This is a genomic window from Lacrimispora brassicae, from assembly GCF_054772055.1.
The window spans coordinates 115,343-166,953 of sequence record NZ_BRYH01000031.1 but is presented as its reverse complement, the minus strand read 5'-3'; the positions used below and the strand labels follow the sequence as shown (position 1 = coordinate 166,953).

42 protein-coding genes (1 of these 42 cut by a window edge) are annotated in these 51,611 nt (G+C 45.8%); 39 read left to right on the top strand and 3 right to left on the bottom strand.

The window, feature by feature from the left end; all coding sequences use genetic code 11:
• The first annotated feature begins 37 nt into the window (after nucleotides 1–37).
• From ACYVD3_RS16370 to ACYVD3_RS16310, 13 genes are all read left to right on the top strand, one after another.
• Nucleotides 38–1,036 carry a PHP domain-containing protein gene (locus tag ACYVD3_RS16370; RefSeq protein ID WP_460643547.1) on the top strand — a complete coding sequence of 333 codons (999 nt, stop codon included), beginning with the start codon at nucleotides 38–40 and terminating at the stop codon, nucleotides 1,034–1,036.
• A 144-nt stretch (nucleotides 1,037–1,180) separates the two neighbouring features.
• Nucleotides 1,181–2,440, top strand: a complete 1,260-nt coding sequence (locus ACYVD3_RS16365; RefSeq protein WP_460643552.1) for an MFS transporter — start codon at nucleotides 1,181–1,183, stop codon at nucleotides 2,438–2,440.
• Between the two features lie 18 nt (nucleotides 2,441–2,458).
• Nucleotides 2,459–3,433, top strand: a complete 975-nt coding sequence (locus tag ACYVD3_RS16360; RefSeq protein WP_460643546.1) for a PHP domain-containing protein — start codon at nucleotides 2,459–2,461, stop codon at nucleotides 3,431–3,433.
• A gap of 540 nt (nucleotides 3,434–3,973) precedes the next feature.
• Nucleotides 3,974–4,414, top strand: coding sequence for an OsmC family protein (locus tag ACYVD3_RS16355; protein WP_460643545.1), 441 nt, complete (start codon nucleotides 3,974–3,976; stop codon nucleotides 4,412–4,414).
• Between the two features lie 69 nt (nucleotides 4,415–4,483).
• Nucleotides 4,484–6,166: a dihydrolipoyl dehydrogenase gene (lpdA, locus tag ACYVD3_RS16350; protein ID WP_460643544.1), complete on the top strand. Its 1,683-nt coding sequence runs from the start codon at nucleotides 4,484–4,486 to the stop codon at nucleotides 6,164–6,166.
• Nucleotides 6,166–7,086: a lipoate--protein ligase gene (locus ACYVD3_RS16345; protein ID WP_460643543.1), complete on the top strand. Its 921-nt coding sequence runs from the start codon at nucleotides 6,166–6,168 to the stop codon at nucleotides 7,084–7,086. The genes lpdA and ACYVD3_RS16345 overlap by 1 nt, the downstream gene beginning before the upstream one ends.
• 82 nt (nucleotides 7,087–7,168) lie before the next feature.
• Nucleotides 7,169–7,603 carry a MarR family winged helix-turn-helix transcriptional regulator gene (locus ACYVD3_RS16340; protein ID WP_460643542.1) on the top strand — a complete coding sequence of 145 codons (435 nt, stop codon included), beginning with the start codon at nucleotides 7,169–7,171 and terminating at the stop codon, nucleotides 7,601–7,603.
• A gap of 345 nt (nucleotides 7,604–7,948) precedes the next feature.
• Nucleotides 7,949–8,200: a TM1266 family iron-only hydrogenase system putative regulator gene (locus tag ACYVD3_RS16335; protein ID WP_460643541.1), complete on the top strand. Its 252-nt coding sequence runs from the start codon at nucleotides 7,949–7,951 to the stop codon at nucleotides 8,198–8,200.
• Between the two features lie 86 nt (nucleotides 8,201–8,286).
• Nucleotides 8,287–9,702, top strand: coding sequence for a [FeFe] hydrogenase H-cluster radical SAM maturase HydG (gene hydG / locus ACYVD3_RS16330; protein ID WP_460643540.1), 1,416 nt, complete (start codon nucleotides 8,287–8,289; stop codon nucleotides 9,700–9,702).
• Nucleotides 9,703–9,786: 84 nt separating this feature from the next.
• On the top strand, nucleotides 9,787–10,983 hold the full coding sequence (gene hydF, locus ACYVD3_RS16325) for a [FeFe] hydrogenase H-cluster maturation GTPase HydF (protein WP_460643539.1): 1,197 nt from the start codon (nucleotides 9,787–9,789) through the stop codon (nucleotides 10,981–10,983).
• A 314-nt stretch (nucleotides 10,984–11,297) separates the two neighbouring features.
• Nucleotides 11,298–12,434, top strand: coding sequence for a sodium ion-translocating decarboxylase subunit beta (locus ACYVD3_RS16320; protein WP_460643538.1), 1,137 nt, complete (start codon nucleotides 11,298–11,300; stop codon nucleotides 12,432–12,434).
• A 49-nt stretch (nucleotides 12,435–12,483) separates the two neighbouring features.
• Nucleotides 12,484–12,624 (top strand): hypothetical protein, encoded by a 141-nt coding sequence (locus ACYVD3_RS16315; RefSeq protein WP_460643537.1) that lies wholly within the window; start codon nucleotides 12,484–12,486, stop codon nucleotides 12,622–12,624.
• A gap of 171 nt (nucleotides 12,625–12,795) precedes the next feature.
• On the top strand, nucleotides 12,796–14,115 hold the full coding sequence (locus ACYVD3_RS16310) for an MATE family efflux transporter (RefSeq protein ID WP_460643536.1): 1,320 nt from the start codon (nucleotides 12,796–12,798) through the stop codon (nucleotides 14,113–14,115).
• 9 nt (nucleotides 14,116–14,124) lie between these two features.
• Here ACYVD3_RS16310 and ACYVD3_RS16305 read toward each other — a convergent pair whose 3' ends face one another.
• Nucleotides 14,125–15,657: a response regulator transcription factor gene (locus tag ACYVD3_RS16305; RefSeq protein WP_460643535.1), complete on the bottom strand. Its 1,533-nt coding sequence runs from the start codon at nucleotides 15,655–15,657 to the stop codon at nucleotides 14,125–14,127.
• A gap of 32 nt (nucleotides 15,658–15,689) precedes the next feature.
• Complete coding sequence (locus tag ACYVD3_RS16300) at nucleotides 15,690–17,318, bottom strand: sensor histidine kinase (protein ID WP_460643534.1); 1,629 nt, start codon at nucleotides 17,316–17,318, stop codon at nucleotides 15,690–15,692.
• Between the two features lie 335 nt (nucleotides 17,319–17,653).
• Here ACYVD3_RS16300 and ACYVD3_RS16295 point away from each other — a divergent pair, with 335 nt between their 5' ends.
• The 18 genes from ACYVD3_RS16295 (at nucleotide 17,654) to ACYVD3_RS16210 (ending at nucleotide 38,856) form a co-directional block, all read left to right on the top strand.
• The gene (locus tag ACYVD3_RS16295; protein WP_460643533.1) at nucleotides 17,654–18,967 is read left to right on the top strand and encodes an ABC transporter substrate-binding protein; all 1,314 of its coding nucleotides are present in this window, start codon (nucleotides 17,654–17,656) and stop codon (nucleotides 18,965–18,967) included.
• 110 nt (nucleotides 18,968–19,077) lie between these two features.
• Complete coding sequence (locus ACYVD3_RS16290) at nucleotides 19,078–19,974, top strand: carbohydrate ABC transporter permease (RefSeq protein WP_460643532.1); 897 nt, start codon at nucleotides 19,078–19,080, stop codon at nucleotides 19,972–19,974.
• Entirely contained in the window at nucleotides 19,971–20,801 is an 831-nt protein-coding gene (locus tag ACYVD3_RS16285; RefSeq protein WP_460643531.1) for a carbohydrate ABC transporter permease, read from the top strand. Before ACYVD3_RS16290 ends, ACYVD3_RS16285 begins: the two co-directional genes overlap by 4 nt.
• A gap of 25 nt (nucleotides 20,802–20,826) precedes the next feature.
• Complete coding sequence (locus ACYVD3_RS16280) at nucleotides 20,827–22,083, top strand: MFS transporter (protein WP_460643530.1); 1,257 nt, start codon at nucleotides 20,827–20,829, stop codon at nucleotides 22,081–22,083.
• Between the two features lie 112 nt (nucleotides 22,084–22,195).
• Nucleotides 22,196–23,104 carry a sugar phosphate isomerase/epimerase family protein gene (locus ACYVD3_RS16275; RefSeq protein ID WP_460643529.1) on the top strand — a complete coding sequence of 303 codons (909 nt, stop codon included), beginning with the start codon at nucleotides 22,196–22,198 and terminating at the stop codon, nucleotides 23,102–23,104.
• 300 nt (nucleotides 23,105–23,404) lie between these two features.
• A complete protein-coding gene (locus ACYVD3_RS16270; protein ID WP_460643528.1) occupies nucleotides 23,405–24,166 on the top strand; it encodes an adenosylcobinamide-GDP ribazoletransferase in 762 nt (253 codons plus the stop codon).
• A gap of 179 nt (nucleotides 24,167–24,345) precedes the next feature.
• Complete coding sequence (locus ACYVD3_RS16265; RefSeq protein WP_460643527.1) at nucleotides 24,346–24,783, top strand: bifunctional adenosylcobinamide kinase/adenosylcobinamide-phosphate guanylyltransferase; 438 nt, start codon at nucleotides 24,346–24,348, stop codon at nucleotides 24,781–24,783.
• A gap of 23 nt (nucleotides 24,784–24,806) precedes the next feature.
• Complete coding sequence (gene cbiB, locus ACYVD3_RS16260; protein WP_460643526.1) at nucleotides 24,807–25,802, top strand: adenosylcobinamide-phosphate synthase CbiB; 996 nt, start codon at nucleotides 24,807–24,809, stop codon at nucleotides 25,800–25,802.
• Between the two features lie 34 nt (nucleotides 25,803–25,836).
• On the top strand, nucleotides 25,837–26,925 hold the full coding sequence (locus ACYVD3_RS16255; RefSeq protein WP_460643525.1) for a pyridoxal phosphate-dependent aminotransferase: 1,089 nt from the start codon (nucleotides 25,837–25,839) through the stop codon (nucleotides 26,923–26,925).
• 4 nt (nucleotides 26,926–26,929) lie between these two features.
• Nucleotides 26,930–28,477 carry a cobyric acid synthase gene (locus ACYVD3_RS16250; RefSeq protein ID WP_460643524.1) on the top strand — a complete coding sequence of 516 codons (1,548 nt, stop codon included), beginning with the start codon at nucleotides 26,930–26,932 and terminating at the stop codon, nucleotides 28,475–28,477.
• Between the two features lie 21 nt (nucleotides 28,478–28,498).
• Complete coding sequence (locus ACYVD3_RS16245) at nucleotides 28,499–29,140, top strand: precorrin-8X methylmutase (protein ID WP_460643551.1); 642 nt, start codon at nucleotides 28,499–28,501, stop codon at nucleotides 29,138–29,140.
• Between the two features lie 70 nt (nucleotides 29,141–29,210).
• A complete protein-coding gene (locus ACYVD3_RS16240) occupies nucleotides 29,211–30,827 on the top strand; it encodes a response regulator transcription factor (RefSeq protein WP_460643523.1) in 1,617 nt (538 codons plus the stop codon).
• The gene (locus ACYVD3_RS16235) at nucleotides 30,827–32,593 is read left to right on the top strand and encodes a sensor histidine kinase (protein WP_460643522.1); all 1,767 of its coding nucleotides are present in this window, start codon (nucleotides 30,827–30,829) and stop codon (nucleotides 32,591–32,593) included. Before ACYVD3_RS16240 ends, ACYVD3_RS16235 begins: the two co-directional genes overlap by 1 nt.
• Nucleotides 32,594–32,596: 3 nt before the next feature.
• Entirely contained in the window at nucleotides 32,597–33,568 is a 972-nt protein-coding gene (locus ACYVD3_RS16230) for a sugar ABC transporter substrate-binding protein (protein WP_460643521.1), read from the top strand.
• A gap of 15 nt (nucleotides 33,569–33,583) precedes the next feature.
• Complete coding sequence (locus ACYVD3_RS16225) at nucleotides 33,584–34,606, top strand: galactose ABC transporter substrate-binding protein (RefSeq protein WP_460643520.1); 1,023 nt, start codon at nucleotides 33,584–33,586, stop codon at nucleotides 34,604–34,606.
• A 286-nt stretch (nucleotides 34,607–34,892) separates the two neighbouring features.
• Complete coding sequence (locus ACYVD3_RS16220) at nucleotides 34,893–36,017, top strand: galactose ABC transporter substrate-binding protein (protein ID WP_460643519.1); 1,125 nt, start codon at nucleotides 34,893–34,895, stop codon at nucleotides 36,015–36,017.
• A 251-nt stretch (nucleotides 36,018–36,268) separates the two neighbouring features.
• Nucleotides 36,269–37,825 (top strand): sugar ABC transporter ATP-binding protein, encoded by a 1,557-nt coding sequence (locus ACYVD3_RS16215; RefSeq protein ID WP_460643518.1) that lies wholly within the window; start codon nucleotides 36,269–36,271, stop codon nucleotides 37,823–37,825.
• Between the two features lie 32 nt (nucleotides 37,826–37,857).
• A complete protein-coding gene (locus ACYVD3_RS16210) occupies nucleotides 37,858–38,856 on the top strand; it encodes a galactose/methyl galactoside ABC transporter permease MglC (protein ID WP_460643550.1) in 999 nt (332 codons plus the stop codon).
• 104 nt (nucleotides 38,857–38,960) lie between these two features.
• On the opposite strand, the gene ACYVD3_RS16205 is transcribed toward ACYVD3_RS16210, so the two are convergent.
• Nucleotides 38,961–39,413 carry a CYTH domain-containing protein gene (locus ACYVD3_RS16205; protein WP_460643517.1) on the bottom strand — a complete coding sequence of 151 codons (453 nt, stop codon included), beginning with the start codon at nucleotides 39,411–39,413 and terminating at the stop codon, nucleotides 38,961–38,963.
• Between the two features lie 247 nt (nucleotides 39,414–39,660).
• Here ACYVD3_RS16205 and ACYVD3_RS16200 point away from each other — a divergent pair, with 247 nt between their 5' ends.
• From ACYVD3_RS16200 to lon, 8 genes are all read left to right on the top strand, one after another.
• Entirely contained in the window at nucleotides 39,661–40,725 is a 1,065-nt protein-coding gene (locus ACYVD3_RS16200) for a galactose ABC transporter substrate-binding protein (RefSeq protein ID WP_460643516.1), read from the top strand.
• Between the two features lies 1 nt (nucleotide 40,726).
• Complete coding sequence (locus ACYVD3_RS16195) at nucleotides 40,727–41,287, top strand: DJ-1 family glyoxalase III (protein ID WP_460643515.1); 561 nt, start codon at nucleotides 40,727–40,729, stop codon at nucleotides 41,285–41,287.
• Between the two features lie 16 nt (nucleotides 41,288–41,303).
• Nucleotides 41,304–42,749: an extracellular solute-binding protein gene (locus tag ACYVD3_RS16190; RefSeq protein ID WP_460643514.1), complete on the top strand. Its 1,446-nt coding sequence runs from the start codon at nucleotides 41,304–41,306 to the stop codon at nucleotides 42,747–42,749.
• 111 nt (nucleotides 42,750–42,860) lie between these two features.
• The gene (locus ACYVD3_RS16185) at nucleotides 42,861–45,836 is read left to right on the top strand and encodes an EAL domain-containing protein (RefSeq protein ID WP_460643513.1); all 2,976 of its coding nucleotides are present in this window, start codon (nucleotides 42,861–42,863) and stop codon (nucleotides 45,834–45,836) included.
• A 113-nt stretch (nucleotides 45,837–45,949) separates the two neighbouring features.
• Nucleotides 45,950–47,236: a trigger factor gene (tig, locus tag ACYVD3_RS16180; RefSeq protein ID WP_460643512.1), complete on the top strand. Its 1,287-nt coding sequence runs from the start codon at nucleotides 45,950–45,952 to the stop codon at nucleotides 47,234–47,236.
• Nucleotides 47,237–47,470: 234 nt separating this feature from the next.
• On the top strand, nucleotides 47,471–48,058 hold the full coding sequence (gene clpP, locus ACYVD3_RS16175; protein WP_460643511.1) for an ATP-dependent Clp endopeptidase proteolytic subunit ClpP: 588 nt from the start codon (nucleotides 47,471–47,473) through the stop codon (nucleotides 48,056–48,058).
• Nucleotides 48,059–48,315: 257 nt separating this feature from the next.
• Nucleotides 48,316–49,617, top strand: a complete 1,302-nt coding sequence (gene clpX / locus ACYVD3_RS16170; RefSeq protein ID WP_460643510.1) for an ATP-dependent Clp protease ATP-binding subunit ClpX — start codon at nucleotides 48,316–48,318, stop codon at nucleotides 49,615–49,617.
• Between the two features lie 78 nt (nucleotides 49,618–49,695).
• Nucleotides 49,696–51,611: the 5' portion of an endopeptidase La gene (gene lon, locus ACYVD3_RS16165; protein WP_460643509.1), read on the top strand. The gene runs 403 nt beyond the window's last position; 1,916 of the gene's 2,319 nt are visible here — the first part of the coding sequence; its start codon is at nucleotides 49,696–49,698; its stop codon lies beyond the right edge, outside the window.

Genomic DNA, 51,611 nt, shown 5'->3' with positions numbered 1-51,611 from the left:
TAAAAAGTAAGCGGCAGGAAAGGGAAAAACAAGAGAAATGGATGAACGGATTTATCTCCTTCCCAAGGAAGGGAATTTTTATAAAGCAAACATGTACTGCCATACAACGGTCTCAGACGGAAGGCTGACGCCTGAGCAGGTAAAAGAGGAATATGAGAAAAGGGGATACCAGATTGTAGCCTATGTTGATCAGGGAAACTATTGTCCTCATAGGGAACTGACCACAAAGGATTTTCTGGCTCTGGCAGGCTTTGAGGCGGAGCTGAGGGAAAGTTCTGTGGACAAGGAAGAAACCGGAGGAGGGACTTTTTCCATCAATTTCTATGATTCCGACCCGGATAAGATGGAGGAGGAAAAAGCGGGAATCCTTGACCCTGGAACAGAGTATCACGGTCCGGCCGGCATCAACGCCTGCATAAAAAAGATGAATCACCTTGGCTTTCTGGCAAGCTGCAGCCATCCATACCGGTCCATGAAAAGTTACGGGCAATACACAGGGCTTGAAGGACTTTTTGCCATGGAGATCTATGATTACCGCAGCGACCTTGAAGAGCTGAACGGTTACAATCCCCAGGTCTATGATGAAATGCTGCGGCAGGGAAAGAGGATTCATTGTCTGGCATCGGACGGCAACCGGAACGAATATCCCATGGGGCATCCCCTCTGCGATTCTTTTGGAGGCTTTATAAAGATCAAGGCAAAGGAGCTTACCTATCCGGCTGTGATGCTGGCCTTAAAACAGGGGGATTTTTACAGCTCCATGGGCCCTGAGATCCATTCCCTCTATATAGAAGGCAGGGACCTGGTGGTAAAGACCAGCCCTGTGGAGAAGATTTATGTGAAGACAGAAGGCAGGAACTGCCATATAAAGGCAGCCCCTTCAGGAGAAACGTTGGAAGAAGCCAGGTTTCCCTTAACGGGAAGAGAAGGCTATATCCGGGTGGTTTGCCGCAGTGAAAACGGGCTGTATGCAGATTCCAATGGATATTTCTTAAAGGATCTGCCCCTGGAATTCACTAAGGAGCAGGAGATATAAGGTTGAAGGAAAAGCATCTTTTAACCTTGAGTTTGTGAACAATGTGTTCCGCTTTATCGGACACAGTGCACCCCGCTTCATGGGGTGTCAGCGGAATATGCAAGCATATCCGCTTGACTTATTAGGAGGCAAAATTTGGACAGAATGGTACAGCAAAAAAAGATCCGGTCAGAAAAGGTACAGTCCATGCTGTTCTGGCTATGCTGGGCGGCTTATTTTTCCACTTATCTTGGGCGGCTGAATTATTCCGCCTCCTTAACGGAGATCATCAGGGCAGAGGGATATGAAAAGGGAGCGGCTGGCTTTATAGGAACTGCATTCTTTTTTTCCTATGGCCTTGGACAGCTTTTCAGCGGTGTGATGGGAGATAAGAAAAAGCCTTATAAAATGATTTTTATAGGGGTTCTTGGTTCGGGAATCTGCAACGGGGCAATGGGACTGTCAGCATCCGTCTGGCAGATGGCTGTGGTATGGTGTGTCAACGGCCTGTTTCAGTCCCTGATCTGGTCCCCCATCATTAAACTGTTTTCCGACTGGATCCCCACAGGAAGCCAGAAGAAATTCTGCGTCAACATCAACAGCAGCGTTCCCATTGGCACCTTTGCTGCCTATGGGCTGACTGCCCTCATTATATGGAAATTCCACTGGAGAACGGTTTTTTTCTTTTCCTCTCTGTGCCTGGCAGCCATCAGCGTGATCTGGTATATAGGCAGCCGCAAAATAAAGCGGGATGTGGAAGAAAACGGGATTATAGAAGAACCGTTATTTATTTCACAGAATAAAAAGCAGACAGATGCCTCCCTGTGGAACTTGATCCTGGTTTCCGGAATGATATTCTTTTGCTTTGGGCTGATGTTTCAGGGGGTTTTAAAAGATGGAGTGACCACCTGGATCCCCACCTATATCCGGGAGGAATATCATATGGAATCCGTTATTTCCATTATCAGCACCACCATCATACCGGTTTTTAACTTAAGCGGCGTTTATATGGCCTCCATGGCCAACCGAAAGATTTTTAAAAGTGAGATCGCTACCTCTGCCTCATTTTTTGTCCTGTGTGCCGGAGCTCTGTTTATGTTACGTCTTTATAAAGGCGGGTCCGTTTTGACTGTGCTGGTCTTATTCGGACTGGCGACCACGGCGATGATGGCGGTGAACACCATGCTGGTCAGCATGGTGCCCATATATTTCGCCCCTTACGGAAAATCCTCCACTGCTTCCGGGATTTTAAATTCCTCCGCTTATGCGGGGGGAGCGGTCTCTGCCTATGGAATCGGAGTATTGTCTGAAAGGGTGGGCTGGGATGCCACGATTTTGATTTTGATCATCATTGCCGTTTTGGGAGCATTGGTATGCACGGCAGGAATCGCCCGTTGGAAGCGGTTTCTGCAAAATGGCATCTAAGGAATGGAGGAAAACAGGTTGGAAAACAGAATTTATTTATTGCCTGAAACAGGAAGGTTTTATAAAGCAAATCTTCACAGTCATACGGTTGTATCAGACGGAAGAATGACTCCAAAAGAGGCGAAGGAGAACTATAAGAAACGCGGATATGAGATCATGGCATTTACGGACCACAGGATCTACCGAAATCATGAGGAATTAAACGATGAGGGATTCCTGGCCCTTGCGGCCGTAGAGGTGGACATTAATGAGATAAGCCCGGACAGCTTACGCCCCAGGGACAAGACGTACCATATCAATCTGTACGATACTGATCCCGGATATAAGCGGGCTCAAAAGGAACAGGGGATCTGCCCGGAATGCAGGTACGGGGATTTTGATTACATCAATAACTATCTGGAGGAAATGAAGGAACTGGGATTTCTTTCCTGCTATAACCATCCTTACTGGTCCATACAAAACTATGAGGATTACAAAGGCTTAAAGGGGCTTTTCGCCATGGAAATCTACAATCACGGATGTGAGCATGACGGGCTGTACGGCTATAATCCCCAGTCCTATGATGAAATGCTTCGTTTAGGCAAACGGCTGTGGTGTCTGGCAACGGATGACAACCATAACAGTTATCCCTTTGATCATCCCCTATGCGATTCTTTCGGGGGCTTTACTATGATAAAGGCGGAACGCTTAAGCTATGATTCAGTTGTAAACGGGCTGGTAAACGGTCATTTCTACAGTTCCATGGGACCGGAAATAAAGGAACTTTATGTGGAGGACAGGGAGGTAGTGGTAAAAACCGGGCCAGTACAAGCCATCTGTGGGATCACGGACAGGGGACGAACCTGCCGCAGAGCAGAGGGGCCGGGAGAGGCCCTTACGGAAGCAAGGTTTCTTCTCCATGGAGATGAAACGTATATCCGGGTGGAATGTAAGGATGAGAAGGGGCTTTATGCCAACAGCAACGCCTATTTTCTTTCTGATATAGGATTTTAAAAGGATTATGGTTTTCATTGGTATGTAATGGCTTATGAGTTATCAGAGGAAAAAATGTGATGGGATTTTATTGTGGAACAATGGTGTTGCTGGATGGGTTGAACTTATTCTGAAAGAATGAGGGTGTTTATGAAGCCGGTGATTCTACGTGTGAAACAGGCTCCATGGCGGTTGTAATAACCGTCCATGGAGCCTTCTCGGTGTGTCCCGCAGGTATACGTTCTGACATGGGAAGACCACTGATCCACCTGGCAGCAGGAGAGATACAGATGTGTCCATGGTAAGGTGGAATGTGAAAAAGGGATCATGCCGCTGGCTTCTTTCCCTTTCTATTTGGTATCTGTTTTCTGCACGCAGCCTGGCTTCATAGGCAGGGGAACGACAACATGATTCAATAACGGATTTGGTTTTTCTACAACAATGCAATAATATATTTAAATATATGCTTAGCTAACTATTGATTTTCCTGCCAGAACATGTTATATTATTAACAAAATAAAAGTTATTTATCTCATATTATTTTAAGGAGGAGAAGGCATTATGTTGACTACTTTTAAAGCAACTGCTACAACATTACCTGAAGGTTTACAGGTAAAAACCAATTCAAGAGGTTTTAAAATTTCTTTTGACGAACCGGAAGATTTAGGTGGTACCGATACTGCTATGAACCCTGTAGAGGCTCTCTTATGTGCTCTTGGGGCATGCCAGTCTATCGTAGCCAAAGCATTTGCGGCGGCCCACAACATTACTTTTGATGAATTTCATGTTGAATTGGAAGGAGATCTTGATCCGGACGGATTCATGGGACTGGCAGATGTAAGAAATGGCTTTCAGGAGATTCGCTTTGTAATGCATTTTAAAACAAAGGAACCAAAAGAAAAAATTGAAGAGTTTGCAAAATTCATCGAGAATACCTGCCCCGTTGGCGACTGTTTAACCAACGGTGTAAAATTAGTTTTATCCGGTGTGGCAATTGATTAGATAATATTTACAGCAAAAAGAGCCAATCTTATAAAAATGGCTCTTTTTCTATAGAAAAGGAGAAAATTTATGCTCATTAAAATGTCAGTAATTCCCGGTGGAAAGATGGGTAAAGTAGGTAAAATAAATGTGAAAACAGGCGATAAGGTCAGCGCCGGCGATATACTTGTACAAATAGAAACGGCGAAAGGAAATCGCCAAATTAAAGCCACATCAGAGGGAACAATTTGCAGAATATTATGTGAAGAGGGCATGGATATTGGATCAAATGCTGAGATGTTTGAAATCGCCGAGGCTTCTGCAGGGAAAGAAGAAACGGTTACAAATTCTGATTGTGTATCAAAGGAAATTCCTAAGGAAGCTTCTGCCGATTTGCTTATCATAGGCGCTGGTCCTGGGGGATATGTGGCCGCTATTTATGCCGCTAAAAATGGCTTAAAAGTGACTTTGGTTGAGCAATCGGCATTAGGCGGCACTTGTCTTAATGTGGGATGCATTCCTACAAAAGCACTTGTTAAATCAGCGGAGATTTGCCACGATGCAAAGAATTCGTCAGTTTTTGGTATTGATATAGACAGCCCGGTTTCAGTAAATATGAAACAGGTAATTGACCGTAAGGACAAGATAAAGGACAGGCTTATTTCCGGTATTGATTTTCTTATGAAGAAAAATGAAATTAATGTAATTTCCGGTCATGCATCATTCATGGATGAAAATACTGTAACAATAAAAGGCGAGGAAACTTATATTATAAAGGCACAAAATATTATAGTGGCAACAGGCTCAAAAATTTCAAAGATTGCTATTCCGGGCATGGAATTTCCTTTTGTACTGAACAGTACAACCGCATTGTCTGATTGCAAGCTTCCAAAATCCATAACCATTATTGGCGGTGGTGTAATTGGAATGGAATTTGCATTTATATATAAAAATTTCGGTGTTGAGGTCCATGTTATTGAATTTATGGATCGGCTTCTGACCATGGTTGACCGTGATGTATCAAAAGAAATACAGGATATTGCAGAGGAAAATAACATTCACGTTCATACTGGTTCAAAGGTTATGAACATTCAACGCTCAATAGATGGCATGGCAGTTATTACCTATGAAGACAATGCCGGAGAACACTTAGTGGTAAGCGAAAAGGTGTTGGTGGCTATTGGCAGGGAACCTAATTTAGATGGATTATCCATTGAAAAAAGCGGTGTATTATTAAACGGCAACGGGAAGGGGATTCGTGTAGATAATTCCATGCGTACAAATGTCAGCCATATTTATGCAATCGGCGATGTGACAAATATCATTCAGCTAGCTCATGTAGCTTCCCACCAGGGCATTGCTGCCATAGATAATATACTGGGAAAGCATAAAGAAATGCATTATTCATCAGTCCCTAATGTGATTTTTACTTCACCTGAAATTGCAAGTGTTGGTACAGGGGAAGACGAAGCAAAAATCAAAGGCATTGACGTTGCAGTAAGTAAATTTTCTTTTGCCGGAAATGGAAAAGCGCTGACTATGAATGAGCCGCGAGGTTTTGTAAAACTGATAAAAGACAAGAAAACAGGGAAAATAACAGGCGGATCAGTAATCGGTGCCGATGCTTCTTCCTTAATCAGTTCATTGACATTAGCCATTGCCAATGGATTTACTGAGAAAGAAATATGTGAAACCATATTCCCCCACCCGACTACCAGCGAAACGATTCATGAAGCTGCTTTGGATTTTGGAATTGGAGCCTTGCATCAATAATGAAAAAAATAATAATCTCCGAAGAATTTGATCCCTATTTTAATATAGCTGCAGAGCACCAGCTCTTTTCAGCCTCCCAGGAAGATACCCATCTGTTCCTGTGGCAAAATGATTCTTCCGTCATCATAGGAAGAAACCAGAACCTATACGCGGAATGTGATCTTGCATATCTTAGGGAGCATAACATTAAGCCAGTCCGCAGGTTTTCCGGAGGCGGAGCCGTGTACCATGATAAAGGCAATGTGAATTTTACTTTTATTACAAAAGAGGCATCAGCCAGCCATGTCCACTTTATCAAACTCATACAATCTGCAATGCAGCGCCTTGGAATCGACTGTGAGTTTAGCGGTAGAAATGATCTGTTATTCCAAAACCGAAAATTTTCCGGTCATGCTTATTATACGGATGGCGATAACTATATGTATCACGGTACGGTCCTGGTCAATGTAAATTTTGAGCAATTGGAAAATGCCCTTACACCGTCAAAACTAAAGCTAAAGTCCAAAGGGGTCGGGTCTGTAAGGAGCAGAGTAATAAATCTGTCAGAAATAGACAATAGAATAACTGCACAGGCAGTCATTCATGCTTTTATTGAGACCTTTGAATGTATCAATATTGAATATATTAATAAAAATAATTTTCACCCTCCAATGGAGAAAATCCTCTCGTCTGACGACTGGATGTTTGCTCAGTCACCTGAGTTTGATATGGAACTGGAACGTAACTATCCATTTGGAAATATATCTGTGTATATTTCTATTGCTGATAACCTGATTCAAACTGTAAAAATAAACACGGATAGCCTGAAGCTTTGTGATTTTAAAGACTGTGAAAAGGAACTTTATAAAACCAGCTTTCATGAGCAGGCCATATGGGATTGTATAGAACGGTACATCTCCGATCATCCTGAATTTACATAATAGGAAGAAAAGATTTTAAAAATATTGTACACCTGGTGGTTTTGTGTTAATATATGAAATAAAAAATCAGATGGTGAGACCTATGTTTAATTTAGATGATTGTATCGCCTTTATTACTTGTAAAGGTGCAAAAGATTTAGCCGATTCTTTGGAAAAGAGGCTGAATCATTATAATATAACAAGAAGTCAGTGGATTGCATTGTATTATATCCAAAATAATAATATGATTACTCAAAAGCAGTTGGCTGATAAAATGTCCCTGAAAGAACCCAGTGTTGTCAGGTTGATCGATAAGATGGAAGTCTTTGGATGGGTTAACCGCATCAACAACAACGAAGATAAAAGAATCAAGTTTTTAATTCTGACTGATGATGGCAAAGAAATTGAAACAGCCATGCTGGATGTTGCAGAAAAATTCAAATCAGATGTGCTTAAGGATATATCCGTTGAAGAGCTGGATGTATTTAAATCAACCCTTGGCAAAATGCTTAAAAATATTGATAATGGAAGCAAATAACTAAAAAAACTTATAGGGCAGCGGGGGCCGTCAGCTAAGCTGGCGGCCCCTGTTAATTAATCCTGTAAACTTCCAGGGAGTTTTACACATGGCTGGGTGTCTCATAAGGGTTTTCTTTTAAAACTGAAATCAGCTTTAATAAAATATATATTAAAACGAAATTGAAAAAATTTCTCACTTATGATATGATACAAACATAGCAGCATCCTGATACCAAAAATCCGGTTTGAGGTAGAAGGTTCGGCATTTGAGAGATTGTTTATTTTGCCGCGCCTTTATGGCGCGGTTTTTTGCTTTATAAAGCAGGAAACCAGAATAAAAAGAAATAAAAACGGAGGAATGATGATGGAAACCAGAATTGCAGTAATCGGTATTGTAGTAGAAGAGGAAGAATCAGTGGAATTACTCAATGACATCCTTCACGAATACCGGCAGTACATCATTGGCCGAATGGGCATCCCTTACCCCAAAAAACAGGTGAGCATTATCAGCATTGCAGTGGATGCGCCCCAGAGCATTATTTCCGCCCTGACAGGAAAGATCGGAAAATTAAAGGGGATCAGTTCCAAAACAGCCTATCAGGGAAAACAGGCATAACAAAGCTGTTTTAAAAGGCAAAACCTTATGAAAATAAAAACTGACGGAGAAGCAGAAAGCTGACCCAAAAGAAAGGAAGTAACATTATGTATGATCCAAAATCCTTAAAGGCAGAAGAGTTCATTTCCCATGAAGAAATTCTTGAAACTCTTGATTATGCGGAGAAAAACAAAGCAAATATTCAGCTCATCGACCAGATCATTGCCAAGGCAAGGCTGGCAAAAGGTCTGACCCACCGGGAGGCATCTGTCCTCCTGGCCTGTGACATTCCGGAAAAAATACAGGAAATCTACGATCTGGCAGAACAGATCAAAAAGGATTTCTACGGAAGCCGCATCGTCATGTTTGCACCTCTATACCTTTCCAACTACTGCGTAAATGGCTGCACCTACTGTCCATACCACTTAAAAAACAAACACATCGCCAGGAAAAAGCTGACCATGGAAGAGGTGGAAAAAGAAGTCATCGCCCTTCAGGACATGGGGCATAAGCGGCTTGCCATTGAAGCAGGAGAGGATCCTGTGAACAATCCCATAGAATACATTTTGGATTGCATCAAAACCATATATTCCATCAGACACAAAAACGGCGCCATCCGCCGGGTCAATATAAACATTGCCGCAACCACGGTAGAGAATTACAGGAAGCTGAAAGAGGCGGAGATCGGAACCTATATTCTCTTTCAGGAGACCTATCATAAGGAAAGCTATGAAAAACTCCATCCCACAGGTCCCAAGCACGACTATGCCTACCACACCGAGGCCATGGACCGGGCCATGGAAGGCGGCATTGACGACGTAGGCCTGGGTGTTCTCTTTGGATTGGAACTGTACCAGTATGAATTTGCAGGACTTTTGATGCATGGGGAGCATTTGGAGGCGGTTCATGGGGTAGGACCTCATACCATTAGCGTTCCCCGCATTAAGAAAGCCGATGACATTGATCCAAATGCCTTTGACAATGGGATTGATGATGAAATATTTGCTAAGCTCTGTGCCCTGATCCGGATTTCGGTTCCTTATACAGGAATGATCGTTTCCACCAGGGAAAGCCAGGCGGTAAGAGAAAAGGTCATCCGGCTGGGGGTATCCCAGATCAGCGGCGGTTCCAGAACCAGCGTAGGCGGCTACCAGGAGGAAATCCGCCCTACGGATACGGAGCAGTTTGACGTATCGGACCAGCGTTCCCTGGATGAGGTGGTCCACTGGCTTATGGACATGGGTTATATTCCTTCCTTCTGCACGGCCTGCTACCGGGAAGGACGTACGGGAGACCGTTTTATGAGCCTTTGCAAAAGTGGTCAGATCCAGAACTGCTGCCAGCCCAACGCCCTGATGACACTAAAGGAATATTTGATGGATTATGCTTCAGAGGATACAGGAAAGATCGGCGAAGCCCTGATTGCGGCGGAATTAAACCACATCCCAAAGGAAAAGGTCCGCCTGATCTGCCAAGACCATTTAGAGAAAATAGAAAACGGAATCAGGGATTTCCGTTTCTGATCCCGCGGGCAGTGGCCAAGGTCAGGCTTACTGGACCTTGGCTCGCTGCCATCGCAAAAATTGACAGTAGAAAAGGGGATAGCCATGGGACTTAATGAAACACCATCCTCCGAGCGGGTGCACATTGGATTTTTCGGCCTCCGCAATGCGGGGAAATCAAGCGTTGTCAATGCAGTGACAGGACAGGAATTGTCCGTTGTTTCTGAGGTGAAAGGAACTACCACGGATCCGGTTTATAAATCCATGGAGCTTCTTCCCATGGGGCCGGTGGTCATCATTGATACGCCGGGCTTTGATGATGAAGGCGCTTTGGGGGAGATGCGGGTAAGGAAAACAAAACAGATATTAAACCGGTCCGACTGCGGGGTTCTGGTTGTGGATGGAACAGTTGGAAAGACAAAGACCGATGAGGAACTCATCCTTTTATTTCAGGAAAAGAAGATCCCTTATGTGGTCGCTTATAATAAATGTGATCTTACCGGAGTCCAGACCTATGATGACGGACTTTCGGTCAGTGCGTCGGAAGGCATGTTTATCCAGGAGTTAAAGGAACGGATCGGGAGCCTTGTAAACACCGGGGATACAAAAATGAGGATCGTAGGAGATCTCCTTAACCCCTACGACCTGGTGGTTTTAGTGATCCCCATTGATAAGGCTGCACCAAAGGGCCGCCTCATCCTGCCCCAACAGCAGGCCATCCGGGATATCTTAGAGGCGGGGGCCATATCGGTGGCAGTGCGGGAAACGGAATTAAAGGGGACCCTGGAAAGGCTGGGAACTAAGCCTGCCCTTGTCATTACAGACAGCCAGGCCTTTGAGCAGGTAAGTAAGGATACGCCCGAAGAGATCCTTCTCACCTCCTTTTCCATTCTTATGGCCAGGTACAAGGGATTTTTAGAGGATGCCGTAAAGGGTGTGGCAGCCATTGGAGATTTAAAGGATGGGGATAAGATCCTGATCTCCGAAGGATGCACCCATCACAGGCAGTGCGATGACATTGGTACCGTAAAGCTTCCCCGCTGGCTTCGGCAGCATACGGGAAAGGAGCTTGTGATAGAGACCTCCTCCGGGCGGGAATTTCCGGAAGACATAGGGGCTTATAAGCTGATCATCCACTGCGGCGGATGTATGCTGAATGAACGGGAGATGGAATACCGGAGAAAGTGTGCGGCGGATGCCGGGGTGCCATTTACCAATTATGGAATTGCCATCGCTTATATGAAGGGGATTTTAAACAGGAGCTTAAAGGTGTTTCCTCATTTGAAGGAGCTGCTGCCTTAACAGGATATGCCTTTGCTTTGTCAGTATTTTACAATTGTTAAGGGATTGTATAAATATGTTTGTTCATGTTGACTTGTGGGCATGCTTATGATATGTTAATGTTAGCCAGATATAGAGGGACAGTCATCATGAGGTAACTGAAAAAGCCTTGATTTTATTGGCTGCAGTGAGATCAATATCCGGAACTGCCAGGTTCCGGTTTCATTTGAAAAGACAAGACCTGTGTCCTGGTTAGGAAAAGGTCCTGTCTTTTTTTGATTGCCCAGGATGATCTTGACGGCAGGAAAAGAGCACAAATTGAAGGGAGATAAAAAATGGATTTTTTATTATCAGGTATTACTTCTATTACGATTCCCCAGTTAGTCATGTATTTTGTAGGGTTTTTACTGATCTATCTTGCTGTCAAAAAGGGGTACGAGCCATCCCTCCTTCTTCCCATGGGATTCGGGGCGATCCTGGTCAATCTGCCCATGTCCGGTGTGGTGAACCAGACCCTTCCCGGCATTGGAGATACCCATGGTATTATCCAGTGGCTGTTTGAAACCGGGATCGAAGCCTCGGAAGCACTGCCTCTCCTGCTGTTTATCGGGATCGGAGCCATGATTGATTTTGGGCCACTTTTGTCCAATCCAATTATGCTGCTATTCGGTGCGGCAGCCCAGTTTGGTATCTTTTTAACGATTTCTGTGGCTGTCTTATTAGGTTTTGAACTTTCTGACGCAGCATCCATTGGAATCATCGGTGCTGCTGATGGACCCACCTCCATCCTGGTATCCCAGATACTGAGATCAAACTACATCGGGCCCATTGCGGTGGCGGCCTATTCCTACATGGCTCTGGTTCCTCTGGTCCAGCCCTTTGCCATTAAGCTGGTCACCACCAGAAAGGAACGCCTGATCCGGATGCCTTATAATCCGGTAACAGTATCCAAAAGGATCCGGATTCTGTTTCCCATTGCAGTGTCCATGATTGCCGGATTTGTTGCGCCTCAGTCCGTTTCTCTGGTGGGCTTTCTGATGTTTGGAAACCTGTTAAGAGAATGCGGCGTTCTGCGCAGCTTATCGGATGCGGCACAGAATATTCTTGCCAATCTGGTTACCCTGCTGCTGGGGATCACTGTTTCCTTCAGCATGAGGGCGGAAGCCTTTGTAACCTGGCAGACCCTGATCATTCTCGCCCTTGGCCTTGTTGCGTTTGTGTTCGATACCATAGGAGGAGTGCTGTTTGCCAAGTTCATTAATTTGTTCCGTAAGAATAAGATCAATCCCATGATAGGCGCAGCCGGTATTTCCGCTTTCCCCATGTCAGCCCGGGTGGTACAGAAAATGTCCATTAAAGAAGACCCCACCAATCATTTGCTGATGCATGCCATCGGGGCCAATGTTTCCGGCCAGATCGCCTCTGTTTTGGCAGGCGGAATTGTCTTAAACCTTTTAACCACCTTATTATAACCGGTAACAATCAACGGAACTTGTGCTGCATAATAGAAAGGAGCCAGCTATGTATGATAAATTTATTTTGTCACTGGGTATTATGTGGAAGGGAATGCTCAGTATATTTATAGTTATTATCATTATCACATTGCTCATTATGGGGTTTCAGTGGTTTGAAAAAAACCTTCTGGATAAAAAGGATGAATAAAGTGATCTGGATTGACAAACATCCAAAACTGTATTAAGATAACTTTGGCTTATATAAATAAACCTGTTCTTTGCCACCGGGTAAAGAATTTTAAGGTGTTCTGAAATATTCCGTTAGGTCGTAGAAGGAATATTTTCAGAACACCTTTTTATGTTGAAAGGAGGATATGGGATGGAACAATCTGTCTTAAAAAACTATGCCAAATATGTGAGCCTTAATATTCTGGGGATGATAGGGCTCTCCTGTTATATACTGGCAGATACCTTTTTTGTATCAAAGTCACTGGGAGCTGCCGGACTGGCAGCACTGAATTTTTCCATTGGGATTTACAGTCTGATTCATGGTACCGGATTGATGATCGGTATGGGAGGTGCTACCCGCTACAGCATTTTAAAATACCAGAATGAGGGGAAACAGATAAATACCGTTTTTACCTCCAGCTTAAAGCTGGGAACTCTGGCAGGAGTGTTATTCGTGATCACAGGAATACTGGGTACCGGGCCTTTGGCTGTATTATTGGGAGCCGACGCAATTACATTACCTCTGACCAAGGCGTATTTAAGCACCATACTCTGTTTTGCGCCGTTTTTTATCCTGAATAATGTCCTGCTGGCATTTGTGAGGAATGACAATAATCCTAAGTTATCCATGATTGCAATGCTCACAGGAAGCTTATCCAATATTATTCTGGACTATATATTTATGTTTCCCTTAGGAATGGGAATGTTTGGCGCAGCCTTTGCCACCGGCCTGGCGCCCATCATCAGCCTTGGGGTTTTATCCCTCCACTTTATACGGGGGAAAAGCGGTCTCCGGTGGGCTCGAAGCAGAATTCAGGGGAAAGCTGTCCGCGATATCCTTGGCCTTGGCATGGCTGCATTTATTACGGAGGTGTCTTCGGCGGTTGTTTTGATCACCTTTAACCTGGTCATCCTGGGGCTGGAAGGGAATCTGGGGGTTGCCTCCTACGGGATTGTGGCCAATATCGCATTGGTAGGAATCTCGGTTTTCACAGGAATTGCCCAGGGGATACAGCCGCTGGTCAGCAAAGCTTATGGTTCGGGGAATGGTATCATTATAAAAAAATTGCTTCGCTATGGGCTTGTCACTTCCCTGACAATAGCATCAGCAATTTATTTCCTGGTATTTTTCTGTTCAGACCAAATGATAAATGTGTTTAACAGTGAGCAGAATGCCGCAATCGCATTTCTTGCCCGGGAGGGGCTTGGGATTTACTTTGCAGGGTTTTTCTTTGCGGGAATCAATATTATTGTATGCATGTATTTAAGTGCTGCCGAACGGGGGATGAATGCCTTTATGGTATCGGTGGCACGGGGGTGTATTGTTCTTGTTCCCATGGTGCTCCTCCTAAGCCGGGTCTGGGGGATGACCGGAGTATGGCTGTCATTTGTTGTGACAGAAGGATTGGTGGGTGTCCTTAGCATGATATTCATATTTTGGAAAAAAGGCATCAATCCCATCCGTTTGTAATGCGGTTATTTAAGAGGAGACCTTATAATCGCCGGGGCTCTTACCGGTTACCTCCTTAAAGGCACGGATAAAATGTGCAGAATCATTATAACCTACCGCCTGAGCGATCTCGTAGATTTTCATATTTCTGTCCGCAATGAGGCGAATGGATTTTTCAATGCGGAAATTCCGCAGATAATCACGGTAAGTGAGACCCACCTTGCTTTTGAAAAAGGAGGAAAAATAGCTTTTGTTCATGTAAACATGAGATGCCACGTCCTCCAGGCTGATGCAGTCATTGTAATTTTTTTCTATGTAGGACTTTGCCTTTTCAATGATGCATTCTTCCTTATTGGGCAGGGAATGCAGTACCGTCTCAACCAGGTGATTCAAGGAACCGTATAGTTCCTTTTCCAAAATCGACAGGGAAGGAGCATTCTCGATTTGGCTGAACAGATCATATTCGCTGAATTTAAGCCCGCTGACCGGCTCGATATATTTTGGATTCAGCCGGATCAGCGCATAGATGGAGTTATTCAGTGTTTTTTTTGTCTCCTTTACCGGCGGCTTTAAATGATTGCTGACAGCAAAGAAAAGGCGGAGATAATGCAGGGTATTCTTCATGTCATAAACTCCTAAGGAATTTATTGCCTGATGAATAAACAGGGAGATATCTTCAGCCCTATAGCCTTCATAACCACGGTTATAAGGGAGGTCGTAATAGGCGGATTCAAACCAGGTGAGACAATCCCGAAACCCATCGGAGCACTGGCGAAAGGTGACATATTGTTTGCTGAACTTAAACTTATAACCCTGGCCGGCCAGTTGCTCCCCATAGAAATGGAGGCTGTCCAGGCAACAGGGAATATCCGTATCAGGAAACAGCATAAATACAAAGCAGGAGGCCATTTCCCCTGTTATGATACTGTGGTATTGGATATGGGACCGGTTCAGGCAGTGATAAAGGTCCTCCCGCAGACCTTCCTGAAGCTGAAAAAGCTTTCCGGAATAAACCGCATCCAGCTTAATGCAGCCGACGATACAGGCAGAGCCTGGGACCAGGGAATACTTTTCTTCAAAAGCAAGCATATGGGCAGTTTTTTCCATCGGTTTCTGCATATAGGATTCCAGTAATTGCTGCATATTAATGGGATAGTTACGTCCTGCACAACTGCTATGGTCTGTCATGACCTGGGCCAGTAAGCGGTATAAGAGCTGGTACAGCACTGGAAAATCAACGGGTTTTAAAAGATAATCGGCTGCACCCAGACGAAGGACGTCTCTCACCAGATTAAAATCGTCATAGCTGCTTAAAACAACAGTTTTGCAGGTGATATGATGCTGTTTCATAAAATCCAGCAATTCAATCCCGTTCATAACCGGCATCTTAATATCGGTGATCAGGATGTCAATGGTATTGCATCTTAAAATATCGGCTGCAATGGCCCCGTTTTTGCAGCTTAATACGTTTAACTTGTTTTCAAATTCCTTCTCTACCGCGTGGGTAAGTCCTTCCAGAATATCAGGATCATCATCTGCGATTAAAATATAGTTGCTTGTCATACCCGCCTCCTATCACCTTCTGTTCAAACAATTTATTCTTTTGTGACCGGAATTTTAATTGTTACGGTTGTGCCCTGGTGAAGCCGGCTGTCAATGTATAAATCATACTCTTTTCCGTAATAGAGCTGAATTCTTTTTTTGATATTCTTTAAGCCGATGCTGTGAAAAGCGGTATTTTTATCCTCTAAGTAATCCCGCAGCAGGGCCAGGTGTTCTTCATCCATACCGTTTCCATTGTCAGAAACGGTGAAAATCAATTCTCTGTCTTTTTCATATCCCCAGATTTGAATGGAACCATTGGAGGCATCATCAATAATTCCGTGATTAATACTGTTTTCTACCAAAGGCTGCAGCAGCAGTTTAAGCATCCGGTAGGACAGGATTTCAGGATCTAAGCTGGTGCTGATGGAGACATTGGTGTAGCTTAGCTTGATTAAACGGATGTATTCCTCCAGATGGGCATGTTCCTCTTCTACGGTCACTAGCTTATTGGCCTCGGAAACGCCAAAGCGGAGTATCTTTGCCAGCAGTTCGCACATGGTTGCCAAATGAGGGTAGTTGGCTTTGAGAGAGGCCATCCGCATCCGGTCCAGGGTATTGTATAAAAAATGGGGATTGATCTGAGACCGCAGCATCTGCAGATTTAAATCCTTTTCTGCCAGGCTTTTTTGATATACCTGTTTTGTCATTTCCCCGTAGGATTTTATGACCCGCTTGGTAATCATCCAGGACAGCAGAAGATTGGACAGGAAAATAATCAGGATGATCATGAGAAAAACAGGACGCAGGAAGGAGGAGGACTGGGTGATATCCTTTTTATCCGTGGCAATGACGCTGTATAAGGTATGATTGTCATTGGCGGTCAGGTAATATACGTAGGGATCTCTGGCTTTTGGGGATTGTGTTTTCTCCCAGGTTATATCCTCAAATCCGTCGGAGGAAAAAAGCAGCTTTTTGTTGGCATCAAAGCAGGCAAACTGCTGGGAATCAAATAATTTGCTGCATTTGAAGTCATACTGGAGATCTGAGATGTTAATGCCGGCTAAGATAATGGCTATGGGTTTTGACGCACTGATGTTATTTAAAACCCGTCCGGCAAATAATAGCCTGTTGTTCACCTGGTATCCCAAGTCCTCCGCTTCTTTTTGGGTGATAAAGGACAGGGCTCCCCGGTTGTCTTTTAAGGTGGTGACCCAGTCGCTTTCAGGCAATTCCTTTAGCAGGTGGTATTTCTGGTCGTTGTATTTGTAGCTCATCAGATTCCCTTCCGGATGAAATAGAAAGAGGCAGTTTAACTGGGGAAATAAGATGGTTAGCTGATAGTATTTTTCTATGAATAGTCCATCCATTCTACCTGGATTTTCTTTTTGTCTGGCACGGGATTTTAAATAGCTCCAAAGAGAAGGGGAGACCTCGTAGGCTTCACTGCTAATCAGTGATTTTGTAAGTGTGTCAAGGGCATTGGCGGTGTGCTCGATATTGGTCATCAGGGTGCCGTTTAGCTGCCTTACTGCTTCCTCTGTTTTATGCCGCTCCAGATTTTGGTACGTTCCCGTGATAATGATGTATGCACCCAGGAGTACGAGGGTTTCCAGAATCAGCATCAGCTTTAGCTGCATGTTCATCTTGGGGGAGGAAAGGTGAAGATCTGGTTTTTTCATTATGGGGGGGGCCTTTCTTGTGGTTATTATGTGATAAGTCCGCTGTGCAGCTCGTAAAACCGTAGGTTTTACGAGCTCACGGGCATTCGCCCGATGAAACAGGCCGAAAAAAGATTTTCTTATGTGCGAGCACAACGAAAATCTTTTTTTGGCCTGTTTCGCACTGCTCATTGCTTTCGTGGACATTATATCACAGAAACACACAGAAGAAGAGGATACTTTGAGACTTCAGAAGAAATGGCAATAAGTTCTGAAAATATGGCAAGCATATTAGGTGAGAATCCTCTATAATGAGCATACCAACGAAAACACCAGGAATTTTAAGGAGGTTTCTTATGAAAAGAAATGTATTGGGTATTGGGCTGGGGATTACAGTAATGGCACTGACCCTGGCCGGCTGTGGTCTGGCCGGGCAGACGGGGGGGAAGGGCAATAAGAATGAGGGAGGAGTTGCCGGTTCCAATGGGGGAAATGGAAAAGAGGCTGCTGCCGACGGGAAAGTGGAGCTGGAATTTTTCAATTGCAAGGTGGAGGGAGAAGCGGTATTTAATAAAGTAATTGAAAAATTTGAGCAGGAATATCCCAATGTGATAATAAAGCAGACAGCGCCTGCGGATGCGGAGACCGTATTGTTCACCAGAGTTTCAACCGGGGATGTTCCTGATATCATGTCAGTATATCCGGCAGAGACAGCCTATCACACCATGATGGATGATGGGGTGTATACAGAACTGACCAATGAGGAGTGGCTGCACAGAGCCTCGGACAGCGCTCTGGAATTCTCTACCTGGAACGATAAGATTTATGCAATGCCCTTTGCTTTGAATTCATTTGGTATTTATTGCAACAAAACCATGTTTAAAGAAGCAGGTTTGGAATTGCCCGCTACCTGGAGTGAATTAATGGAGGTATGTGAAGCTTTCCAGGCAAAAGGGATCACGCCATTTACCTTTGTAGATAAAGATCCCGGCTATCTGGCGCAGGAAGGAGAGCGGATCGTCGGTATTATTAAAAATGATGTTTACATAGACACGGAGAACGTAGGGAAGACCCAGGCCTCTTTCAGCCAGGAGGATAAGCCTTATTTTAAGGACTTAGCACAGGCAATGCTTAAAACCAGGGAATATGCAGGAGATACCCTGTCCTATGGCATTGAACAGTGTGTTGCTGATTTTGCCAATGGGAAGATCCCGATGTTTGTTGCAATAACAGCTAAATACACAGTGATACAGCAAAACAACCCTGATTTGGACTTTACCTTAATTCCTTATCCAAGTCCGGTAAGTGATGACTATAAGACTCCTATTAACGTGGATATCGCTTATGGCGTATCCAGTAAGACTCCTCATCAGGAAGAAGCAAAAGCCTTCATTGAATTCTTATCAAGGCCGGAAATCTATCAAATGGTAGCAGATGAAGAAGGAACCCCTCCGGTAATCGAAGGCGTAAATTATAATATTGAACCTTTAAAGGGCATCAAGGAAGTCATTGACAGCGGAAACACCTTCCTGACCATGGTGAATTTCTGGCCGTCAGGCTGGCGCTCTGAATGGTCTGTATATGTGCAGCAGCTTATCTCAGACAAGAACACAGACAATTTCCTTAAGGAGACCGACAGAATCTGCAAAGAAAAATATGAAGGCCAATAACAGCAGATAGAGGCCGGGCATATGGGCAGGCCGGGCTGCTTGCCATAAATAAAATGGCTATTGTAATGAAGTACTTACAGTAGCCATTTTTTAGAAAGGTAGAAAGCTATATGAAGAAAAGGAAAAGGATAACGGAAAGAAATATTACAATGTTTGCTTTTTCTATTCCGGCAACGGTATTGTATATTCTCTTTTTTATCTATCCGGTAGGTGCGGGAATCTATTACAGTCTGACCGACTGGAACGGATTGACCAGTAAATATCAGTTTGTTGGAATAAAGAATTATGTCAGAGTGGTGGTCAGCAGCCGCTTTCAGAATGCAATTTGGTTTAATTTTAAATACACGGTTTTGCTGGTTGTAAGTATCGTAGGGCTCAGCCTGATCATGGCTCTTCTCCTGAACAGCAAAATCAAGGCAAAGGGGTTCTTTCGGGGAGCGTACTTTTTCCCGGCGGTTGTCAGTATGCTGACGGTAGGTCTTATTTTTAACGAAGTATTCTTTCAGGTCCTTCCCCAAATCGGACAGATGCTGAAGATCGGCTGGCTGAGCAGAAGCCTTTTGTCCAGTTCTAAAACAGCAATTTATGCGGTCCTGGTCACTAATGTATGGCAGGGAATTGCCATCCCTACGGTGTTATTAATGGCAGGTTTACAGAATGTTCCTCAGGAGCTTGTGGAATCGGCTTCTCTGGACGGTGCCGGCAAATGGGATGTATTCAAATTCATTACCTTTCCTTTCCTGCTTCCTGTACTTACCGTAGTTATGGTATTAGTAATCAAGGATGGTTTGACGATATATGATTATATAGTTGCATTAACCAACGGAGGACCCGGCGGTGCAACAGAAAGTACGGCGCTGTTGATTTACAACCATGGCTTTAAAGAGGTCAATTTCTCTCTTGGCATTGCAGAAGCCGTGGTTGTGACCATAATTATTTGTTCCATTTCATTTATACAGATCGCTTTTAGCAATAAGAAAAGTATATATCAGGAGGAAGAGGGATGAGCAGGAAATTGAAAAGCACGGCATTGTATCTCTTCCTGATCCTGGGCGTTATTATGATTGCATATCCGGTCTATTTAACGGTTATCACCTCCATGAAGACCCCCCAGGAATTGAGCCGGAATTTTTTTGCATTGCCAACACGTTTTAATTTTGATAATTTTTTTGCTGTTGTTATGAATTCCGGTTATCCCAGGACTGTCTTAAACACCCTGGCAATTACGGTGTTTGCTTCCCTTGGGACAATAGCCGTTATTCCCATGGTTTCCTATGCAATTGCCAGGAGCATGTGGGAAAAAGGATATTATAAATATCTCTATTTCTTTTTACTGGCAGGTATCTTTGTACCGTTTACGGTAAAAATGCTTCCCTTAATTAAGGTTATGTCAGTGATGGATATGCTGAACATACCCGGACTGATTGTTGTATACATATCAAGCGCAGTCTGTGAAGGTGTTTTCCTCTATGTGGCCTTCATACAGGGGATTCCCGCGGAACTGGAAGAAGCGGCATATATTGACGGAGCGCCAACCTGGAAGATTTACGTCCATATCATCTTCCCCCTGCTGGGCCCCATGACGGCGACGGTGCTGATCAAAAACGGACTTTGGTTCTGGAATGACTTCCTGCTTCCGCTGCTGACCTTAAATAAGTCACCGGATTATTGGACCCTCACTCTGTTCCAATATAACTTTAAGATGACACATGCCATTAACTATCCCATGATTTTTGCTGCTTTTCTTCTTTCCATGCTGCCGATTATGGTATTCTATGTGTTTATGCAGAAAAAGATCATCGGCGGTCTGACCAACGGTGCGGTGAAGGGTTAGGAGCGGCAGGAGTGAAGGAGCGGAAATGGATCATGCAAAGGTATTGTGTAAAATAAGGGACAGAACGTATGTCAGAAGATTGTTCCTGTTATGCTGGCTGGTATATTGTGTGTCGTATATCGGAAGGCTGAATTATTCTTCTGCCATGGCTCAGATCATTTCTGAGCATATCCTGACAGCATCCCAGGCAGGTTTTATCAGTATGGCTTATTTCTTTGCCTATGGAATAGGGCAGATGATCAATGGGTTTCTAGGCGACCGGGTGAATCCGAAGCGGATGATATTTGTGGGGCTGTTTTGCTCCGGACTTGCCAATATTGCCATGAGTATCAGCCATAGCGCTCCATGGATGGCGTTGTCCTGGGGGGCCAACGGATATTTTCAGGCAATGATTTGGGCACCGATTATCCGCATATTCGCGGAAATGCTTCATGGAGAAGACCGGGTGAACTGCAGTGTGAATATCGTTTCGTCGCAGATCATAGGAACTCTGATCGCCTATCTGCTGTCTGCTGGAGTGCTGGCTGTTGCGGCCTGGCCCGGAGTATTTATTGCAGCAGCAATCCTGCTGGCAGCAACCTCCTTCTTGTGGAGTATAGGCTTCTGGGATATTTGCCGTCATGGTGAAACCGCAGTGGAAGAAAGCGGGATAAAAGAAACCTCTAGACAGGAGGAAGAGCAGGTTCAGACCTCCTTTGGAAAGCTGATGGTAACTTCCGGAATCTTGACACTTTTGATACCCATTATGGTCCATGGCATGTTAAAGGATGGCGTGACTTCCTGGGTTCCCACCTATATCAGTGAAGTTTTCGGAATAGCAGCTTCTTTTTCCGTTCTGCTTACGTCCATATTGCCGGTCATCAATTTGTCGGGGGCATACCTGGCCAGGTTTGTCTACCGTAAGACCGGGGAGAAAATAGGGTTATCCGTATTTTCCTTTTTCGCGTCAGCAACGGCAGGGCTGCTTCTGCTATGCAGGTTAGGAAGCCGTTCGCCGGTCATAACGGCATGCTTCCTGGCCATGATTACGGCCTCCATGATGGCAGTGAATACGCTGGTGGTCAATATTTATCCATTGCGGTTTAGTCGGCAGGGGCGTGTGTCCGGAGTATCCGGTTTCTTAAATGCCATGGCATATCTGGGAACTGCAATTTCCACTTTTTCCATTGGTCTTATGGTAGAGTACCGGGGCTGGCAGACCACCATATACGTATGGCTGGCGGTAACGGTCCTGGCAGGCCTCATCTGCCTGTTATTTGTAAGAACGGAAGGAAAAGGCTGATTTCGTGAAGAAGCCGGGAAAGCAGCCGGAGGACGGCATATGATTTGTTATGCTGCTGACAGAGGCATGGCCCGATGGTTTGCGCCGCATCAGGCGGTGGAAAGGAGAGAATATGAGTGCCTTACAATTGGCAATTGCAACAGATTTTGCGGGAGAATTTCCCCAGATTGAAAAAATTAAAGAAGTATTATATAAAATAGCACAGGCAGGCTTTACCCATGTTCACTGGTGCTTTGAATGGGACGGAGATTATATTTATTCCACCTATGAGATGCAGCAGATCAAGGAATGGCTGGATCAATACGGCTTAAAGGCAAAAGCCCTTCATGCCTCCAAAGGTTCCAGGCGGAACACAAACCTGATTGATGGACATTATCGCAAGGACTATACCTCCCAGGTGGAATATAACAGAAAAGCAGGAGTGGAGCTGATCAGGAACCGGGTTGATCTGGCAGCGTACATTGGTGCAAAAGAGATCGTTCTTCATTTGTATGTGCCTCATTTTACGATCCAGGAGGATCCGGATATAGAGGAGTGTTTTTATCAGCAGGTATACAAATCCTTTGATGAGCTGCAGCCGTATTGCATCCAAAAGGGGGTGCGTATCTGTATTGAAAATCTGTTCGATGTACCGGAACGGGATGAATTGGATCAGCTTGACAGACTTTTTCACAGGTATCCGGCGCAATTCATAGGCTTTTGTCTGGACACGGGGCATGCTAACATGGTTTGGGGCAGGAAGATGACCGATATAATTCAACAGTACAAAGACCGTCTGTATGCGGTCCATATTCATGACAACAGCGGTTCCGCAGATTTTCATCAGATTCCGTGGAACGGTAATATAAATTGGCAGGAGATCATGGCAGCAGTTGCCCGGACAGAGTATGAGCTGCCCCTGACTTTGGAATTAACATGCTATGATGAGAATATTGATCAGTTCCTGAAGAAAGCATATGAAGCAGGGGAAAAGCTTACCGGTATGTATCGGGAAGCAAAGGGAACCCATTATATTGGTTAGGATATCATTGATATACATACATAAAAGCGTAAAGAGAAATGCTGTTTGATTGTGCAGCGTTTCTCTTTATGTTTCTGTCGTCCCGCAAAACAGATCACACCACCCGGTGTACTGCGGCAAGTTTCTGATTATAGTTTACCTGAACTTGAGAAAGAACCTCGCTTATCCATGGCCTTTTTTATATCTTATGAAAACAAAGACAGGACGCTTGAATGGAAATGACATTTTTCGTTTTCTGTGATATGATAATTTTAAGTGCCGGGCGTGCCGCCCGGTTCAGGCATTATGAGGAGGAGGAATATGAATCTTTTTGGCAGCTTGGTTATTGCGTTTTCCATGTACTCCCGTATCCCAATGCCCCAGTTGGAATGGACAAAGGTGCGGATGAAATATGTCATGTGCTTTTTCCCCCTCATCGGAGCAGTTATCGGCCTGCTGGAATTTGCAGCCTTTTCTGGCTGCAATGCTCTTGGCTTCCGTCATTTCGGGCAGATACTTCCGGTGGTAATCCCTATCCTGGTTACAGGAGGCATACATATGGATGGGTTTCTGGATGTGGTGGATGCCAGATCCTCCCAGGGAGACAGGAAGAAAAAGCTTGAGATATTAAAAGACCCTCATACAGGCGCTTTTGCCATTATCGGCTGCGGTGTCTACCTGGTTCTCTATCTGGCTGCCTTTTTAGAAATGCCTCCGGCCATGATACCGGCCTATTGTATGACATTTGTGGTTACCAGGGCCTTAAGCGGCCTGTCTGTCGTCACATTTCCCATGGCAAAGGAAAGCGGGCTGGCGGCCTCCTTTTCCGGAGCCGCCCAGAAGCGGGCAGTCGCCATTGTTATGGTCTTGTATCTGGCGGCGGCGGAATGGGGAATCTGGTATCTGGGAGGAAGGCTGTCTGCCGCCGTTACCCTTTTCGTCTCTCTTCTTGTTTATTGGTACTATTATGCCATGGCAAAGAGGGAATTCGGGGGAATCACCGGCGATCTGGCAGGATATTTTCTGCAGATATGTGAACTGGCCCTTGTAGCCGGACTGGCTGTTGTTTCCCGTCTGGTGTAATTATAAAAGAGCAGACAGGAAACACCCTTCGGGTATACCTTTATGCCCAGAAAGCATGGGCAGGAAAGAGGAAACACCCTGCGGGTATACCTTTATGCCCGGAAAGCATGGGCAGGAAAGAGGAAACACCCTTCGGGTATACCTTTATGCCCAGAAAGCATGGGCAGGAAAGAGGAAATATGATATTGATTATTGGCGGAGCATGGCAGGGTAAGCTGGCCTTTGCCGTGGAACTGGCAAAAGATACTGACAGCATGGCAAAGGTTGAAAGAGAAACATTCGCAAGCAAAAATGAGAAAGTGGAAGGATATGAGATTGCGGAAGGCAGCAGGGACAGCTTTGATGCCGCCATGAATTGCCGGATCCTCCATGGCCTTCACGAGTATATAAGGCGGCTTTTAAAAGAGGGAAAAAGCGTAGATGGATTTATTGAGGCGATTGAGCAGCAAAATCCTGATATTATTATTACCTCCAATGAACTGGGCTGCGGCATCGTGCCTCTGGATCCGGAGGACAGGGAATGGAGAGAAGTTTCGGGAAGGGCGTCCGTAAGATTGGCACGTACCTCCAGGGAAGTTTACCGCGTGGTATGCGGAATTGCTTCCCGGATTAAATAGACAGAAGGTCAGGAAACAGAACAATGATAAAACTACACTTAGCAGCAGTGCTGACAGGATGCTTTTTGGATCTGTGCTTTGGCGATCCCCCCTGGCTTTGGCATCCGGTTTGCGGAATAGGCTCGCTCATAAGCTGGCTGGAGAAAAAACTCAGAAAAAGGTTTCCTATGGGGGAAGAGGGGGAAAAGAGAGCGGGTTTGTGGCTGGTGCTCCTGGTGCTTTCGGTCACAGGCGCCGTATCAGGGGCAGTTCTTTGGATTGCTTACTCCTTATCCCCCTATGGATTTTTTTTCGCAGAAAGCGTGATGTGCGGTCAGATGATGGCATGGCGTTCCCTGGGGAAAGAAAGCATGAAGGTCTATAAGGCGTTCTCCAATGGGGATGAGGAAGGGGCCAGAACGGCCGTATCCATGATTGTGGGCCGTGATACAAAAAACTTGTCGGAAGAAGGAATCACAAAAGCGGCGGTGGAAACTGTGGCGGAAAATACCTCAGATGGAATCATCGCTCCTTTGCTCTTCATGGTTCTTTTTGGAGGAGCGGGAGTATTTTTATATAAGGCGGTAAATACCATGGATTCCATGGTGGGATATAAAAATGAACGGTATCTCTGGTTTGGACGGGCTGCGGCCAGGCTTGATGATATCTGTAATTTCATACCGGCCCGGTTATCCGCAGCCCTTATGATAGGAGCAGGGTATGTGTGCCAGTTTTTTTATAAAATGAAGGGAAAAGGGAGCCCATACAGCGGCAGAAACGGACTCATGATATTTAAAAGAGACCGCTTTAATCACAAAAGTCCCAATTCAGCCCAGACGGAGGCGGTCTGTGCAGGGGCGCTGCAGATCCAGTTGGCAGGGAATGCCTATTATTTTGGAAAGCTATATGAAAAGCCTTCCATTGGAGATCCGGTAAGGCCGGTGGAATACCAGGATATCCCCAGGGCCAACTGCCTTATGACAGTTACTTATGTATTAGGGCTGATCCCTGTATGCCTGCTCCTCTTAGCAGCTATTTAAACACAATGATATGTTTGATCGGGAGATAAATAATATGGAATACCAGCATGGCGGAGATATTTATACCAACAACGTAACAATAGACTATTCAGCCAACATCAATCCCCTTGGGCTTCCCCAGGGAGTAAAAGATGCTGTTCATAAGGCTGCAGACAACTGCTCCTGTTACCCTGACAGCCAATCCATGAAACTCCGTAACCTGCTTTCAGAGTTTCACGGCGTTTCTCCGGATCACATTATCTGCGGAAACGGGGCTGCGGACTTAATCTTTCAGATCGTACAGGCATTAAAACCGAAAAATGCCCTTCTGATCGACCCCTCTTTTCTGGAATACGAACAGGCTCTTAAAGCCTCCTCCTGCAACATCGTGCATTTTAGCTTAAAGGAGGAAGAAGGGTTTCGGTTGGGGGAAAAGAAGGTGAAAGACTGGCTGGAAAAAAGCGGGATGGATTTTCAGATGCTGTTTTTATGCAATCCCAACAATCCCACCGGCCTTGCATCAGGCAAGGAAGCCATAACAGAGATTCTGGATGCTTGCAGGGACCGGGGAATCTTTTGTGTGGTGGACGAATGTTTTAATGAATTTTTGCAGGAACCGGAGCAGTATTCGGTTTTGGAACTTGTACAAAGCGGCGGTTATGAGAACGTATTCCTTTTAAAAGCCTTTACAAAGCTGTATGCCATGGCAGGGCTGCGCCTGGGCTATGGGATCTGTACAGGAAAAGAGGTCCTGGACCGAATGAATCTCATACGCCAGCCCTGGAGCGTTTCAAGCCTTGCCCAGGCGGCAGGAGAGGCAGCTCTTAAGGAAAAATCATATGTGGAGAAAACGAGACAGGTGATCACCTGTGAACGGGAGTATTTAAAATCAGCCCTTTCAGTCCTTGGCTTTCAGGTTTTTGACTCCATGGCCAATTATATTTTTTTCCGGGATTTAAGGCCAAAGGCTTTTACCCAGGAAAAGCTTCTTTACAGGCAGCTTTTGGACCGGAAAGTCCTGATACGCTCCTGTTCCAATTACAGAGGGCTTGATCATACCTATTACCGAATCTGCGTAAAGCAGCGGAAGGAAAATGAAGAGTTTCTTTCCATATTGAAATCCATAGTGACAGAAGGGAAATAAACCAATGGCAAAGACGATCATGATACAGGGGACCATGTCCAACGCAGGAAAAAGCCTGATTGCAGCCGGCTTATGCCGGATCTTCAAGCAGGATGGATACCGGGTGGCTCCTTTTAAATCCCAGAACATGGCCTTAAATTCCTATATTACGGAAGAGGGGCTGGAAATGGGGAGGGCCCAGGCGGTCCAGGCGGAAGCGGCAGGAGTAAAGCCGGAGGCGGCCATGAACCCCATCCTGCTAAAGCCCACCAATGACATTGGATCCCAGGTAATTGTAAACGGCATATCCATTGGAAATATGCCTGCCAGGGAGTATTTTGCATACAAGAAAACCCTGGTACCGGAGATTCAACGGGCATTTGGCAAGCTTTCAAAGGAATACGATATCATCGTCATAGAAGGAGCCGGAAGTCCGGCGGAGATCAATTTAAAACAGGATGACATCGTAAATATGGGAATGGCAAAAATGGCGGAGGCTCCGGTTCTTCTGGTGGGGGATATTGACCGGGGAGGCGTGTTTGCACAGCTTTACGGAACTGTGATGCTTTTGGAACCAGATGAGAAAGCCTTGATAAAAGGCTTGATCGTCAATAAATTCCGGGGAGATAAAACCATTCTGGAGCCAGGGCTGGACATGATCGAAACGCGGCTGTCCATCCCGGTGGCCGGTGTGGTTCCTTATATGGATGTGGATCTGGAAGAGGAGGACAGCTTAGGAAACCATTTGGCGGGAACGGCCAGAACAGACCGGACCACAGTGGAGATCGCCGTCATCCGGATGCCGAGAATCTCCAATTTCACGGATTTCCAGGTTTTTTCTACCATCCCCTGGGTGTGTCTGCGCTATGTGGACCGTGTTTCCCATCTGGGAAATCCGGACATGGTCATTTTGCCAGGCAGCAAAAACACTGTGGAAGACTTACTCTGGATGCGGGAAAGCGGCCTGGAGGCGGCGATCCTTAAGCTTAATGCCAGGGAGATTCCCATATTTGGCATCTGCGGCGGTTTTCAGATGCTTGGGGAGACCATATCCGATCCCTTCCATGTAGAATCAGAATCGGCTGTCCTGGCCGTAAGGGGCATGGGCCTTCTGCCCATCCGCACTGTTTTTGGAAAGGAAAAGACCAGGACAAGAGTGGCAGGCTCCTGCACCGGTGTGGGAGGGATATTTGAGGAACTGTCGGGCATGGAGGTGGAAGGCTATGAAATCCACATGGGAGAAACCACCAGATCCCTTCCGCCTTTGGCTTATGTCATGGAAAGCCAGTCAGGCTCTCATTTGGCAAAAATGGACGGATGCCAGAGGGGGAATGTATATGGCACCTATATCCACGGCTTCTTTGATAAAGAAGGGATCGCAATGGCCATGGTAAAGGCTCTTGCAAAAAAGAAGGGGATTTCCATGGAGGTGGATGACGGCTTTAACTATCAGGAATATAAGGAAGAACAATATGACCGGCTGGCAGCCCTGTTAAGGGACAGCCTTGACATGGAACAGATCTATGGGATAATGGGATTAGAAACCAGCCCTGAAATTTCCGGCAGATCATGAGAAAACAACGTGGAGGAACAGATGGAGTGTAAGGAGCTGGAGCGGGTGCTGCCCGAGGAAATAGAAAAGAGAAGTTTTGAACTGATAACCATGGAGCTGGGGGAAAAGGTCCTTGATCCGGAGTGTGAACCGGTGATCAAGCGGGTAATTCACACCACCGCTGATTTTGACTATGCGGATAATCTGGTGTTTTCCCCTCATGCCGTAGGGGAAGGGATCCGGGCATTAAAGGAAGGCGTCCGGATCATTACGGATACCAACATGGGAATGGCCGGAATTAATAAAAAGGCTCTGAAGGGAAACAACTGCAGCGTCAATTGCTTTATGGCTGATGAGGATGTGGCGGAATATGCAAAGCTCCACCATACCACCCGGGCCTGTGCCAGCATGGACAAGGCGGCAGAGCTTTCGGAGGACTGTATTTTTGCAGTGGGAAACGCCCCCACTGCCCTGGTGCGCCTTTATGAATTAATAAATGAGGGAAAAATACGCCCCAGGCTGATCATCGGCGTTCCTGTGGGATTTGTCAATGTGGTACAGTCCAAAGAAATGATTATGTCCCTTCCCCATATCCCTTTCATTGTGGCAAGGGGAAGAAAAGGCGGAAGCAATGTGGCCGCGGCAATTGTAAATGCGCTGCTTTATCAGATACAGCAGCAGTAATTTGGTTTCTTGCCAAGGTTTTTGGGCGTAAAGGCATACCCAAAGAGATTTTTAAGAGGGGAAGAACAGCATGGATTTATACAGCATAATTTTAGTGGATGACGAAGAGGAAGTGCGTAAAAGCATAATAAAGAAGATTGAATGGCAGGCAGCCGGGTTCCGGGTGGTGGGAGATGCGGAAAACGGGGAAGATGCCATGGAAAAGATTGAGGTTTTGGAACCGGATGTGGTTTTAACGGATATCCGGATGCCTTACATGGATGGTCTGGTCCTTGCGGAAAAGGTACGGCAGCGGTATCCTTCCATGAAGGTGGTGATCTTTTCCGGTTACGATGATTTTGAATATGCCCAAAGGGCGATCAAACTGAATGTGACGGAGTATATTTTAAAACCGGTCAACGTGGAAGAGCTGACCTCCATATTAAAAAGGATCAAGGGGAACCTGGATCAGGAGATAGAAGAAAAAAGGAATTTAAGCCGCCTTCGGGAAAATTACCGGAAAAGCCTTCCAATCATCAGAGAGCAGTTTTTCAATGACCTGATGCACAAAAATCTTCCGGAAGAGCTGGTGGAACAAAAGCTTAAGGAATATGGCGTGCCTGTTATGGGAGCCAGAAAATGGATCATTGTTGCCATTGATGTGGAAAAAGGAGATGTAAGGGAAACCCTTTCCCTTCACAATGAGGAGGAACTGATCCCCATTTCTGTTATGCAGATCGTAAGGGAAAAGCTGGAGGGCTATTGCCGGTTTGCCCTTTTCCAGTCTGTTTCAGAGGCGGAGATGGTGGTGATCGTGGCCCTTGATGATGACAATTCCACCACAGGACTGATCGATGTCCTGGGAGACATCTGTAAGGAAACAAAACGGATTCTGGAGGTTCTTGTCACCATGGGAATCGGCAAAAGCTTCCGTGAGCTGTCCGGTTTCCGGGAAGCCTACCAGTCCTCCATTGATGCCCTGGGCTATAAGGCTATAGCCGGAAAGGGGACCACCATTTACATCAATGATATGGAGCCGGTAGGAGTGGGAAAGCTGGAATTTGACAGTATAACAGAGGCGGATCTCATCTCAGCTATAAAGTTCGGTCCTGACGAAAAGATCGAAGCAGCAGTCACCAGGATCATTGAAAAGATGGAATCAGCAAAAGTACATTACCGCCAGCAGCAGGTTTATATGTTTGGCGTTCTAAACAGCGTCCTCCAGATGATGCAGCAGTATGACCTGGCCCTTGAGGATATTATGGGCGGGGAGCTTAAGGACATGGAAATCTTTAACAAGCTTAAGAAAAAAGAAGAATTCGGCCAGTGGCTTTTTAAAATTGCAGGGAAGATGAACCAGTCCATCAACCAGGAGCGTGATATCACCACCCGCCAGGTGATCCAGGAAGCAAAGCAGTACATCATGGACCACTACCAGAATCCGGATCTGTCTGTGGAAATGATATGCCGCCACCTTCACATGAGCCCGGCATATTTTTCTACTATGTTCAAAAAGGAAACAGGACAGGCATACATCGCATACCTGACGGATGTCCGGTTGAACAAGGCAGTGGAACTGCTTAACAAAACCGATGATAAGACTTATGTGGTGGCAGCGAAGGTAGGATATCAGGAGCAGAATTATTTCAGCTATGTATTTAAGAAGAAATTTGGAGTATCACCGACTAAATTCCGCGGAGCCAGGTAATGGAAAGAAAGAATATCAGCATTCGTTATACTATATTTGTATATTTTACCGTGACTGCTCTGGCAGCCAGTCTTTTGATCACCTTTTCCTTGTACCAGCGCCTTTCTACCCAGGTGGGAGAAATGGTGCAGGAGGAAAACCAGAGCCTCATCAACCAGGTAGCCAGGTCTGTGGAGTCCTATTTGCTTACGGTCATGAAGCTGTCAGATTCCCTGTATTACGGAGCCGTGAAAAATGCCGATCTTTCCTCGGACTCCATTAATAATGAGATCACGCTCCTGTATGACAACAACAGGGACAATGTGGACAACATCGCTCTTTTTTCCCAGTCAGGCACCATGGTGGAATCGGTTCCTGCCGCAAGGCTGAAAAGCGGCCTTGATGTGACCCAGGAGAACTGGTTTTTAAATGCTTTGGAAAAAACGGAAAACCAGCATTTTTCCTACCCTCATGTCCAGTATGTTTTTGACAACAACGAAAACCAGTACCGTTGGGTCATATCCTTATCAAGGGCCGTGGAGCTGACAGAGGGCACCTCTACCACCCAGGGTGTGCTTCTGGTGGATTTAAGTTATTCCAGCCTGGAACATCTTTTTGACGGGGTGACCACCGGAAAGGGCGGTTATGTGTATCTGATCAGCAATGACGGCCAGATCCTGTATCATCCAAAGATCCAGCTCATTGATTCCGGCCGGATGGAGGAAAACAATCTGGTGGCAGCCGGTTATAAGGATGGAAACCACAGGGAGGAATTCCAGGGAGAGACCCAGATCATCACAGTAAAATCCATCGGTTATACAGGTTGGAAGATCATCGGGGTAACGCCTAAAAATGTGGTTTCCTTAAATTCCATTAAGACCAGACTTTTTATCGTGTTTCTTATCACCCTGATCCTGTTTATACTGGCCCTGATCAATTCCTATATCTCCTCCCGCATTACCAATCCCATCAAGGAGCTGGAAAAATCCGTGGGAGTTCTGGAGGAGGGAAATCTGGAAACCCCTGTTTTCATTGGAGGCTCCTATGAAATCCAGCATTTGGGGAACTCCATTAAAAATATGGCAAAGCAGATCAGGGTTCTTATGGATGACATCGTGGCGGAGCATGAGGCAAAGCGAAAACAGGAATTTGACACCTTGCAGTCCCAGATCAATCCCCATTTCCTTTATAATACCCTTGACATCATTGTGTGGATGATTGAAAATGAACAAAAAGCGGAGGCGGTCAAAGCGGTCACTGCCCTGGCCCGGTTCTTCCGGATCAGCTTAAGCAAGGGGAAGAGCATTATCACGGTCAGGGATGAGTTAGAGCACGTCAGGAATTATTTAATGATCCAGCAGATGCGTTTTAAAAATAAATTCACCTATGAGATCGATGCATCGGAGGAATGTGTGGAACTGGCAAGCTTAAAGCTGGTTTTGCAGCCCCTTGTGGAAAATGCCATCTATCATGGAATGGAGTTTATGGACGGGGATGGAGAAATCATTGTAAAGGTCTGGAAAGCAGGAGATGACCTATACTTTATGGTAAAGGACAATGGCCTTGGAATGAGGCCAGATCAGGTGGCAGGCTTATTTTCCGACCAGGTCCAGGTCACTTCAAAGAAAGGTTCTGGAATCGGCGTTAAAAATGTCAACGAGAGGATTAAGCTGTATTTTGGGGAAAAGTACGGCCTGGCGATTGAATCGGAGCCTGATGAAGGGACGGTGATCCTCATCCACCTTCCGGCGGCTCCCTATGGTTCTATGATAGAAAAGGGAAAATAGATCATGACAAAACAGGAAAAATTATTGTGGACTCTGCTGGCGGGAGTGCTTGTGATCCTGTTTCTTTTATCCTCCACAGATTTGATCATCAAGGAGAAGAAAACAGAAATATATCCGGTTTCCGTCATCATCGGAGATACTTCCGATGATTATTACGTAAATTTCAGAAAGGGTGTGGATAAGGCGGCAGAGGAGTATAACGTGGATGTCAGCTTTATTACGCTCTATGAGAAGGGGGATGCCGACCAGCAGATAGAACTGGTTCAAAGGGAGATCAATGACGGGGCATCGGCCATAGTCCTGATTCCCGTAAAGCCGGTGGAATGTATAAAAAAGATGGATGATATAGTTTTAAACAGTCCTGCCGTCATAATGGGAAGCTTACCTCCCAATGAACAGGTTAAAAGCGGCATATCCCCGGATTTTGAGGAGGAGGGGAGCCTGCTTGGACAGGCCATAGCGGCAGAGAATTCTCCGGATATTCCTGTGTGGATATTCACGGAAGGGCTTGACTACGGGTATAACAGGGAAGCCTATGACGGGCTGGTATCTGCTCTGTCAAAATCCGGATTTTCCATGAAGCTTTACGAGAAAAAGGCAGAGGGGACCTTCCGGGAGGCCATTGAGGGCATGGTTTATCCCGGAGGCGGAAAAGCGGTTATTGCAGCTATTGATGCCAGAAGCCTTGATGAGGCCGCGGATATCATTTCCGGAAGTCCGGTATACGGCAATTTCATTGAGGAGCTTTACGGGATCGGCAGTACAACCAAGCTTTTAAAGGAGCTGGACAATGGAATTATTAAGGGACTGATTGCAAGCGACCAGTTTGATGCAGGCTATATGAGCATCGAAAAGGCTGTGGAGGCGGTTCATGGGGGGCTTCAAAGAACGCAGATTGTATTGGATTCTTACTATATCCGCAAACCGGATTTGCGGGAAAGCAAATTTGAAAGGATTTTGTATCCAATTGATTGAGATGGGGGTTGGAATATGAAGAAACGATATGGTATTCTGGCAGTGGCAGTTATCCTGCTGCTGGCTCTATGGGGAGTGTTTTATCAGAGCCGGAAGGAGGAGGGAAGGGAAGAAAAAAAATCAATACGAATTGGAGTGACCTTATACCGCGGGGATGACTCCTTTATCAATACCCTCAGGGGAAATCTTGAGGAGCAGGCCAAGGAATATGAGAAGGAAACAGGAATTAAGGTGGTCATGGAAATCGTGGATGCCAAGGGGAATCAGAATACCCAGAACAGCCAGGTAGACCGCTTCATATCCCTGGGCTATGATGCCATCTGTGTGAATATTGTGGATCGTTCCGTGGCCTCCAATATCATCGGCAAAGCCATGGACGCAAGCCTGCCGGTGGTGTTCTTTAACCGGGAACCGGTAGAAGAGGATATGCGGCGATGGGAAAAGCTTTACTATGTAGGGGAAAATGCGAAAGAGTCCGCAGTTCTTCAGGGTAACATTCTGGTGGATGCTTATAAAAAAGATCCCGCCGCTCTTGACTTAAATGGGGACGGAAAGGTCAGCTATGTCCTTCTGGAGGGAGAAAACAGCCACCAGGATTCCCTGATCCGCACGGAATGGTCCATTCAGACCTTAAAGGATGGCGGGGTACCTTTGGAAAAGATCACCGGAGGGATTGCCAATTGGGACAGAAGCCAGGCATCGGCCTGGATGGAGCAGTGGCTTTTGGAGTATCCGGATGAGGTGGAAGTAGTGATCTGCAATAATGATGATATGGCTTTGGGAGCTGCAGATGCCCTGGACCGGAAAAGAGACATGAGGCCGGTTAAGATTGTAGGGATTGACGGCACGCCTCAGGGTCTTGAAGGGCTTCGTACGGGAAAGCTGTTTGGGACGGTCCAGTGCGACAGCCAGGAGTATGCCAATGTGATTTTTAAGATTGCCGCTGGGGAGTCTCTTGGGCAAAATGTACAGGAAATTGTAAATCTGGACCGGGACAAGTATTATGAGTGCAGCCAGAAGGCACTGACAGCCCAGTAAGAACTTCGCGGCAGGCAGCAAAGTTTTTAATGGGCTGTGGGCAGTCACCAAATGAATATGCAGTATATTCCCCTGGATTGTTGCTTTCACATGAATAATGGCCGATGGTTGTGCACTGTGAGTAAAAATATCGAAATTCTTTGATGAAAACAGGAGAAATCTAAAAAAATCGATACATATCCCAATAATTTTATATGGAAAACTGCACAAAAGAAAGCTATAATGTGCATGTCGGTAAGGTAAAAACACCAATCGATAACAATATAATGATAAGGGAGGATTTATCATGAGATTATTCAAAAAAGCATTAGCAGTAGGTCTTGCGTCAGCAATGGTATTTTCCATGGCAGGCTGTGGAGCCGGTTCCAAGGGAACAACGGCTGCACCAACAGAGGCAACCACGGCAGCAGAGACTAAGAAGGAGGATACAAGCGCGGCAGAAACCACCGCAGAGGCAGTAAAGGATGCTGTCGGCGGAGATGTGGCGGATAAGAAGATCGGTATCTCAATTTACAAATTTGATGATAACTTTATGACACTTTACCGTACAGAACTTCAGCGCTATCTGACAGAAGACGTAGGCTTTAAGAAAGAAAATGTTGTTATCCAGGATGGTAAGGGTGATCAGGCAGAACAGACCAACCAGATCCAGAACTTCATCACTCAGAAATACGATGTATTGATTTTAAACCTTGTGCAGGCTTCTTCTGCTCCGGAAATCACAGATATGTGTAAGGCTGCCGGAATTCCGGTTGTTTACATTAACCGTGAACCAGATACTCAGGAAGAGCAGAGATGGAAAGACGACAAGATCAACGCTACTTATGTAGGCTGTGATGCAAGACAGTCCGGTACCTATCAGGGAGAGGAAATTCTGGAAACCCCCAACAAGGGCGATATTAACGGTGACGGCGTTGTTTCCTATATCATGATCCAGGGTGACCCGGAGAACGTAGATGCTCAGTACAGAACAGAATTCTCTGTTAAGGCTCTTACTGATTCAGGAGCACAGGTAAAAGAACTGTTAAAGCAGCGTGGTGACTGGGATCAGGCAAAAGCTCAGCAGATCGCTCAGGACGCTTTAACACAGTTTGGTGATCAGATCGAAGTAATCTTCTGCAACAACGATGCTATGGCACTGGGTGCTCTTCAGGCAATCGAAGCAGCAGGACGTACAGTAGACAAAGACATCTATTTAGTAGGTGTTGATGCTCTGACAGAGGCTGTTCAGAATGTTATCGAAGGCAAGCAGACAGGTACTGTATTTAACGATCACTTCTCACAGGCTCATGCAGCAGGCGATATGGCTGCTAAGTTTATAAAGGGTGAAGCGGTTGATAATGTAAATATGGTAGACTATATCAAAGTTACCAAAGATAATGCTCAGGAAATTCTTGATAAGTTAAAATAATTTCCAGCAGCCGGTAAAAGAAACGGGTGTGTCGGTAAGGCACACCCGATTTTTAAAAGTATCCCAAGGAAACCGCAATTGAAACACCTTACAGGTATACCTTTATGCCCAAAAAGCATGGGCAATAAATCGGAAACACCTTGCAGGTATACCTTTATGCCCAGAAAACATGGGCAATAAATCGGAAACACCTTGCAGGTATACCTTTATGCCCAGAAAACATGGGCAATAAATTGGAAAGGAGAAACGGGATGGCAGAGGAGTACAGACTGGAAATGATAGGGGTCAGCAAATCCTTCCCTGGCGTTAAAGCGCTGGATAGAATCAACTTAAAAGTACGTCCCGGTACCGTTCACGCCCTGATGGGTGAAAACGGAGCAGGTAAATCGACCCTTATGAAATGCCTTTTCGGCATTTATAAAATGGATGAAGGAAAGGTTCTTATTGACGGAAAAGATGTGAGCATCGCAAATCCTGATGATGCCCTTCACAAGGGGCTTGCCATGGTGCATCAGGAGCTGCAGCCGGTTCCGGCGCGTTCCATTGCGGAAAATATGTACCTGGGAAGATATCCCATAATAAAAATAGGCCCTTTAAAAATGGTCGATCATAAGACCATGAACCAGGAAGCAGAAAAGTGGTTAAAAGATGTAAAAATGAGTTTTAATCCCAGAGCAAAGCTTGGGACACTATCAATCGGACAAATGCAGTCAGTGGAAATTGCAAAGGCAGTGAGCCAGAATGCAAAGCTGGTGATTTTGGATGAACCGACCTCATCGCTGACTGATAATGAAGTGGAGGCGCTGTTTCGCATTATCAGGGATTTAAAAGCCCGGGGCGTTTCCATGATATATATCAGCCATAAGATGGCAGAGATCCGGCAGATTGCCGATGACATCACAATTATGCGTGACGGAACCTACGTAGGCTCCTGGGAAGTAAAAGACATTTCTGATGACGAAATCGTAAAGCAGATGGTGGGCCGGGAACTAAGCAACGTCTATCCGCCCAAGGAAGATTACCGGAAAGAGGAAACAGTTTTAAAAATAAATCACTTAAGCAGCATCCACCGGCGTTCCTTCCAGGATTGCTCCTTTGAATTAAAGAGGGGAGAGATTCTGGGATTCGGGGGCCTGGTAGGCGCCCAGAGAACAGAGCTGATGGAAGCCATCTTTGGAATGCGTCACATTGCAAGCGGGGAGATTGAGATCCTGGGCAAAAAGGTGACCATCAGGCGTCCTCAGGATGCCATTGCCGATTCCGTGGGAATGATCACAGAGGACAGACGGGGGACCGGTATTATCGGCTGTCTGAGCATTGCCGATAACACGGCCATCGCCTCTTACCGGAATTACACAAAGGCCGGAACCATCAACAGCAAAAAGGTGGGGCAGGTAGTAAAGGACAGCATTGCAAAACTGAGCATTAAGACGCCCAATGACAGGACACTGATACAATCCCTGTCAGGGGGAAACCAGCAAAAGGTGATCATCGCCAGATGGCTGGCCAATAACCCGGATATCCTGATCATGGATGAACCTACCAGGGGGATTGACGTGGGTGCAAAATATGAGATTTACCAGATCATGATTGAACTTGTAAAGCAGGGAAAATCGATTATCATGATTTCTTCCGAAATGCCGGAGCTGATCGGCATGTCAAACCGGATTATCGTTATGTGCAATGGCCGTATCACCGGAGAGCTGGAAGATGAAGAGGCAACTCAGGAAAAAATTATGGCATTTGCCACTAAATTTGATTTAGACGATAAAGCAGCAGCAAATTTCACACAGGAGGTTAAATCATGACAGCAAAGAAAGTTAATGCAAAAGATTTACCTATGCAAACAAAAAAGGTTAATATAAAAGATTTCCTTATTAATAACGGAATCATCGTTGTTCTCATCATGCTGGCGATTTTTACCGCAATTAAGCAGCCTACCTTTGGTTCCCCTGATAACTTAAAAAACATTGCCTTAAACGTGGCACCCCGTTTCATCATTGCCTGCGGCGTATCCGGCTGTCTGATTACAAGAGGTACGGACCTTTCTGCCGGACGTATGGTAGGACTTTCCGCCTGTCTTGCAGGTACCTTGCTTCAGAAACCAGGGTACAGCGGAAAATTCTTCCCCAATCTTCCTGACTTTGGAATTTGGTGGGTATTAGTAGTGCTGTTAATCTGCATCGCTGTCTGCGCGATTTTCGGCCTGATCAATGGTATGGTGGTTTCCTTCCTTCAGGTTCCGGCCTTTATCGGAACCCTGGGCATGCAGTTGATCATTTACGGTGTTTGTCTTGTTTATACCAACGCAACTCCAATCGGCGGCTACCGTGCGGCTTATACGGAAGTGGCAAAAGGCAGGCTTTTAGGTGTGATTCCTTACCTATTCTTAATCGCCCTTGCAATTGGGCTTGTGATCTGGTTCATTTATAATAAGACGCCTCACGGCAAATATATGTATGCCATCGGCGGAAACGAGCAGGCAGCAGAAGTTTCCGGTGTTAATACAAAGAAAACGAAAATCATCATTTATGTAACAGCAGCAGCCCTTTACGCATTAGGCGGCTTCCTTGTAGGCGCAAAGTCCGGCGGTTCCTCTGTTAACATGGGAATGGGCTGGGAGCTGGAGGCCATTGCAGCATGTACCATCGGAGGCGTGTCCGTAAACGGAGGTATTGGTAAGGTATCCGGCGTTCTGATCGGCGTGCTGGTATTTGAGATCTTAAAGACCTGTCTCCAGTATCTGGGCGTTGACACCAACTACCAGTACATTGCACAGGGAATCGTTATCGTAGTTGCGATTGCTTTGGATATCAGAAAGTATATTGCAAAGAAGTAGTTTCTATCTATTTCTTAAAAAGTGAAAAAGTGAAAAAGCGAGCCGTAAGAGTCCGGGAACAAAAATATCCTTTTGGACTCCTGGGGCTCGCCTTTTTCGTAGAACTATGGCAGCCTGCTCAGCCTGCTGTTTTGATATTCTCCTGAAAACGTGACGTCTTTTCCGAACCAGGAGGGCGGGATAAAGTTTTCGGCTTCCTCTCTTTCGGGAAATTCCACTTCGGCCAATATAAGCCCTTTAAAACGCCCTTCAAACACATCCAGCTCTATGGTCAGATGGTGGGAGCCTTCCAGGGGGATCAGATACCGTTTTTTCGTAAGGATGTGGCCGTCCGCTTTTTTGATCAGGTGCTCATAGGATTCCCGGGTCAAAGGAAGATTGTATTCCTCCCGCTCTAAAAGGCCCTTTGACTTGTAGGTAAGATAAAAGTTATCATCCTCCCTGCGGACGCGGACAACAGGCTCTGTTGAGAGATACCCCTGCTCGATGAAGTGATGGGGATAGCCGGTGTAACCGGCCAGCGGCTGGGATATGAGATATTTGCGTTCTATTTCCATGGGAAAGTCCTCCTGCTTCAATGTTTTCATTTTCATATGCTGTCAGTATACCACATGGAAACAAAAAGTAGAAGGTGGCGGCAAAATTGAAAGAAAAACATCTTTCAGACTTAAATTGGGGAACAGTGCGCCCTGCTTCACCGGGTATCAGCCGGATATGGGGGCATAACCCTTTGATTCATTAGTATACAAAAAAGGAAAAACGTGGTAATATGGGGAAAACAGTGAAATTCAGGAGATTAAAGATATGAAACGGTTAAGAAAAGGGATCTTTTTGTTTTTACTGACAATCTTGACTGCATTCCAGCTTTATGGATGCGCTCCCATGGAGCAGAAAAAAGATGCCGGGGAAAGTTCGGCATCAGAAGCGGGAACAGAAGGGGTCCCTAAGGAGACAGGCCCTAAGATCGGAGTGAGCATATACCGTTATGACGATACGTTCATGAAGCTGTATCGTTTGGAGCTAAAGCAATATCTGGAAGAAACCTATCATGCAGAAGTGATCATGCGCAATGCCGGAGGGGATCAGAAAGAGCAGGACCGGCAGGTGGACCAGTTTATCTCAGACGGCTGTGACGGGATCATTGTAAATCCTGTAGAGATTCTGGCAGCGGGAGAGTTTGCAGATGCCTGCGGCAAGGCAGGGATCCCTTTGGTTTTTATTAACCGGGAGCCGAAAGAGGAAGAGCAGAAGCGGTGGCAGGAAAAACACATAGCAGTGTCCTGCATTGGAACAGATTCCAGGCAGGCAGGCACCTATCAGGGAGAAATCATCCTGGAAACGCCGGATAAAGGAGATTTAAACGGCGATGGAGTGGTGTCTTATGTCATGCTCATGGGAGAGGAAGGCAATGAGGACAGCCGGTACCGGACGGAATACTCCATTAAAGCCCTGGAAGAAGGGGGAATGAAGACGGAAGAACTGTTTTCCGGAAATGGAAACTGGAACAAGGATGAAGGGAAAAGGCTTGCCAAAGAGGCGCTGGATTCCTGGGGAAGCAGGATAGAAGTGATCTTCTGCAACAATGATTCCATGGCAAACGGCGCATTGGAAGCCGCGGAAGAGGCAGGCCGTGTGCCTGGAAAGGATGTTTACCTGGTTGGGGTGGACGCCCTTCAGGATACGGTAAAATATATTAAAGAGGGTAAAATAACCGGCACTGTTTTAAACGATCATGAGGGACAATCCCAGACGGCCGCCGATACTTTGGTGAAAATGATTGACGGGGAAGACGTGGACACAAGGTATCAGGTGGATTATATCAAGGTCACTGCAATCAGTACCTTTCATACGTTAAAAGGAGAGGATTAAGATGGGGAAAGTATACGCGTTTTTAGCTGACGGATCAGAAGAGGTGGAGTTATTGGCAGTTGTGGATATTTTAAAAAGGGGCGGCCAGGAGGTAACATTAGTTTCCGTTACAGGGAAAAGGGATGTGATAAGCGCCCACCAGATAAAGATCCAGGCGGATTTTGAATTTTCAGAGGTAGACTGTAAGGATGCTGATCTGCTGTTTCTTCCCGGCGGAATGCCGGGGACCAGGAATTTAGGGGCTCATGAGGGGCTGTTGAATTCCTTAAGACAGGCCCATAAGGAAAACAGGAGAATAGGGGCTATCTGTGCGGCCCCAAGCATTTTGGGAAAGCTTGGCATCCTGGAAGGGAAAAAAGCCACCTGCTTTCCGGGCTTTGAGCCGGAGCTAAAGGGAGCCGTGTATACAAAACAGGGGGTTGTTACCCATGGAAACATAACCACTGCCAGGGGACTGGGCTATGCGCTGGATATGGGAATCGAACTTCTTGGCCTTCTGACGGATGGAGACCATGCCCGCCAGGTAAAGGAGGCAATCCAGTACGACCATATTTCCGTGTAATGGGGCAGGTGAACGTATGAAAAGGAAATGGGTATTGCCGGTATTGGCGGCTGTTTTCCTCAGTCTGCTTACCGGATGTGAAAAGAAGAATCCATATGGATTGTCAGAAAAGGATCCGGTCACCATCACCATCTGGCATTATTACAATGGCGTCCAGAAAGAAGAGTTTGACCGCCTGGTGCAGCAGTTCAATGAAAATGAAGGAAGAGAAAAAGGGATCATTGTTAAGGCATTTAACAAGGGAAGCATTGACGAATTAAGCTCTCTGGTCAATGAAAGCATTGAAAAGAAGATTGGATCAGAACCCCTGCCAGACGTATTTTCCGCCTATGTGGATAAGGTCTACGAAGTGGATCAGATGGGTTTGGCAGCGGATTTAAGCAATTATCTGACCTCAGAGGAATTAACGGAATATGTGGATGCTTACATAGAAGAAGGCAGGTTTGACAGTACCGGGGCCATCAAGGTATTTCCTATTGCAAAATCCACCGAGATCCTTACGGTGAACAAGACGGACTGGGATAAGTTTGCACAGGCAACAGGAGCGACGGAGGAGGCTCTTTCCACCTGGGAAGGGATCACCCGTGTGGCGGAATCCTATTATAAATGGACGGACAGTTTAACGGAGACGGCTGATGACGGTAAGGCCTTTTTTGGAAGAGATGCTTTTGCCAATTATATGATCATCGGCAGCTTCCAACTGGGTCATGAAATTTTTAAGGTAAAGGATGGGAAAACAGTACTGGATTTTAATAAGCCCACTGTGCGAAAACTGTGGGATCACTATTATATCCCTTATGTGAACGGATATTTTGGCTCTTATGGGAAATTCCGAAGCGATGATGTGAAAACAGGCCAGTTGGCGGCATTTGTGGGGGCCACCAGCGGGATTGCCTATTTTCCCACCTCAGTGACTCTGGAGGATGGGACCAACTACGTCATAGAAAGCAAGCTTTATCCTCTTCCCAATTTTCAGGGAGCCATACCCTGTGCGGTTCAGCAGGGGGCCGGTATGATGGTGTTTAAATCCGAAGAAAAGCGGGAATATGCGGCAACGCTTTTCTTAAAATGGTTTACTGCCCTGGAACAAAATATGGAATTTGCCATTGGTTCCGGTTATCTTCCTGTGAAAAAGGCGGCCGGGAACCAGGAGATGCTAAAGCCCTTTCTGGCGGAAGCAGGTGAGAACAGCACGGTATCACAGAATCTTCTCATCGGCCTTGATACGGCCAATCAGTACAGGCTTTACACCTCAAAACCTTTTAAAGGAGGCGACCGTGCCAGAGGCGTGCTGAATTCTTCCATGGCTTTAAAGGCAAAGGAAGATTATAACCAGATACGCACTCTCATGGATCAGGGAGTAAAAAGAGAAAATGCGGTTGCAAATTTTGTGACAGAGGAGAATTTTGATAACTGGTACAGGGATACATTGGGGCAGTTGGAGGCGATTGTCGGAGAGTAAGGTTAAAAGAAAAACATCTTTTGATCTTGAGCTTGTGAACAGCGTGCCCCGCTTCATGGGGTATCAACTGGATATGCAGGCATATCCGCTTGGTTCGTTAGGGTGCAATTTATGAAGAACAAAAGAAGTGAATCCATTCGCACCCAACTGCTGGGACCATTGCTCATCCTACTGGTCCTGCAGGCGGCGGTCATAGCAGGGTTGGTGTTGTTTGGCGGAGTTTCTATCAAATTAAAAAATAATGAAATTCATATTTTAAGCGAAAATACGGAAAATACAAAGCTGGGGCTGGAAAAGGAGACCTTTCACCATTGGGTCATCATGTTTAATAATTCCTATTTTATAACTGACGGGATTCAGCAGGTGCTGGAGGGAGAAGGGCGCCGGTCAAAAGATATTTTTACGGATTATGCGCTGAATAGGAAAATCGTTGATAAGATCATGGAAAAGTCCATAGAAATGCTCCATTTAAGCCATGCTACGGGAGTTTTTATGGTTTTAAACGGCCCTGCGGCCAAGAACAGTCCGGCTGAAATGAAGGCGGGCTTTTACGTGAGGAATTCCAATTCAGGGGGATATTTAAAGGATAATTCCTCTCTTCTGATGGAAAGAGGTCTGCCATCCATAGCAGAAAAATACGACATTCCTCTGGATTCCTTCTGGGAGCTTGGCTTTCAGGAAAGTGAGGATGGCAAATCCTCCTCTTTTTATAAAAATCCTTATCTTATGGCAGTCCAGAATCAGGCGGCACCGGATGATTCCATGAAATTTGCCTATTTAAGCCCCCCTTTCCGTTTAAGCCCCAGGGATATGCCGGTTATAACCTATTCCATCCCCATTATTCTCCAGGATGGGACCATTGTGGGAACATACGGACTGGAAATGACCCTAAACCAACTGGAACAGATCCTGGGAGAGGACCAGTCAAACGGCAGCTTTGAAGAGTGCTGGCTTTTGGGCATCCGGAATAAGGAGACAAAAACCATTGTACCGGTAGCATATTCAGGGTATCTGTATAACCAGTATTTTAATGAAAGTCCAAGGATCAATTATGAGAATAACGAGGAAGAAAGCATCAGCGAACTGAAGTCCTCGGAAGGCACCAAGTGGTACGCCAGCATAAGAAGCCTTGATGTCTACGGAAACAACAGCCCCTTTGAAAGGGAAGAGTGGGTACTGGCCGGCATTGCACGCCAGAATGATCTGCTTTCTTTTTATAATGCCATCCGGCGCATGCTTTTCAGCTCTATGGTGGTGCCTCTTGTATTCAGCCTGTTAGGAGCTTTTGTCATAGGAAAGATCATGACCGAACCCATCCGCAGACTGGTCATGGAATTAAGAGGGAAGTCAGGGACCCGGGGGCTTTCCCTTAAGCGGGTACACATAAGAGAAATTGATGAGCTGTCGGAAACCATTGAACAGTTAAACTGGGATGTGGAAAGGGCCTCATCAAAGATTTCCAGCATCCTGGAACATGCCAATGTTCTCATCGGTGTATTTGAATTCGAGGAGGAGGCTGACCGTGTATTCTGCAGCCGGTCGTTGTTTGAGATGCTGGGATGGGGCTGCATGGAAGAACCATACTGTTATATAAAAACAGAAAAGTTTAAGAAGTACATGGAAAAGACCTTTACCGGAATCAAAATGAAAGGGGACCGTATTCTGCAGTGTCTGGAAGGTCCGGAAGGAACCCGGTGGGTAGAATTTATCCTGGACGGATCAAAAAAAGGGACAATTCTCGGGGTGTGTTCGGATGTGACTGCGGATGTGGAGGAGAAGGAAAAACTGGAGAGGGAGCGGAATTATGACCTGCTGACAGAGATTTACAACCGGAGGGCATTTCGGGAACAGGTGGAGGCTGCTGTGAAAAAGCAGAAAAAGAAGTTCTCTGCCCTTGTCATGTGGGATCTGGATAATTTAAAATATATTAACGACACATACGGGCATGACGAAGGAGACAGGTATATTGTTCTGTTTGCCAACTGCTTAAAAATATTTTCAGAAAAGGGAGGAATCATAGCCAGATATTCGGGAGATGAATTTGTCACCTTTCTGGAAGCAGATGATAAGGAAGAGATCAGAAAAAAGGTCCGTGAATTCATGAGACACATTCAAAAGTTCGCTTTGAACATGGAAGGAGGATACCAGTTTCCCGTCCGGGTATCAGGAGGGCTTTCCTGGTATCCGGACGATGCCCGGGACTTTGAAACCCTGTTTAATTATGCGGATTTTGCCATGTATATGGTGAAGCACAGTGTAAAAGGGATCGTAAAGGAGTTTGATTTTAACGAATATACCCATAATTCCTATATGCTCGCCGGCAGTGAAGAGCTTAACCGGATGCTGGAGAAAAAGGAGGTTCGTTTTGCATTTCAGCCAATTGCAACAAGGGAAGGAACCCTCTACGGCTATGAGCTGCTGATGCGTCCGGAATTTGCAAATTTAAAAGGAATCAGTGAGGTTCTTAATCTGGCAAGGGCTCAGGCAAAGCTTCCCCAGATGGAGACTCTCACCTGGTTTGCAGGTCTTAAAGCTGTGATGGAGGAAATCCAGGCCGGGCAATTGGGACCGGATGTAAAGCTGTTCATCAATTCCATTGCCAGTGTCTGTTTAACGGAAGTGGAGCAGGCGGAGCTTGAAGAAACCTATGGAGAGCTGCTTCACCGGATCGTCATTGAAATGACAGAAGGAGAACCGGCAAACCATGATTTCATGGAGCGGAAGATCGATATGGCCAGACAGTGGAAGGGGCAGGTGGCCATCGATGATTTTGGGGCAGGATATAACAGCGAAGCCATTCTCTTTCGCATGAGGCCGGATATCATTAAGGTGGATATCAATCTGGTAAAACGGGTCCACGAAGACCCTAACCGCCAGATCATTTTAAGGAGCATTTTGAATTTCGCAGAAAAGAACAGCATCATTGTTCTGGCAGAGGGAGTAGAAACTCCGGAAGAACTGGAATTTCTCATGAATTGCGGGGTTTTCCTGTTCCAGGGATACTACATTGCCAGACCTCAGATGGAGATCAGGCCCCTTGATCCCTACATCGTAAATCGAATGCAGGAGTTTTCAGGAAAAACCTGATTTAATCGTAAATAGTACTGGAATTTACGGGACGAGTATGATATAATGTTAAACTGAAGTGTAACGCCCTGTCGAATTGGCGGTTCACATATATTTCAAGGAGGAACCCTTTAATGAGTTTACAAGTAGAAAAATTAGAAAAGAACATGGCAAAGTTAACCGTAGAAGTGTCAGCGGAGGAGTTTGACAAGGCTCTTACCGCAGCTTACAATAAGAATAAGGGCAGATTCAACATCCCCGGTTTCAGAAAAGGGAAAGCTCCTCAGGCCATGGTTGAGAAGATGTACGGAGCAGGCGTTTTATATGAAGATGCAGTAAATGAAGCTCTTGATGCAACATACGGCGATGCAGCGGAAGAAAGCGGACTGGACATCGTTTCCAGACCTGAAATTGACATCGTACAGGTAGAAAAGGGAAAGACCCTGATCTATACTGCGACTGTTGCTGTTAAGCCGGAAGTGACCCTGGGCGAGTATAAGGGAATTGAAGTGACCAAGGCATCTGCCGAAGTGACTGAAGAAGACATTGATGCTGAATTAAAGAAAGTCCAGGAGCAGAATTCCAGACTTATCACCGTAGAGGACAGAACCGTAGAGGATGGTGACCAGACGGTTATCGATTTTGAAGGTTTTGTGGACGGAAAGACATTTGAGGGCGGCAAGGGTGAGGACTATCCTCTTACCATCGGTTCCCATTCCTTCATCGATACCTTTGAAGAGCAGTTAATCGGCAAGAACATCGGCGAAGAGTGCGACATCAACGTGACCTTCCCAAATGAATATCATGCAACAGAACTGGCAGGAAAACCGGCTTTATTTAAGGTGACGGTAAAGGAAATCAAGAGAAAAGAACTTCCTGAGTTAAACGATGAGTTTGCAAGCGAAGTTTCTGAATTCGAGACATTAGAAGAGTACAAGAAAGACATCAGCGAAAAGGTTGCTTTAGGAAAAGAAAAAGCAGCAGCAACAGAGAACGAAGACCGTGTGGTAGAAAAAGTTGTTGAAAATGCCACTATGGAGATTCCGGAGCCAATGATTGACGGCCAGGTGAACAATATGGTTAATGACTATGCAAGAAGAATGCAGAGCCAGGGCCTGTCTCTTGACCAGTACATGAAATTTACAGGCATGACTCTCCAGTCCTTAAAAGAGCAGATGAGACCTCAGGCTCTTAAGAGAATCCAGACAAGACTGGTACTGGAAGCTGTTGTAAAGGCAGAGAATATCACTGCTTCTGACGAAGCTGTTGAGAAAGAGATCGCAAGCATGGCAGAAGCTTATAAGATGGAAGCCACTATGGTGAGAGAATCTCTTGGTGAGAGCGGCATTCAGCAGATGAAGGAAGATCTGGCAGTTCAGGAAGCAGTAGATTTTCTGGTTGCTGAAGCAAAATTAGTTTAAGAAGTTTAACCTGAATAGATTCCTGGCATTTTGTCCGGAGTCTATTCAGCTTTGAGGAGAAACACCCTACGGGTATCCCTTTATGCCCGGAATACGTGGGCAAATATAGGAAACACCCTACGGGTATCCCTTTATGCCCAGAATACGTGGGCAAATATAGGAAACACCCTACGGGTATCCCTTTATGCCCAGAATACGTGGGCAAATATAGGAAAGCAGACAGGAGGAAGACAGATGAGTTTAGTACCTTATGTCATTGAATCAACCAGTAAGGGCGAGCGTTCTTACGATATTTATTCCAGACTTCTCAAGGAGAGGATTATTTTTCTTGGGGAAGAGGTGTCTGATGTATCAGCAAGCCTTGTTGTGGCCCAGTTGTTATTTTTAGAGGCAGAGGATCCTAATAAGGATATCAACATTTATATAAACAGCCCTGGCGGTTCCGTTACTGCAGGCATGGCGATTTATGATACCATGAACTTCATTAAATGCGATGTTTCCACTGTTTGTATGGGAATGGCAGCCAGCATGGGAGCATTTTTGCTGGCAGGCGGCGCAAAGGGAAAACGGTTTGCCCTTCCTAATGCAGAAGTTATGATTCATCAGCCTTCCGGTGGAGCAAAGGGTCAGGCTACCGAGATCCGGATCGTAGCTGAAAACATACTGAAGATAAAGAAGCGGTTAAATGAAATTCTGTCCGCAAACACAGGTCAGCCCTATGAGGTGATCGAACGGGATACGGAACGGGATAATTATATGAATGCGGAAGAGGCAAAAGCATATGGCTTGATTGATGATATCATCTACAGCCATGACCGATAAACATTTGTGCCCAGACAGCAGGCGGGGTTAATAGGAAATACCCTGAGGGTATTGTCCTATGCCCCAACAGCAAGGGCAGTTGGCAGGAAATGTCCTGCGGTTATGTCTCTATGCCCGGACAGCAGGGCGATTTACAGGAAATACCCTACGGGTATACCTTATGCCCTAAAAGCAGGGTGATTTATAGGAAACACCCTTCGGGTATCCCTTTATGCCCAGAGGGCGTGGGCAAGAATTAGAAAGAATGAGGTGTGTATATGCCGGTCAGAACAGACGACAAGATCCGATGCTCTTTTTGCGGAAAAACCCAGGACCAGGTGAAGAAACTCATTGCCGGTTCCAATAATGTCTATATCTGTGACGAGTGCATTGATTTGTGCGCAGAGATATTGGAGGAAGAATTCGACAGCCATGAGGAAGAAGGGCCTGATTTTGGCGACATCAACCTGATGAAACCGAAGGAAATCAAGGCATTTTTAGACGATTACGTCATTGGCCAGGATAATGCAAAAAAAGTATTGTCTGTAGCAGTCTATAACCACTACAAGAGAATCACTTCCAGAAAGAAAATGGATGTGGATGTGCAAAAGAGTAATATTCTGATGTTAGGTCCTACCGGATCCGGTAAAACCTACCTTGCGCAGACGCTGGCAAAGGTCTTAAATGTTCCTTTTGCCATTGCAGATGCCACCGCTCTTACAGAGGCCGGGTATGTAGGCGAGGATGTGGAAAACATTCTTTTAAAGCTCATCCAGTCGGCTGATTACGACATCAGCAGGGCAGAATATGGAATCATCTACATTGATGAAATTGATAAAATCACAAAGAAGTCGGAGAATGTCTCCATTACCAGAGATGTTTCCGGTGAAGGCGTACAGCAGGCTCTGTTAAAAATCCTGGAAGGTTCGGTTGCCAGCGTTCCCCCTCAGGGAGGAAGAAAGCATCCTCATCAGGAGCTTCTGCAGATCAACACCACTAATATCCTGTTTATCTGCGGCGGTGCCTTTGACGGGCTGGAAAAGATCATTGAACGCCGTTTAAGTGTCGGTTCCATCGGCTTTAATGCGGAAATCGTAGATAAGAATAAGATGGATATTGATGATCTTCTGAAAAAGACCCTTCCTGAGGATCTGGTGAAATTCGGATTGATACCGGAGTTTATCGGCCGTGTGCCCATCACCGTATCACTGGAACTCCTGGATAGTGAAGCGCTTGTGAAGATTTTGACGGAACCCAAGAATGCCCTGGTGAAACAGTATCAAAAATTGTTTGAACTGGATGACGTTAAGCTTGAGCTGACCAGTGATGCGGTAGAACGGATTGCAGAACTGGCAGTGGAGAGAAAGACCGGCGCCAGAGGCCTTCGTTCCATTATGGAAAGTGTAATGATGGAGTTAATGTACGAGATTCCATCTGACAGCAGCATCGGAATCTGTACGATTACCAAAGATGTTGTAGATAAAAAGGGTGAGCCGGAGCTGATTTATCGGGACACGGCAGTCCCCAGAAAGTCACTGGCTCAGAAGTTAAGAAAAGATAAGACAGGCGAGATCGCATAGGTCCCTGCATGAGTCGGGAAGGTGTTACAGCGAGAAAATCTGCTGGAACACCTTTTTGAGTGCAAAGGAGAGAACACAATGGTGGATAAGATAATCACAATGCCAGTTATCGCCCTGCGCGGCATGACTGTTCTTCCCAAAATGATGCTGCATTTTGATATCAGCCGGACAAAATCAATTGCGGCCGTGGAGAAGGCGATGGTAGGGGACCAGAAGGTTTGTCTGGTTACTCAGAGAAATTCTGAGGAAGCCGACCCTGGAATCGAAGATTTATATCAGGTGGGCACAGTGGCCCTGGTTAAGCAGTTGGTAAAGCTGCCTAATAATGTGATCCGTGTTATGGTGGAAGGTGTGGAACGGGTGGAGCTTTTGGCTCTTGACAGCGAGGAACCCATGCTTGTGGGAGAAGTGGAAAGAACTTTGGAATTAGATGATTCCCTTGATTATATCACCAGACAGGCCATGATACAGATCATTCAGGAAAAGCTGGAGGAATACGGCAAAGAAAATCCCAGGATTGGGAAAGAAGTACTTCCCAATCTTATGGCGCTTGCAGATCTTGGGGAGCTTTTGGACCAGATCGCCGTACAGCTTTCCTGGGATTACCGGGTGCGTCAGCAGGTGCTTGAAAGTGCTCTTCTGGAGGACCGGTATGCGCTGGTCCTGAAGCAGATGATAACGGAGATCGAGGTCACAAGGGTAAAGCGGGAATTACAGTCTCACGTCAAGGAACGGATTGACAAGAATCAGAAGGACTATATTTTAAGGGAGCAGCTTAAGGTGATCCGGGAGGAACTGGGAGAGGACAACCCTCTGTCCGATGGGGACGAGTATTTGAGAAGGCTGAAGGCTTTAAAGGCGGATAAGGAAACCAGGGATAAGATCCAGAAGGAGATTGACCGGTTTAAGGCCATGCCTGGAGGAAGCCAGGAAGCCAATGTTGTTCGCATGTACCTTGAGACGGCCCTGGAGCTCCCGTGGAAGAAACTTTCCAGGGATAATAACAGCATTATCCATGCGGAGGAAATCTTAAATGAGGATCATTACGGCCTGGAGAAGGTAAAGGAGCGGATCTTGGAATATCTGGCAGTCCGGGTGCTTACAAAAAAGGGATCCAGTCCCATTATCTGTCTGGTAGGTCCTCCCGGAACAGGAAAAACCTCCATTGCCAGGTCAGTGGCAAAGGCGTTAAATAAGGAATATGTAAGGATCAGCCTGGGAGGGATCCGGGATGAGGCGGAGATTCGCGGACACCGGAAAACCTATGTGGGTGCCATGCCAGGCAGAATCGTGGAAGCCTTGAGACAGGCCGGAGTCAGTAATCCCCTGATGCTTCTTGATGAGATTGACAAGGTAAGCAGGGATTACAAAGGAGATACGTCTTCCGCCCTTCTGGAAGTGCTGGACAGCGAGCAGAATGTAAAATTCCGGGATCACTATGTGGAGATTCCCATCGATTTATCAAATGTGCTGTTTCTTGCAACGGCCAATACCACTACCACCATACCGGGGCCTCTTCTGGACCGTATGGAAGTAATTGAAGTAAACAGCTATACGGAGAATGAAAAATTCCATATTGCAAAGAATTACTTAGTAAGAAAGCAGCGGGAAAAGAATGGACTTAGGTCAAATCAGGTAACCATATCAGACGAGGCCCTTGAAAAGATCATTCATCATTATACCAGAGAGGCCGGAGTCAGGAACCTGGAGCGGCGGATCGGGGCTGTTTTCAGAAAAGCTGCAAGGGAATTCCTGGAGGATGAAAAGAAAACTGTAAAGATAACGGAAAGCAACCTGGAAAAGTATTTAGGCAAGGAAAAGGTGCTTTTTGAAGATGTTAACGAGGAGGACCAGGTGGGGATCGTAAGAGGCCTTGCATGGACCAGCGTCGGTGGCAATACCCTTCAAATCGAAGTCAATGTCATGCCCGGAAAGGGGACTCTTCAGATGACCGGACAGATGGGGGATGTAATGAAAGAATCCGCCCAGACCGC

What these genes read in the sequence shown, in the direction of transcription:
- ACYVD3_RS16370 (WP_460643547.1), top strand. Translation starts at nt 38, where the DNA reads ATGGATGAACGGATTTATCTCCTTCCCAAGGAAGGGAATTTTTATAAA.
- ACYVD3_RS16365 (WP_460643552.1), top strand. Translation starts at nt 1,181, where the DNA reads ATGGTACAGCAAAAAAAGATCCGGTCAGAAAAGGTACAGTCCATGCTG.
- ACYVD3_RS16355 (WP_460643545.1), top strand. Translation starts at nt 3,974, where the DNA reads ATGTTGACTACTTTTAAAGCAACTGCTACAACATTACCTGAAGGTTTA.
- lpdA (WP_460643544.1), top strand. Translation starts at nt 4,484, where the DNA reads ATGCTCATTAAAATGTCAGTAATTCCCGGTGGAAAGATGGGTAAAGTA.
- ACYVD3_RS16345 (WP_460643543.1), top strand. Translation starts at nt 6,166, where the DNA reads ATGAAAAAAATAATAATCTCCGAAGAATTTGATCCCTATTTTAATATA.
- ACYVD3_RS16340 (WP_460643542.1), top strand. Translation starts at nt 7,169, where the DNA reads ATGTTTAATTTAGATGATTGTATCGCCTTTATTACTTGTAAAGGTGCA.
- ACYVD3_RS16335 (WP_460643541.1), top strand. Translation starts at nt 7,949, where the DNA reads ATGGAAACCAGAATTGCAGTAATCGGTATTGTAGTAGAAGAGGAAGAA.
- hydG (WP_460643540.1), top strand. Translation starts at nt 8,287, where the DNA reads ATGTATGATCCAAAATCCTTAAAGGCAGAAGAGTTCATTTCCCATGAA.
- hydF (WP_460643539.1), top strand. Translation starts at nt 9,787, where the DNA reads ATGGGACTTAATGAAACACCATCCTCCGAGCGGGTGCACATTGGATTT.
- ACYVD3_RS16320 (WP_460643538.1), top strand. Translation starts at nt 11,298, where the DNA reads ATGGATTTTTTATTATCAGGTATTACTTCTATTACGATTCCCCAGTTA.
- ACYVD3_RS16315 (WP_460643537.1), top strand. Translation starts at nt 12,484, where the DNA reads ATGTATGATAAATTTATTTTGTCACTGGGTATTATGTGGAAGGGAATG.
- ACYVD3_RS16310 (WP_460643536.1), top strand. Translation starts at nt 12,796, where the DNA reads ATGGAACAATCTGTCTTAAAAAACTATGCCAAATATGTGAGCCTTAAT.
- ACYVD3_RS16305 (WP_460643535.1), bottom strand. Translation starts at nt 15,657, where the DNA reads ATGACAAGCAACTATATTTTAATCGCAGATGATGATCCTGATATTCTG.
- ACYVD3_RS16300 (WP_460643534.1), bottom strand. Translation starts at nt 17,318, where the DNA reads ATGAAAAAACCAGATCTTCACCTTTCCTCCCCCAAGATGAACATGCAG.
- ACYVD3_RS16295 (WP_460643533.1), top strand. Translation starts at nt 17,654, where the DNA reads ATGAAAAGAAATGTATTGGGTATTGGGCTGGGGATTACAGTAATGGCA.
- ACYVD3_RS16290 (WP_460643532.1), top strand. Translation starts at nt 19,078, where the DNA reads ATGAAGAAAAGGAAAAGGATAACGGAAAGAAATATTACAATGTTTGCT.
- ACYVD3_RS16285 (WP_460643531.1), top strand. Translation starts at nt 19,971, where the DNA reads ATGAGCAGGAAATTGAAAAGCACGGCATTGTATCTCTTCCTGATCCTG.
- ACYVD3_RS16280 (WP_460643530.1), top strand. Translation starts at nt 20,827, where the DNA reads ATGGATCATGCAAAGGTATTGTGTAAAATAAGGGACAGAACGTATGTC.
- ACYVD3_RS16275 (WP_460643529.1), top strand. Translation starts at nt 22,196, where the DNA reads ATGAGTGCCTTACAATTGGCAATTGCAACAGATTTTGCGGGAGAATTT.
- ACYVD3_RS16270 (WP_460643528.1), top strand. Translation starts at nt 23,405, where the DNA reads ATGAATCTTTTTGGCAGCTTGGTTATTGCGTTTTCCATGTACTCCCGT.
- ACYVD3_RS16265 (WP_460643527.1), top strand. Translation starts at nt 24,346, where the DNA reads ATGATATTGATTATTGGCGGAGCATGGCAGGGTAAGCTGGCCTTTGCC.
- cbiB (WP_460643526.1), top strand. Translation starts at nt 24,807, where the DNA reads ATGATAAAACTACACTTAGCAGCAGTGCTGACAGGATGCTTTTTGGAT.
- ACYVD3_RS16255 (WP_460643525.1), top strand. Translation starts at nt 25,837, where the DNA reads ATGGAATACCAGCATGGCGGAGATATTTATACCAACAACGTAACAATA.
- ACYVD3_RS16250 (WP_460643524.1), top strand. Translation starts at nt 26,930, where the DNA reads ATGGCAAAGACGATCATGATACAGGGGACCATGTCCAACGCAGGAAAA.
- ACYVD3_RS16245 (WP_460643551.1), top strand. Translation starts at nt 28,499, where the DNA reads ATGGAGTGTAAGGAGCTGGAGCGGGTGCTGCCCGAGGAAATAGAAAAG.
- ACYVD3_RS16240 (WP_460643523.1), top strand. Translation starts at nt 29,211, where the DNA reads ATGGATTTATACAGCATAATTTTAGTGGATGACGAAGAGGAAGTGCGT.
- ACYVD3_RS16235 (WP_460643522.1), top strand. Translation starts at nt 30,827, where the DNA reads ATGGAAAGAAAGAATATCAGCATTCGTTATACTATATTTGTATATTTT.
- ACYVD3_RS16230 (WP_460643521.1), top strand. Translation starts at nt 32,597, where the DNA reads ATGACAAAACAGGAAAAATTATTGTGGACTCTGCTGGCGGGAGTGCTT.
- ACYVD3_RS16225 (WP_460643520.1), top strand. Translation starts at nt 33,584, where the DNA reads ATGAAGAAACGATATGGTATTCTGGCAGTGGCAGTTATCCTGCTGCTG.
- ACYVD3_RS16220 (WP_460643519.1), top strand. Translation starts at nt 34,893, where the DNA reads ATGAGATTATTCAAAAAAGCATTAGCAGTAGGTCTTGCGTCAGCAATG.
- ACYVD3_RS16215 (WP_460643518.1), top strand. Translation starts at nt 36,269, where the DNA reads ATGGCAGAGGAGTACAGACTGGAAATGATAGGGGTCAGCAAATCCTTC.
- ACYVD3_RS16210 (WP_460643550.1), top strand. Translation starts at nt 37,858, where the DNA reads ATGCAAACAAAAAAGGTTAATATAAAAGATTTCCTTATTAATAACGGA.
- ACYVD3_RS16205 (WP_460643517.1), bottom strand. Translation starts at nt 39,413, where the DNA reads ATGGAAATAGAACGCAAATATCTCATATCCCAGCCGCTGGCCGGTTAC.
- ACYVD3_RS16200 (WP_460643516.1), top strand. Translation starts at nt 39,661, where the DNA reads ATGAAACGGTTAAGAAAAGGGATCTTTTTGTTTTTACTGACAATCTTG.
- ACYVD3_RS16195 (WP_460643515.1), top strand. Translation starts at nt 40,727, where the DNA reads ATGGGGAAAGTATACGCGTTTTTAGCTGACGGATCAGAAGAGGTGGAG.
- ACYVD3_RS16190 (WP_460643514.1), top strand. Translation starts at nt 41,304, where the DNA reads ATGAAAAGGAAATGGGTATTGCCGGTATTGGCGGCTGTTTTCCTCAGT.
- ACYVD3_RS16185 (WP_460643513.1), top strand. Translation starts at nt 42,861, where the DNA reads ATGAAGAACAAAAGAAGTGAATCCATTCGCACCCAACTGCTGGGACCA.
- tig (WP_460643512.1), top strand. Translation starts at nt 45,950, where the DNA reads ATGAGTTTACAAGTAGAAAAATTAGAAAAGAACATGGCAAAGTTAACC.
- clpP (WP_460643511.1), top strand. Translation starts at nt 47,471, where the DNA reads ATGAGTTTAGTACCTTATGTCATTGAATCAACCAGTAAGGGCGAGCGT.
- clpX (WP_460643510.1), top strand. Translation starts at nt 48,316, where the DNA reads ATGCCGGTCAGAACAGACGACAAGATCCGATGCTCTTTTTGCGGAAAA.